This is a genomic window from Methylobacterium sp. 10 (assembly GCF_000519085.1).
Taxonomy (GTDB): Bacteria; Pseudomonadota; Alphaproteobacteria; order Rhizobiales; family Beijerinckiaceae; genus Methylobacterium.
Genome location: NZ_KI912577.1, coordinates 227501 through 285171, shown reverse-complemented (window position 1 = coordinate 285171; position 57671 = coordinate 227501). Strand labels below are relative to the sequence as shown.

Below are 57671 nucleotides of genomic sequence, written 5' to 3'. Positions count from 1 at the left end.
CCAGAGCCGGCTGTCTGCCGGTAGCACGGCGCTTTATCGGCTTCGAGCCGGAGCGGCGTCCCGCCGCTGTACCGGCCGGTGCTTCGGCGGGTACAAGGGCACTTCGGACGTGTCAACAATCGGGCATGCGGGCGGGATGGCCCGCATCCGGGTCGGAAGGTCAGGCGAATGAACCCAGCGGCATCCTCTTCCATCGACGCCGAGGAAGTCGCCCGCTTCGAAGGCATCGCCGCGACGTGGTGGGCCGAGGACGGGCCGATGAAGGTGCTGCACCGGTTCAACCCGGTGCGCCTCGCCTATATCCGCGACGCGATCTGCACGAAGTTCGGCCGCGACCCGCGCATGCCCTACCCGCTGAAGGGGCTGACCATCGTCGATGTCGGCTGCGGCGGCGGTGTCCTGTCCGAGCCGCTGGCGCGGCTCGGCGCCAGCGTCGTCGGGCTCGATCCGGCGCCCACCAACATCGCCGTGGCGCGTTCCCATGCGAAGGCCGGGGGCGTGGCGGTGGATTACCGCTCTCAGACCATCGAGGAGGTGGTGGCGGCAGGCGAGCGGTTCGACGTCGTCCTGATCATGGAGGTGGTGGAGCACGTGGTCGACATGCCGGCCTTCGTCGCCAGCGCCTGCCAGGCGGTGAAGCCGGGCGGCCTCCTGTTCGCCGCCACACTGAACCGCACGATGCGCTCCTTCGCGCTGGCCATCGTCGGAGCGGAATACGTTCTCGGCTGGCTGCCGCGCGGAACCCACGACTGGAACAAGTTCGTGAAGCCGGACGAACTGTCCAGCGCCATCACGCGCGGTGGCCTCTCCGTCACCGATACCACCGGCGTCGTGTTCAATCCCCTCGACGGGAGCTGGCGGCCCGCCCGCGACACGGCGGTGAACTACATGGTCGCGGCTGCGCGCCCGGCCTGAACCGGGCCCCACCCTCCTCGTTGACGATGCGGACCACGAGGAGACGTCATGCTGGAAAAGCTTCCGCACGCGGTCGGCTCGGCCCTGTCGGGCCTGAAAGCCGGCCTCGACACAACCACCTACCACCGGGATTTCGGGAGCGTGCCCGAGACGATCTCGCTGACGAGCCCGGCCTTCGCCGACGGGGAGAGCCTGCCGGCCCGTTTTACCGAGGATGGGCCGGGCATCTCGCCGCCGCTTGAGTGGAGCGGCTTGCCGGCCGGCACGAGCCGCGTGGTCCTTCTGGTTGAGGATGCCGGCAGCCCGACCCCGAAGCCCCTCGTTCATCTCATCGCCTGGAACCTTGCCGCTGGCGACGGCCTCGGCGAGGGAGACCTCGCGAGCCCTGCGGGAGAAGGGGTGCGTCACGATCTGGGCAAGAACAGCTTTTTGGGTAAGAACAGCTTTCTCAAGGACCAGTGGCTGCCGCCGGATCCGCCCACCGGACACGGCCCGCATGCCTACCTGTTCCAGGTCTATGCCCTGGGGGCTCCGCTCGATCTGCCGGCGAGTTCGGGACGTGCCGCGCTCATCGAGGCCATGACGGGTCAGGTCCTCGCCAAGGGCTGTCTGACGGGACTTTACGAGCGCCGCTGACGACGCCGCTTGCGCTGCTGCCGCCAATCGGTGCAAGCGCGCCCAAGCAAGAGGCGCTGCGGCTCAAGGGAGGATCGGCATGAAGGCTTTGCTCTGCACCAGGCTCGGCGGCCCCGAGGATCTCGGGATCGTCGAGGTGGCCGATCCGGTCGCCGCTCCCGGCGAGGCCGTGGTGCGGGTGACGCTGGCGGCGCTGAACTTCTTCGATACGCTCATCATAGCAGGGCGCTATCAGGTGAAGCCCGATCTACCGTTTTCGCCCGGCGGCGAAGCGGTCGGCGTCATCGAGGCGCTTGGGGAGGGCGTCGAGGGTTTCGGGATCGGCGACCGCGTCATCGTCCACCGGACCTACGGCACCTGTGCGGAGCGCATCGCGGTAGGAACCCGGCATCTCACCCCCGTACCCGATCCGGTGAGCGACGAGCAGGCAGCCGGACTCACCATCACCTACGGCACCTCGCTCCACGCCCTGCGGGATCGGGCGCGGCTGCAGCCCGGTGAGACGCTGGCGGTTCTCGGCGCCTCGGGCGGCGTCGGTCTCGCCGCGGTGGAACTCGGCGTGATCATGGGAGCGAAGGTGATCGCCTGCGCGTCCTCGCCGGACAAGCTTGCGGTGGCGCAGGCGCACGGCGCCGAGATGGGTCTCGATTACAGCGCGGAAAATCTGCGCGAGGGGTTGAAGAAGCTCACCGAAGGGCGCGGCGTCGATGTGATCTACGATCCCATCGGCGGCGACTACGCCGAGCCCGCCCTGCGTTCGCTCGGCTGGAAGGGGCGCTACCTCGTCGTCGGATTCGCGGCCGGCGACATCCCGCGCATTCCCCTGAACCTCGCCCTTCTCAAGGGCATCGACATCCAGGGCGTGCATTGGGGCGTGTTCGTGGAGCGCGAGCCCGAGGCTCATCGGGCGAACCAGGAACAACTCCTCGCCTGGGTGGCGGAGGGACGCCTCAAGGCGAAGATCCACGGCACCTATCCCCTTGAGGACTATGCCGCAGCGCTCGGCATCCTCAAGCGCCGCGAGGCCGTGGGCAAGGTGCTGCTGCGGCCGTGAGGGGGGTAAGCTCTCCTCCCTTGTGGGGAGGGAGGTGTACCGCCAATCAATGGAAATCCCGGCTGCGGTAGACGCGCCGGTCCGGCGGTGCCCCGAAATCCGTGGTCTCCGCCGGGAGCTTGAGGCCGCCCTCCCGCAGGCTGCGCAATTCGTCCGTCAGGTCGCGGAACTGTTCGGCGAGGAGATGGACCACGAGGCCCGAGCGCTGGATGCGCCCGCGCACGGCGATGAAGCGGGCGCTCATGGCGATGCGCCGGTTGGCCTCGAAGACCTTCTTCCAGACGATGACGTTGCAGATGCCGGTCTCGTCCTCCAGCGTCAGGAACACCACGCCCTTGGCGGTGCCGGGGCGCTGCCGGGTGAGGACGAGCCCAGCCACGGTGACGCGGGCGTTCTGGCCCCATGAGGGATCGTGATGCGCCGCCGCCGGGATCGCGCCGATGCGGGCGAGGCGTGCGCGGAAGAACGCCACCGGATGGCCCTTCAATGAGAGCCCGGTGGAGACGTAATCCTCCGCCACATGCTCGGGGAGCGCCATGGACGGCAGCTCCACCGCGGGCTCGGCCCGGAACAGCCCATCGTCGGCATGGAAGGCGAAGAGCGGCATCGGCGCGTCGAGGAGATGGGTGCGCCGGTCGGTGGCCGCTGCCCGCGCCGCGCTCGCCCGCTGGGATGTGCCCTCCAGCGCCCGCACAGCCCAGAGGGCGGCACGACGATCGAGGTCGAGGGAGCGGAAGGCGTCCGCCTCGGCCAGGCGCTCGAGGGCGTTGCGGGGCAGCGTCAGGGCGGCTTGCAGGCCCTCGACGCTGGCATAGCCGTTGCCGCGCAGGGCCACGAGCCGGGCCATGCCAGCCTTCGGCAGGCCGCTCACCTGCCGAAGGCCGATGCGGACGGCGAAGCGCCGCTCGGCTCCCTGCTGCTCCAAGGCCGGTTCCAGAGTGCAATCCCATTCGCTGGCATTGACGTCGGGTCCGCGCACCTCGACGCCGTGGGCACGGGCATCCCGCACGAGCTGGGCCGGCTGGTAGAAGCCCATGGGCTGGGAGTTCAGGATCGCGGCAAGGAAGACGTCCGGGTGACGGCACTTCATCCAGGCCGAGGCATAGACCAGCAGGGCGAAACTCGCCGCGTGGCTCTCGGGAAAGCCGTAGGTGGAAAACCCCTCGATCTGCTTGAAGCACCGCTCGGCGAAGTCACGCGGATAGCCGCGTCCCGCCATGCCCTCGATGAACTTGGTCCTGAAGTTCACGATCTGGCCGTTGTGCCGGAACGTCGCCATGGCCCGACGCAGCCCGTCCGCCTCCGATGGCGTGAAGCCGGCCGCCGTGATCGCGATCTGCATGGCGTGTTCCTGGAACAGCGGCACGCCGAAGGTCCGCTTCAACACCTCTTCGAGTTCGTTCGCCGGCCCGTGCTCGGGGGAGGGGGACGGGAACACGATGGGCTCCTCGCCCGAGCGCCGCCGCAGGTAGGGATGGACCATGTCGCCCTGGATCGGTCCCGGCCGCACGATGGCGACCTGGACGACGAGGTCGTAGAATTCCTGCGGCTTCAGGCGCGGCAGCATCGACATCTGTGCCCGGCTCTCGACCTGGAACACGCCGACGGAATCGGCCTTCGACAGCATGGCGTAGACCTCAGGCTCGTCGCGCGGGAGGTCTGCCAACGTCTCGTATTCGATGCCGTGATCCTCGCGCAGGAAGTCCAGGCCGCGCCGGAGGCAGGTGAGCATCCCAAGCGCCAGCACGTCGACCTTGAGGAGGCCGATCGTGTCGATGTCGTCTTTGTCCCATTCGATGAAGGTACGGTCGGCCATCGCCGCGTTGCCCACCGGCACGGTCTCGTCGAGACGTCCCTTCGTCAGCACGAACCCGCCCACATGCTGCGACAGGTGGCGCGGAAAGCCGATGAGTTGAATCGCGAGATCCACCGCCTGCCGGATCGCGGGGTTGGCTGGGTCGAGCCCGGCTTGCGCGATATGCTGATCGGGCAGCCCGGCGCCCCAGGAGCCCCAGACCGTGTCGGCCATCATGCCGGTGATGTCGGGGGTGAGGCCCAGCACCTTGCCGACTTCACGGATCGCGCTGCGGGGCCGGTAGTGGATCACCGTGGCGCAGATCGCCGCCCGGTCCCGCCCGTAGCGGTCGTAGAGGTACTGGATCACCTCCTCGCGGCGCTCGTGCTCGAAATCGACGTCGATGTCGGGCGGCTCGTCCCGGCTTTCGGAGATGAAGCGGGCGAACAGCAGCCGGATCTTGGTCGGGTCCACCGCCGTGATGCCGAGGCAGTAGCAGACCACCGAATTGGCCGCCGAACCGCGCCCCTGGCACAGGATTCCCCGATTGCGGGCGAATTCGACGATGTCGTGGATGGTAAGGAAGTAGCGGGCGTAGTCGAGGCGGCGGATCAAGTCGAACTCGTTGCGCAGGGAGGTTTCGACCGTCGCCGGGATACCGTCCGGGTAGCGCAGTTCGGCCCGTTGCCGGGTCATGTGTTCGAGATGTCCCTGGGCCGTCCTGCCGGGGGGGACGGGCTCGTCGGGATACTCGTATTTCAGCTGCTCCAGGGAGAAGCCGCAGGCCTCGGCGATCTCGATCGTGCACGCGATCGCCTCCGGGTGGTCGGCGAAGAGCCGGGCCATCTCGGCGGGCGGCTTCAGGTGACGCTCCGCATTGGCCTCCAGACGGTAGCCGGCCTCGACCAGGGTGCAGCCCTCGCGGATGCAGGCGAGCACGTCCTGCAGGGGGCGTCGGTCGGGATGATGGTAGAGCGCATCCGAGACCGCCACCATCGGTGCGCCGAGGCGTTTCCCGACCCCGGCGAGGCGGCCGAGCCGACGCCGCTCGTCGCCGCGGTAACGGTGGCTCGCGCCGAGGAAGACGCGGCCGGGGGCCGTCTCCGCCAGGGCGGCGAGATGGCGGGCGAAGACGGGATCGTCCTCCTCCGGCGGGAGTGCGATGAAGACCTGCCCCCTTGCCGCCGCGAGCATGTCCGGGACACCGAACCGGCACGCGCCCTTCTCCGAGCGGCGGTTGCCGTCCGTGAGCAGCCGGCAGAGCCGTCCGTAGCCGTCGCGGTCCATCGGATAGGCGATGGCCTCGAACCCCTCCTCGGTGACGAGACGGACGCCCGGCAGGTAGCGGATCGTCGGTTCGCCCGCCTTCTCCCGGCGTTTGGCTTCGGCATGGCCGCGCACCACGCCCGACAGCGTATTGCGATCGGCGATGCCGATGGCGTGGAGCCCGAACTCGGCGCCCTGCGCCACCATTTCCTGCGGATGCGAAGCCCCGCGCAGGAACGAGAAGTTCGTGGTGACAGCGAGCTCGGCATAGGCGTGTCCCGCATAGGTTGGAGAGCTCATATGCCCTCAACCCTCCCCCATCTGGGGGCTACGATATGCACACATCTCGCGGGCACCGCGGGTCCCCTCTCCTGGAAGGAGAGTGACAGGGTGAGGTGCGTGAGCTTTCCGGAGATGGACAACACCTTACCCCAGTCCTCTCCTTCCAGGAGAGGGGGCCTGTCGCGCCTCGAGTCGAACCTTGGATCGAGCGAAAAGCCGTCGAGCGGATGTGTGAATCCAGTAGTCTCTGCGGAGCAGGCGGGAGAGGGGGCGACTTCTCCGGAAATGGCGCTCCCCTCTCCAGACCCTCGCTCACGCGAAGGCCACCCTCCCCCGCAGAGGGGGGAGGGGAGGTGGCGACGAACCCTCACGCGAACAATCCCTGCACGAACCAGCGCGCCGCCGTCTGAGTCGTGTGGAAGCCTTCCCGGTAGAGCCAGAGGCGCCGGCCGGATTCGTCCTCGACCACGTAGTAATCCCGGGTGGGGGCAGGCGCGTGCCACCAGGCGTCGGCGATGCGCTCCGGACCCTCGGCATGGGCGATCCGATGCAGACGCCGCCGCCAGCGGAAGCGCTGGGGCGGCCCGTCGGGGGCGAGCGAGAACACTTCGTCGGCCGCCTCGCTGCGGGATAGGAGGACGAGGGGACGGGACGGCATCCCGCCCTGTGGCCGGGTGCCCACCCGCTCGGGCCAGTGCATCTCGATTCCCCTCACCCGCCACGGTTCCAGGGCATCGGCGCGTTCGGGGATGTGGCTCGCCCGTGGGCTCACGCGGATGACCCTGGCCCCGATGCGCTGGCGCAGGGCATCGGCGAGGCGGGCGGTCCCGCCGGTCTCGGCCTCCCGGTCGAGGCCCGTCTCGGCCAGGGCGCCCTGGCGTGCCTCCAACCGGCCGATGCCGGTCACGTCGAGCCGCACGGTCTCGAAGCCGAAGCCGGCATCGAGGGCCGGCCCGAGCCGGTCGAGGCGCAGATCGAGCAGCCGCCCGACCTGGGTCGGGCAGAGGGTCGGTTCCGACAGGCCGAGATCGAGGCTGCGCTCGATTCCGTCGACCCGGTGAAGGCTCAGCCGCAGGGATCGCGCGCCCAGGCCCGAGGCGGCGAGGCGGGGGGCGATCTCCTGCATCAGCCGCATGGCGGTGGCGACGATGATCGCCTGATGTCCGATCGGATCGAGAAAACCCCGGCTCGCTCCGAAGGCGGCCGGCTCTCCCAGGGAGACCAGCGGCTCCGGCCTCCTCCCCAGCGCCTGGTCGAGGCGCAGGAGCAGGCTCTCGCCGAAGCGTCGGGCCAGGGGAGGGCGGGCCGCCTCGGCCAGCGCCCCGATCCGGCGCAGGCCGAGGCGGCGGAGGGATTCGGCGATGGCCGGCTCGATCCGCAAGGCACTCACGCAGAGGTCGCGCAGGGCCGGCGCGTTGCCCCCCCGGGGCACCACGACGGGGCTCGTGGAGCCGCCGTGGCGGGCGAGCGCGAAGGCGCAGGCCGGCGTGTCGGCCAGGGCCATCCGGGCGGGGATCGCATTGGCCGACAGACGGGCGGCGAGGTCGCCCATCAGGGCCTCTTCCCCGCCGAACAGGTGGCTCGCCCCTTCCACGTCGAGAAAGAAGCCGTCTCCGCCTTCCCCCGGCCCGAACGGCGCCACCATGGGTGTATAACGCTTGGCCCAGAGGCAGAGACGCGCGAGGGCGGCAGTATCGGCCTCCGGGTCCGCGGGATGGACGGCGATGCCCTGCCCGATCCGGGCGCGAGCCCGTGCGAGGGGCTCGCCAGGACGCAGGCCGAGAGCACGGGCGGCGGCGTCGACGGCCGTGATGCGCAGGCCTCCCGGCCCGATGGCGGCCACGACGGCGGGGGAGACCCCGTCATCCTGCGCAGCCCGAGCGCGCCTGAGGCGCGTCAGCGGCCACTGCTCCAGCCAGACCGAAACGATGCGCGGCATGATCCCACTCCAGAAGCCAATTCCCCGTCCGTCCGTTGCGGCAGCGGTCGAGCCGCGCCCGCCAGCATGGCCGCTCGATGCAGCCGAACCGGTCCCGCAGGGCCGCGCCCGAGCCGATCCGCCAGCGGGTCGCTGCCATGTTCGGGTGGTCCGCCTGCGGCGGCCGGAGCACGAGGAGGAGACGGGAGGCCGCCTCGCCCGCCAGATGCAGCCGCCGGCTCTGCTTCAGGGGCAGGCCGGCATCCACCAGCCCCGCCACCGCCCTCAGCCCTTGCGAGCGCAAGGCCTCCTCCACGGCGCGGTAGGCATCCGCGTCGGTCTCGACCTCCAGGATCAGCAGGCGGCCCGGATCGAGGCCGAGCCCTGCGAGGCCGTGGCCGTAGGGCGTCGGATGCCCCTTGCCGATGACGAGGAGAGCCTCCCCTTCCACCCGCGCGAGGTGGCGGGCCATGAGGGCGAGGGTGAAGCCCAAGGCCGCCGCTTCGTCGCCCTCGGATTCCGGGGCGATCTCGTGCGGCCGGCCGAGGGAGAGTCCTCCGCCAGGAAGGCCGGAATCGATATGGGCGATTCCCAGAGGAAGGGCTTCGACGGACAAGGGGTTGGCATGTCCTGCCCCGTGGCCGCGCAGGGCGTCCAGAGCGATCCGCCGGCGCCGCTCGAGCCCGTCCGTCTCCGTTTCGCCGTCATCGCGCATCTTCGTCGAGCCAAATCCATCCAGTCCATCCCATCACCGGACAATAGGAACAAAACAAGAACAAGCTCAACCGGTTTCAGGAGGATGAAAAATAACCGAGCGTCTACAGTCGCTTCCCCTGTGGACGGCTGTGGAAGAGTGTGGATGAAGGAAGGCCGCCAGACGGCCGGAGGAGCTGGGCCGGACTTGACCGCCTGACCGGACCCGGCATTGTCCCTCCGCCGTGCCGGACCTCCGGCGCATCAGCCTGGAGAGAATGCCCATGCGCCTCGACCATGCCGCCCAGTGTCCGGCCCCGACAGGCTTCATGGCCAAATCATTGATGGGATTGATGATCCTCGTTGGATTCGCGGCTGGTCCGGCAGCGGCTCAGGCGCCTGGCCAGGTCAGTCCCGGCCAGCCCGGCCGTGGAATGAACGCCGCTCCTGCGACGGATGCCGCCGCGGCCCCAGGGCCCAGGGCGGTTAGGGCCAGGCCCAAGCGGGTCGTGGCGCCGTCGCAGCCGATCCAGGTCTACGATGCGCGGATCGAGGCGGGGGATCTGCGGATTTCCGGCAGCGTGCGCAAGGCCGGCACCGTCGTGATCCTCGACGAGGACATCTCGGTGATGGCCGATTCGCGCGGCCGATTCCTGTTCCGCCTCCCGTATCGGCCCGCCACCTGCGTCGCGGCGCTGAAAGCCGGCGAGGACGAGAGGGAGGCCGTGGTGGCCAATTGCGCGCCGGCCGGCGAGCCCGGCCCCAAGGGCGATGCCGGCCCGCAGGGAGAACCCGGTCCCCAGGGTCTTGCGGGGCTGGCCGGTGCGCCGGGTGTGGCGGGGCCCGCAGGCGAAGCCGGGCCGAAAGGCGAGTCGGGACCGAAGGGCGATGCCGGACTCAAGGGGGAGATAGGCCCGCAGGGGCCGATCGGCCCCAAAGGCGATGTCGGCCCCAAGGGTGAGACCGGTTCCAGAGGAGCTCCCGGTCCTCAGGGCGAACCGGGAGCCGCCGGCATCACGGCCAGCGCCTCCACCTCCACCTTGCGGCCCGTTCGCAACGAGAACTGCTCGTCCGGGGGCTGCGAGTTGAGCTGTGACAGCGGCGAGGCCTTCGTCTCGGCCTATTGCCTGTCCTCCGGCAGCCCATCCTTCGCCAATGGGGGCGCCAGCGCGTCCTGTCCGTCCGACGCCAAGGGCATGGTCGGGTTCTGCTCGCGTCTATAGTTCCGGGCCGGCCTCATCGAGCCAGTCCATCATCCCGGCCGCCGCGGCGCGGCCGCTGGAAAAGGCTCCCTGCAACAGGTAGCCGCCGGTGGGAGCTTCCCAATCCAGCATCTCCCCGGCGACGAACACGCCGGGCCGCGCTTTCAGCATGAAGCGTGTGTCGATGGCCTCGAAGGCGACGCCGCCGGCCGTGGAGATCGCCCGCTCGATCGGACGGGGGGCAATGAGGCGCAAGGGGGCCGACTTGATCAGGGCCGCGAGATCGGCCGCCGAAGACGGAAGGGCGCGACCGGCGGCCTCGCGCAGCAATCCCGCCGCGACGGGATCGAGACCCGCATCCTTGCGCAGGCGCGTGGCGAGCGAGGCTCCCTGCTTGTACGTCGCAAGGCGTCGCATCATCGCATCCTCGGTCAGGTCCGGCCGCAGGTCGAGGATGAGACGGGCCTCGCCCTCGGCCTCGATCCCCTCGCGGATGAGGCGCGACAGGGCATAGACCGCCCCGCCCTCGATCCCGTCCGCGGTGATCATGGCCTCGCCGCGCACGGTCTCGTCGCCGAGCCTGAGCGCGACGCGCTTCAGGGGCGTCCCGGCGAAACGTTCGCGGAACACGTCCGACCACGGCACTATGAAGCCGACATTGGCGGGTTTGAGGGGCGAGACAGCGATCCCGGCCCGGGTGAAGACCGGAACCCAGGCCCCGTCCGAGCCGAGCCTCGGCCAGCTCGCGCCGCCGAGGGCGACGAGGGTTGGCCGGGCCTCCAATGCGATCCGTCCTTCCGGTGTCTCGAAGAGCAGATGCCCGTCCTCCCAGCCAAGGAAGCGATGACGGGTGAGGATGCGGACGCCCATGGCGTCGAGCCGCCCCAGCCAGGCCCGCAGGAGCGGCGATGCCTTGAAGCTCTTCGGAAAGACCCGTCCGCTAGAGCCAACGAAGGTCGGCTGGCCGAGCCCCTCGCACCAGTCCCGCAGAGCCTGAGGGGGGAAGGCATCGATCGAATTAGCGAGGGACGGCTGGACCGGGTGGTAGCGGCGCTGGAACGATGCCAGCGGCTCGCTGTGGGTGAGGTTGAGGCCGCCGCGCCCAGCGATGAGGAACTTGCGCCCCACCGAGGGCATCCGCTCGTAGACCGTGACGCGATGACCGGCTTCCGCCAGCATTTCGGCGGCGGCGAGCCCCGCCGGGCCGCCGCCGATCACCGCAATGTCCCGGAAGGTCGATCCTGTCATGGTGCTGGGAGGCCGTGGCTGCGCCTCACTGTCAAGGGTGGATCGTGGTTTCGCGTATCATCCGGCCTCGGAGGCGACCAGGGCGAAGGTGAGCACGTCCACCGATGAGGCGCCCCCGCGCAGAAGAGCCCTCGACGCGGCATTGGCGGTGGAGCCGGTGGTGGCGACGTCGTCGATGAGCAGGACTTTGCGACCCTGGAGCCGTGCCCTCGCGGCGGCGGGCACTCGGAATGCGCCCTGGAGGTTCGTCGCCCGCGCGGCGCGGCTGAGGCCTACCTGCGAGCGTGTCGCCTTCACTCGGGCAAGTGTCGCGGTCTCGCAGGGTAGGCCGGTGAGCCGGCCGATCCCGCGACCGAGGAGGGCGGCCTGGTTGAACCGGCGGCGCCATAGGCGCGTCCAGTGCAACGGCACAGGCACCAGACAATCGGCCTCCCGCAGCAACTCGGCGCCGGCAGTCGCCATCATCCGCGCCATGGGGGGGGCGAGGTCGAGCCGGTCCTCGTATTTCAACCGGTGAACGAGATCGCCCGCCACGTCGTCGTAGAGCGCGACGGCCCTCGCCCGTCCGAAGACCGGCGGATCGGCGATGGCCCGTGGGGACAACAGGGGGCCGAGTCCGAGATCGAGGGGAAACGGCGTGCCGAGCCGCTGGCAATAGGGCTGCTCGATGAGGCGCAGGCTCGACCAGCAACGGGGGCACAAAGCATGCGGATCGGCGGTGGCGGCACCGCAGCCGGCGCAGGTCGGCGGATAGATCAGGCCGAGGGCGCCCGCCGAGATCGAGCGGAGGCCTCGCCGAAGAAGCTGGGCGGCGGACACCATGCCCCTTAGCTTACGGCCTCGTCCGCCGCTCTGCGATGACATTTTCCTGAGCCAGCCTTTCGCGGAGCGAGCCCTGCGAAACGTCGGCTCATACCAATCGGCGCTGATCCCGACCGATGGCCGGAATCAGCGCGTTCGGCGGACGCAAGCCGCTGCGCTGTCGCACGGGCAGACGACGAGGAGGTCTCCTCGTCGTCTGCTATCACTGTCCGGCGGGCTGCTGTTCCTGGCTCTGCTGCTTGTCCTTCTTGTTGGCCCTGTGGTGACCGATGGCGCATCCGGCCGCTGCCCCCATCTTGCCATGGCCGGCCATATGGCCGGCGATGCCGCCCACGAGTGCACCCTTGATACAGCCCTTGGCCTCGGCGGCACCGCTCAGCGACAAGGCTGCGAGGGTGGACAAGGCGATCGCCGCAACGAGTCGAATCATGGGTCCGGTCTCCGGTTTCCGTTATGATGCTCCAACATTCCGCCGCTCACGCCCGTTCCCCGCTGGCAGGATCACGTTTCCGCGCCAGCTATCAGGTCGAGATGACGATTCCTCCGCCCCTCTTCGACACGGGTCTCGCGCGCCGACGCCTCGCTCGCGCCACGCGCGCGGGCTATGCGGATTTCCTGCTCTCACGCCTCGCCGGCGATCTCGACGACAGGCTCTCTTCAGTCCTTAGGGCGTTTCCGGAGGCTCTCGACCTCGGGACGCCGAGTGCAGCCCCCGCCCGAGGCCTCCTGCGCTCCGGCCGTGTCGGCGCCATCACCCGCGTGGCTACTCTGGCCGAGGCCGGCGATGGTCTCGTCCTTGTAGTTGGTGATCCGGAGGTGCTGCCGCTGGGGGCCTCGCGCTTCGACCTCGCCGTGTCGCTGCTGGCCCTGCAGCACGTCAACGATCTGCCGGGGGCGCTCGCGCAGTTGCGCCGGGTGCTGAAACCCGACGGGCTGTTCATCGGCTGCCTTTTGGGCGGCCGCACCCTCACCGAACTGCGTCAGGCCTTCGGCCAGGCCGAGGTCGAGATCGAGGGGGGGATCAGCCCGCGCGTGGCGCCCTTCGCCGAAGTGCGCGAGATGGGGAGCCTGCTCCAGCGCGCCGGCTTCGCCCTGCCGGTGACGGATGTCGACACGATCACCGTGCGCTACGCCGATCCCTTCGCCCTGATGCGCGACCTGCGCGCCATGGGCCTCACCAATGTGCTGACCGAGCGCCGCCGCACACCCCTGCGCCGCGACACCCTGATGCGGATGGCCGCAATCTATGCCGAGCGGTTCGCCGATCCCGACGGGCGTCTGAGGGCGACGTTCGAGGTCCTGTGGCTCTCCGGCTGGGCGCCGCATGAGAGCCAGCAGAAGCCGCTCAAGCCCGGCAGCGCCAAGTCCCGTCTCGCCGACGCTCTGGGCGTTCCCGAGATGACGCCCGGCACGACGAGCGATCCTTGAGGAGACGACCATGAGAGAGCCCGGCCCGGACCACCCCATTACCATCGAGACGAGCCATCGGCGCGTCCGCATCATCGTCGCCGGCGCCGTGATCGTGGAATCCGGTGCCGCCCTCGTCCTACGCGAGGCGAGCTACGGGCCGGTCTATTACCTGCCCCGCGCCGATGCGCGCTGGGAGTATTTCACCCTCTCGGCGCGCAGCAGCCACTGCCCCTACAAGGGGGAGGCCAGCTATTATACGCTGACGGTCGGCGATACGGTGCGGGCCGACGCGGTCTGGAGCTACGAGGCTCCCTTCCCCTCCGTCTCCGAGATCAAAGACCACCTCGCTTTCTATCCGGACAGGGTGGACGCGATCGAGGTGGGGTGAGGCCCGGGACCGGCTCAGGGTTCAAGGGACGGCCTTCACTTCAGGCAACTGGCGAAGCCGGGGACGTTGTCGGCGGCATCCCAGCCGTCCCTCATGCTCAGCCGCATGCAATCCCCGAAGAAGGCGACCCAGTTCTCGATGTGACGCCCGGTTCCGGTGGGATAGCACAGGAGTTTCCAGCGATTGCCGGGTGACGCGTCGCGCCGGAGAGATCCGGCGTTGTAGGCGGCGGCCACCAGCGGCGGATCGAAATGGCTCAGCCCACGCTGCTGGGCGATGTAGGCCGTGCCCGCCTCGATGGAGATTTCGGGACGCAGAAGGTCGTCCCCGTCGAGCGTGCGGCTGCCCAGGGCCTGACGAGCGGTCCCGACCAGGGTCTGCATCAGCCCGACGCTCTCGTCGTTGATCCGAGGCTCGGCGCGCCGTGCATTTGGATCGCCGCCGCTCTCGGCCGCGATCGTCGCCACGATCAACTCGACGGGGACGCCGTAGCGCTTGGCCGAGGCCGCGCAGAGATCGCCGTAGCGCGACCAGATCCGGGCGACGGTGTTCGGCTCGCCGGGCGTGCCCTGCGCCGACGCGCCGTCCACGGCGATGCCGTCGGTGGTCAAGGCCCAGGAGACCCCGTCCGGGAAGTGTGTGTGCGGCTGCACCAAAGCCTCGATCACACCGGAGAGGATCCCCGGCGGGGCGGGTATCGCGGGCTCCGAGCGCGTGACGCTGGCGAAGGCCATGGGCAGGACGGCCCCGGCTTCCGCCGACAGTGCGAATGCCGGTGCCGGTGGTGGAGGGAGCGCGGCAGGCGCAGAGCGAATGCTTTGCTTCGCCAATTCCGTCCCCAGGTTCTGAAAGGTCGAGCGGATGGCCTCGTTGCTGTCCTTCGAGCCCTGGCTGCTGCCCCAGTAGAAGGAGACGATCGAGGCGGCGATACCGTTGATGAAACCGACCGCCGTCCCAATCAGGCCGAAGGCTGCGACCGCACCGTCCTTGAGCGGTGCGGTGTTCCCGAAGGCGAGCCAGAGGCCGCTGATGACCGTCGCCACCATGCCGCCGATGGCGATCCACACGATCCACATGCCGGCATTGAAGACGTTTACCGAAATCCCGGCCGCCAGTTGAAAATCCTGTGCTCCCTTGCGGTTCTGAGCATCGACCTCAGCGAACCGAATTCCCGCATCGAGTTCGTATTTGCGCAGATCCGCCTCCGCCTGTTTCAGGGCGAGGACGAATTGCGGGTCGGTGGCATTCTCCTTGACGATCTCCGTCACCTGATCCGGCCTCAGGGTCGATGGGGCGGCGGCTCCCAAGCTTTCTGCGGCGGCCTGTCCGGTGGGAAGGTATTTCTGCAGCACGTCCGAGACGACCGACGAGGCGATCACGTTGAAGGGCGGCGGCAACGCGAGGCCGGTCAGCAATGTCGGCGCCGTGGACCGCAGGATTGTCTTGACGATCTCCGGGATATCCATGGCACGTGTCCTCCTCGACGGATCAGTTCTGTCCAGGCGGGGCCACGATCGAAGATGTCAGGCATGACGGATCGTTCGCCTGCCGCGTATCCGGGCGCGCAAGCGGGATGTGCCGGACGAAACCTTGCGTGGACAATCGCCTACCAATGACCGGAATCAGTCATCTTAGAATTCAACCTCGCAGAACTATTCTATACTTCAAGTTGTTTTTTTAGAGAAAACGGCCGGTCCCTCGCGTCAAGAGGGAGGATCCTTTCGACGCCTTCGAGGAGGCAAAGGGGCATCTGGATGAGGTGGTCGAATCGAAGAGGGCGTTCTCGTGCCTCGTTCACCGACCTATCCGGTCGAGGGGCCTCTTGGATCCGCAGACGCGGAATCAGCTCTTCACCTTCTCCCAGAAGGCGGATTTCCGTCCGTGCGCCTTCCGCAGGGCGTCACGGTAGGTGGCATGGTCCGGGGTGAGGTCGCCCGGTTCGAGCCGCTGCGCCAGGGCATCGAGGTTCAGGAGGTGGCGTGCGCCGTAACCGTAGGCACTGGAGCGGCCCTTACTCAGCATGTCGTCGATCATGCAGCGGTAGAGCAGGCTCGCCGCCTTCGGGCTCGCCTCTTCCAGGGCCTCCGCCGCGGGAGCTAGGATTTCATAGCGGTTGCCGTCCCATGTCGCGGCCTTATCGATGACGAGGCGCGCGGCGTGGTCGAGCTTGGGCCAATGCACAAAGAAATGGAGGGCGCGGTAGGGGTCGGCGTAAGCGGCCGCATGGTCGAAGGCGCGCTCGATCGCCTCCTCGTCCTCGAAATCGGGAAGCTTGGCGACGTAATCGCGCAGAACCTCGCGGTCGAGTCGAGCTTCGAAACAGGCCCAGCGCTTCCCCTGCGCATCCTCTCTGCGGCCGAGAGCGTCGAGAATACGGATTTCGAGGGAGACCCGCTCGCGAAGGGGCGCCTCCGGATCGAAGCTTCCCGTCAACATCTGCTCGCGGGTGACGACAACGACACCGCGCTTCTGCGACCGCCCGATCCAATCGAGCGCTTCCGCGGGGCGGTTCGCCGAGAGCAGGCGCTCGGCTACGGCCATCGTGTCGGGATGGTCGGGGGAAATCGTCTGTTCCAGGGCGATGAAAGCCTCGACGTCGCCGCGCCGGTCGGCGAGGGCCTGTCGCATCCGTATCAGGCGCATACGCTCCATCTTCCGGTCCCAGCCCTGCGTGCTGAAGGCGGCCGATCGGGCCGTTGGCTTACCGGACCCTTTCGGCTCCGGTGGCGTCGCCGATGCGAGGGCCGCGTCGACCGGTTCCAATGCGGTTTCGGGCAGGCCCTCCACCACCGTGAGCAACAGGGCATCGAGGATGCCGAATCCGTCCGTCTCGAGAAGCGGCACCAGTTTCACGGCCAATTGGGCGGCGTCCGCCGGGGGGAGTCGAAGGGCCAGGTCGGCGGCGGCATGAGTCGCCCGTTCGTAGACTCCCACCACCTGACCGCTCGAATCGTCGACGCGCTCCAGCACCCCCTGAGCTCCGCCGATGAAACGGATCAACCGGTTGAGGGCGGCGTCCACGTCGAGGGGAGCCAGTTCCGAGACGATGGTGGAAACCGTGGCGTCGAGATCGGCGGCGAAGGCGCGTCGCTTCTGCCAGTCGATATAGCCGTGGGCCCGCTCCAGGGCGGTGAGTCGACGATCGACGAGAGCGGCGACGGCATCGGGGCCCTGCAATCCGGCGATCGCCGCGGTGACGAGCTTCTTGAAGGCGGGATTGCGCGCGGTCTCGTCGAAGACCAGACCGATCAACCGTTCGAGTCCCAGCGGCGCCAGAGTCTCGGGCGACGGCGTGGTCTTACGCGAGACGCGCTTCGGCTTCTCCGCTGCGACCGCCTCCGTCTTCGCGACCGCTTTCACCGTTGCCCTGCGCGCCATATTTCCCGCCTCCGCCTCCGAAGGACAACCTGTGGCGGCCGGGCTTTGCCATCAAGGCCCGAGGAGATCGACCAGGAACGGGATCAGCGGCGCATCGGCCGGGGGCATCGGCTGGTCCTTGAGATCGCGCGGGCGCACCCATTTCAGGGCCTGCCCCTCCATGGAACGAGCCATGCCCTCCCAGCGGCGGCAGACATAAAGCGGCATCAGCAGGTGAAAGTCGGGATAGGCGTGGCTGGCGAAGGTGAGGGGGGCGAGGCAGGGCTCCTTCACCTCGATCCCGATCTCCTCGCGCAATTCCCGGATGAGGGTCTCCACCGGCCGCTCTCCCGCCTCGACCTTACCGCCGGGGAACTCCCAGAGACCGGCGAGCTGCTTGCCCTCCGGGCGCTGGGCCAGGAGAACGCGGCCATCCGCATCCACCAAGGCGACCGCCACCACGAGGAGGATGCGGAACGGAGGCGGCGTCACGGCAGGATCGCGAAGCTGGCCGAGACCTCGGCGCTCGTCTCGATCGTGCCCGCCGCGAGCGGCACCGGCACGCCGGAGCGCTTGGACCGCATCGGAGCCGCCGCCATCGCCATCGGCATCCCGCCGCCCTGGGGCGTCGTCTGGATCAGCAGGGGCGCTCCGAGCTTCACCCCTGCGGCCTCGGCGAGACGTCCGGCCTGCGCCATCGCATCCTTCATGGCCGCCACCTGCACGGTGGCTTCCGCCGCGTTGGGATCCCTCAGGCCGAACGCCACGCCCTCGATCCGGTTGGCGCCCGCGTCCAAAGCCTTGCGCATCAGTTCGCCGAGCTTGCCCATATCGGCGAGGCGGACCCGCACGCTGTTGGCGGCGCGGTAGCCGTCCGGCTTCTCGGTGGTGCTGCCGTCGGGCTGGCGCACCTCCCGCGTCGCCTGGGTGAGGGCGACCGCCGTCGTGCCGATATCCGTCTCGCCGACGCCGAACCCGGACGACAGCGCGATGAGCGCGCGGACGACATTGCTCGCTCCGTCGAGGGCGGCGGCGGGCGTCGCACCCCTGGCCTCGATCCCGATCTCCACCGAGGCGAAGTCCGGTGGCGTCTCGGCGCGGGCGCGGCCCGTCACCACGATGCGGCTCTCGTGCTTGCCCTTATCGTCGTCCGCCCAGGCGGGGATGGCGAGGGCGGGAATCGTGAGGGCGAGGACGAGGCTCGCCGCCGCCGCCCGGTGGAGGAGGCACCTCATGAGCGGTAATCCCCGTTGATCTCGATATAGCCCTTGGTCAGGTCGCAGGTCCAAACCCGCGCCGTGCCGTCACCGAGACCGAGGTCCACAGTCACCGAGACATCGGATTCGCGCATGACGGCGCTCGCCGCCGCCTCGCTGTAATCCGGGTCGCGGGCGCCTTCGCGGGCGACGCGGACGTCGCCGAACCAGATCGCGAGGCGATCGCGGTCGGCGGGCTCGCCGGCCTTGCCCACCGCCATCACGACGCGGCCCCAATTGGCATCCTCGCCGGCGATGGCCGTCTTCACCAGGGGCGAGTTGGCGATGGACATGCCGATGCGGTGCGCGGAAGCATCACTCGTCGCCCCCTTCACGTTGACGGTGACGAACTTGCGCGCGCCCTCGCCATCCTTGGCCACGAGCTGCGCCAGCTCGATCAAGAGGTCGTCCAGCGCCGCCCGGAAGCCCGACAGGCGGGCGTCACCCGGATCGGTCACGGGCGCGTTGCCGGCGGCTCCGGTGGCGAACAGCATCAGCGTGTCGGAGGTGGAGGTGTCGCCGTCCACCGTCACGCAGTTGAAGCTGGTCTGCGTGCCGGCGCTCAGAAGCGTCTGCAGCACGACCTGCGGCAGGGCCGCGTCGGTGAAGACGAAGCTCAGCATCGTCGCCATGTCGGGGGCGATCATGCCCGCACCCTTGGCGATGCCGTTGATCGTCACGTGCGTCCCGTCGATCGTCGCCGTGCGGGTGGCGAGCTTGGGGAACGTGTCGGTGGTCATGATCGCCTGCGCCGCCGCCGCCCAGGCTTCGGGGCCGGTCTCGGTCCGCGAGGCGCAATCCGCCAGCACACCTTCGAACTTCGTCGCGTCGAGGGGCTCGCCGATGACGCCGGTAGAGGCGATGAAGATCTCGTCGGGCCGGCATCCGGCCGCCTCGGCACCGATCTTGGCGGTCAGCGCCACGGCGTCCCGGCCGCGCGCGCCGGTGAAGGCGTTGGCGTTGCCGGAATTGACGATCAGCGCGCGGGCGCCTTCGCGCGCCAGCGCCTCGCGACACCAATCCACGGGGGCCGAGGGGCATTTGGAGCGGGTGAACACCCCCGCCGCCTGCGTTCCCGGCTGCATCGCCAGGTAGAGCACGTCGGTGCGCCCGGAATAGCGGATGCCGGCCTGCGCGGTGGCGATGCCGACGCCGCCGATGGGTGGAAGCTCGGGCACGCTCGTCGGGGCGAGGGGCGAGACGGGAGTGGCTTTGGCTGATGACATCGGTCGGTCCGGCTCCGGCTGTCCGCCGCGAACGATAGCATCGCGCGGCGGGGCCGTGTTGCCCCGTGCGCTGGCGCCCCGTCAACCGCAGGAGCGGCGGATGCTCCGCCGATCAGGGAACAGTCGAGCGGGCGAGGAATTCCCTTGCATACAGGTCGCCTACTGGCAAAGGCTCCTTGTCTTGCGACACCATCGCATCCTACGATGCTGCGTCGCACAGTGATCGCTGTGCCGGTGGCGGCTCGTGCCGATCCAGGCATGTCCCGACAGGAACGAGGAGTTTCCATCATGGAATCGACGGCTTCCACCGGTGGAGCCTATGGCGTTCAGGTTCTGATCGCCGGACGACAGAAGCATTGGCGCGACGAGGTCGCCTCGCAGATCCGGCGTGCCGGTTACTCGGCGACCACCGTCGATTCAGGTGTCGATGCGATGACCGTCCTGGCGCTCGGCCTTCCGGTCGATGTACTGGTGACCGACATCAGCCTCAAGGGCGAGTTGTGCTCCACCAAGCTGGTCCTGGAGGCACGCGCATTGCGGCCCGACCTGCGCATCGTCTTCGCCAACGAGCCGTCATGCGACCCTCTGCCCGAGGTGATCGACGAGGCGGGCGAGGATGTGTTCGTGACGAACGACGTGAGGAACGACGCGGTCGCCAGCACCGTGCGCGAGGCGCTCTGCACGCGCAATTGAGACGGCTTGTTCAGACCCGGGACGAGGAACGAGAGAGGCGTCCGAGGCAACGAAGTCTCGGCCGCCTCTCTCGTTTCATGACCGCCGCTTGGATGCGCGGCGAGATAGATCTCAGGGGGCCGTCTTTCTCTCTACCGGCTTGGTCTCGGACGCCTTCGTGTCCACCGGCTTCGCGTCACCGGAATTGGGCTTGGTCTGGCCGAGATAGACATATTCCGGAGCGGCGCGGAGCTGGTCCTTGTTGGTGTCGATCGTCGCCTTCAGCGTCTTGTCGTCGACGCGGGTGAGCTTCAAGGCGCTGGGATCCACGGCCACGTATTTCGTGCCGATGCCGAGGAAGCCGCCGACGCCGACCACCCAGGCCTTGATGGTGCTGCCCTCGTCGAGAACGATGTCGGCGATCTCGCCGATCGTCTCGTTGGCGCCGTTCTGGATCGTCAGGCCGATCAGCTTGGACGTGACCCGGTCCGTGGGTGTCTGGGCGACGAACGTCGGACGCAGATCGTTGCTAAGGGTGGCGGGCGCCGCCGGCACTGGTGCCGAGCCCGCATTCTGCGGATCCGTCGTCTGAGCGCCGGCGATCGTCGCTCCCGCGAAGACGAGGGGCGCTGCGAGGGTCGCTGCAAGCAACAGGATGCGCATAGGGCGTGTCTTTCCGCTCTGGTTCGGGGGTCGAACTCGGTCCTCGCTCAAGCTGAGCCCTTGCGAAAGGTTCCACCATCGCCGCGCCCGATGGTGGACAGTCCCGAAGACCGGACTAGTTTCGGCAGGGTCGCGGGCGGGCCGATCCCCATCCTCGGCTCTGCAAGGGAGCGACCCTCGATGACCCTACTTCGCCGCCAGGCCCTGATTCTCCTCGGGACCGTCATCGCTACCGGCGCGCGCGCCGCCACCAACGACGGCAATGCGGGAGCCTTCACCTTCGAGAAACCGGAAGGCGGGCTGATCGCCTTGAAGGATTTCGCGGACAAGCCGATCCTCATCGTCAACACCGCCACCGCCTGCGGCTATGCCGGGCAGTTCTCCGGGCTCCAGGCGCTGTGGACGCGCTTCGGCGGGCGCGGTCTGACGGTGATCGCCGTGCCGTCTCCGGATTTCGGCAATCAGGAGCCCCTCGACGGCGTCGCCATCGCCGAGGCGGCACGCCGGAATCACGGCGTCACCTTCCCCGTCGTCGCCAAGACCCATGTGCGCGGCCCTCAGGCCCATCCGTTCTATCGCTGGGCCGCTGCCGAGAAGCCCGGCTCCACGCCGAACTGGAACTTCCACAAGTATCTCGTGGGCCGCGAGGGAGGCCTCATCGGTGCCTATCCCTCGTCGGTGGAACCCAACGATCCCCGCATCGTCACCGCCATCGCCGGTGAATTGAGCCAGAGCTGATACCCTGAGGTCGCAGGTTTTTATCGCAGAACCGGGGGCCACTTCTGCGAAACCTGCTTAGGGGCGCGTCACCGAGGGATGTCGCGGGGTGGGAGAAGCGAATCGGGCCGCTGCGGTCGCACGGCGCGTCGCCGAACCTCCCCGCCCGGTGAGCGTTCGTAGGCAGGATCGGCGCGGGGTGGGGCGGCCGAGGGATAGTTCGACGCGAACGGATTCGCTGGCACGCGCTCGGGGCTCCCGAACAGGCTTCCGCCCGATTGGGCAAAGGCTGCCGGGCAGGCCAGAATCGCGCAGAGGGACGCAGCAGGCAGGAGAAGGCGCATCGCCGGATCTTTCGCATTCCATTCGGTCGTTGACGCCATAGCCCGGCTTCCCACATCCGGCGAGGCCCACCGGACGGGCGGTGATCCGTCGGCCCGGAAGGAAGACAGAGATGGACCCTCACGAATTCGAGCATGACGGCACACGTTTCGAAGTGCGCTTCGAGCGGGTCGCCGAAGGCTGGATCTGTAGGATCCACCGGGAAGGGGGAGATACCGCCCATGTCATGGCGTTCCCTGACGCAATCGGCTTCGACCCGAGCGATGTCCGGCAGTCTCTGATTGCGGGTTGTGAAGCCGCCGTGGCCGTCCTGGATCAAGCTCCGCCCACCCGGCACTGATCCCGCGACGGAACCTCGGACAGGCCCGCCCCGTTCGCCTTGCCGATGACCCTGGTGCCGACACGCCGGCGCCCCGAGGAGAAACCCGCATGTCCGAGATCACCTATCGCATCGTCGAACACGATGGCGGCTTCGCCTACAAGGTCGGCGACGTCTTCTCCGAGACCTTCCCCAGCCATGACGAAGCCCTGCAGGCCGCCCAGGCCGCAGCCGCCGAGCAGCAGGTGCCGGGCTCCACGGAAGGCATCCGCTACCAGGACGGCAAGGGCGCCTGGCACGACGAGACCGCCCAGGGCAACGACCGCCCCACGGCGAAGGTCGTCGATTAGCTCACATCCAGCCCGCGCCGGCCTCGTCCTCCCGTTGGACGAGACCGGTACGGGCTGCGATCCAGACCAGATGCGCGTCCGTCTCCGCACCGAGCTTCGCCTTGATCAGCGACAAGTTGTTCTGGACCGTCTTGCGGCTCAGGCAGAGGATGTCGGCGATGGATGCGACGGTCGATCCGAGCGCCATCAGACGCAGGATTTCCGCTTCCCGCGGGCCGAGTTCATCGAGGGGCGATGGCGCTTCCTGCAACCGTTCCTCCGCGAGCCCTCTGCGGATATCGTCGCTCATCGCCCGTCCGCCGCCCAGCACGGTCTCGACGGCAGCCAGAAACTCCCGCGGCGGAGCGCTCTTCGAGACGTAGCCCGCCGCACCGGCCTCGAAGGCCTTGATCGCCATCGCGGTGCCCTGGCGCATGGTGACGATCACGATGCGCGCCCGACGATCCCATTGGCGGATGTGGCGCGTGGCGGCGATGCCGCTGGCGCCGGGGAGAGCGAGATCCATGATGGCGAGAGTCGGCGTATGAAGCCTGTACAGGCGATAGGCGTCGTCGGCATCTCCCCCCTCGGCGACCACGCGGTAGCCGGGCCGGCGTTCCAGCAATCGGGCATAGCCTTCCCGCGCCACGGGGTGGTCATCCACCAGCAGGATCGTCACGTCGCCCACGATTCTTGATCCCGCCATCACGCCGATGCACTCCCGTTGTTCAGCCTCGGGTGGGAACCACCGCTCGCGCACTGACCCCGCCAGCCGATGGTCCGATCGACAGAGTGCCACCGAGCGCCGCCACGCGCTCTCGGATGAAGAGAAGACCGCGCCCGGTGCGAGTATCGATACAGGCGGGATCCCCCCCGCCATCGTCGTCCACGGTCAACGTGACGGGCCGGTGGCCGCTCTCCTCCCGTGAGACGCGCAGGACGACGCGGCTCGGCCGACCATGACGCACCGCATTGGTCAGCAATTCCTGGGCGATCCGGTAGAGGCTCAAGGCGGCCTGCGGCGGTATCCCGGCGAAATCGCCCGCGACGTCGATGCGAAACCGGGCGTCCTCCCTGCGATGCAGGTTCCAATCCGCCACGAGGCCCCGAAGGCTGCCTTCGAAGCCGATCTCGTCGAGATCGGGCGGCTGCAGTCGCGCCAGCGCGCTTCTCAACGTCGTCATCATCCTGCCGGCGATGTCCCCGATCGCCCGCGCATCTCCGGCGAGGTCGGGGCGGTCCTCCATTGCCCCCATCTCGATCGCCTCCGCCAGCGATGCCGTGGCGGTCAGGCACTGGCCGAACTCGTCGTGAAGGTCCCGTGCCAGACCACGCCGTTCATCCTCCTGGACCTGAAACAGCCTGAGCGTCAGCGCGGTGGCCTCGTCACGGCTCGCCCGCAGCCGGGTTGCCATGGCATCGAAGGCGCCGGCGATCCTGTCGAACTCACTGATCCCGAACAGCGGCAGGCGACCCACCGCGTCGCCTCGCTCGAGACCCCGCAGTCCGGCGACGATGGCACCGACCGGCGCGAGCAGGGGGCGCGCCGTCAGGGCCGTGAGGACAGCCATGGCGAGGGTCATGGCGGTCGCGATCCCGACGATCGGCCGGATCTGCCGCCAAGCCCGGGTGGAGGCGGCTCCGCGCTCGGCGAAGGCGCCCACGGTGCCGATGGAGCGACCGCGATAATCGATGCTGCGCAGGGTCGGCGCCGATCCGTCGAAGGTCAGGTCGAACAGAGTCTGGAACCAGGCCGGCGCCGGATCCCCGACCCCATCCCATCCGTTGCACAGTCGCTGCGCCGCCTCGGCCTGAATCGCGATCTCGACGCAGATCCCCGGCACGATGGTGAGGATCGTCGGCATTGCCTGCCAGTCCGGTGCGGGCAGCCTCCGGCCGTTCTCCGCGCTGCCGAGACCGGGCTGACGGGCGAGTTCGGCCGCGACCCGCGCGGCGGAAGTGGTGGCCTCCTCGTTCAAACCGCTCTGCGTCTCGCGCACGATCCAGGCCGCCGTCCCGGCAAGGCAGAGAGCAGCCACCATCAGGAAGCGCAGCAGGAGGCGGGACAGGAGGCTCAAGCTGCAGCCGTGCTGAGCCGGACGATTCATGATCAGGGCATCCCGGCCGAGAGGACCGGCGCGGTCGCGCCATGCGGCATCTGGCAACGATAGCGCCTCTCCGGGCAAGCGGTGGCCGAGCCGATCGGGAAGAATTCCCGCCTGCCGTCGGGACATCTTCCCTCGCGCCGGCCGAAGACCTGCGCGACAATCGGATCACGACCGACGTCAGGACCCTCACCATGCACGGCTCGAGATCGCCCGTTTCCCTGGCACTCCCCTGCCTGACACGCCGAACCCTCCTCGGCGCCGCTCCACTGCTGCCGTTGCTGTGGTCCAAGGCCGCCGTCGCCACTGCCGCCGCCGCGATCTACCGGGTCGGCGCGTTCGAGGTCGAGCCTCTCGACGACGGCATGTTCCCCTTGGAGCCGAGCATGATCCCGGCCGCCGACAGCGAGGCGGGGCGCGCTCTGCTGACCGCCGCCGGCCTCCCGCCGAATGGACCTTCGCCGGAGCCGGTCAATGCGTTCCTGGTCCGTCGCGGGACGCGGCTATGCCTGGCGGATGCCGGCTGCGGCACCCTGTTCGGCCCCGATCTCGGTCGGATGCCGACGGCTCTTTCCGCACGTGGGATCGACCCGTCTCGCATCGACGCCGTCTGGCTGACCCATCTCCACGTCGATCATGCCGGCGGCCTGCTCCTCCCCGGCGGCGCGGCGCGCTTCCCCAACGCTGAGATCGTGGTGCAGGACGCCGAGGCGGTCTACTGGAGCGATCCGGCCTCACGTAGCCGGGCCCCGGCGGAGATGGGGCCGTTCTTCGACACCGCCCTGGCCGTTCTCGCTGCTTATGCGGGGCGCATACGGCGTGTCACCGGCCATGCCGACCTCATGCCGGGCGTCACCTCCGTACCCTTGCCCGGCCATACGCCCGGCCATGCCGGTCTTCTCTTCGAGGATGGCGGCCAGCGTCTGCTGGTCTGGGGCGACGTCATCCACTCCCGCATCCTGCAGATACCGCATCCCGACTGGTCCGTGATCTGGGACCTCGACCCGGCCGAGGCGTTGGCGACGCGGCGGCGGGTTCTCGACAGGGCGGTGGTGGAGGGGCTGGCGGTTGCCGGGATGCACCTCACCAACCGTGGACATATCGAGAGGAGCGGCGCCGGCTATGCCTTCATCGCCTCGCCGCCATGATCGAGCCCATGACCCTCAGCACGCTTCAGGACTCAAGGCCGGCGACCACTTTTGCTGACATGCTTGGGCGGGTCGGTCATCCCGCCTTGGCGATGGGTGGTTTCTGCGTGACGCTCCAATGGGCGGCCGCCACGCGTCTCGTGGGGTCCCCTTCGCCATTGCCGGCCTTGCCGTTGCGGCAGGTTCGGTTCCGGCCCGTGCCTTTGGCCTCGTAGAGCGCCATGTCGGCCGCCTCGACCAGTCCCCCGGCCGTGACCGCGACGCCGCAGCTCGTCGCCACCCCGATGCTGACGCTGACGAAGCCGAGATCGTCGTTCCTGTTGCCGTGCAAGAGGCTCTTCTCGGCGACGCTGCGGCGGAACCGTTCCGCGAATGCATAGGCTTCGTCGGGGTCTTTGGTGTGCATGAGCACGGCGAACTCCTCGCCGCCATAGCGGCACACGAACGCCCCCGAGCCCGCGGCCGTCTTAGCCAGGAGGGTGGCGACCTCACGCAGGCAGGTATCGCCCGCGCCGTGGCCGTAATGATCGTTGAAGAGCTTGAAGTGATCGACGTCGATCAACATCACGGTGAAATGCCGGCCTGCCAGGCTGGCCTCCCAGAACTCCGAGAGTTCACGGGCGAAGGCCCGGCGATTGGCGATGCCGGTGAGGGAATCGGTCGTGGAGAGGTGCGCGAGGGTCGTGTTGTCCTCGGCCAACCGCTTGGCGCGCAGGGTTTCGCGCAGGTTGACGAGATAATCCCGGCGGTTCGCGGCTTCGATCCTGTAGGTGGCGACGAGGCTGAAGAGGATGCCGGTCATCATGTCGAGACCGAGGACGCCCCCCACGGAGGGAACGATGTCCGGCTTGAGACACAGCCCCGCCACCACGGCGACGGCCGTGATGCCCGACAGGAAGCAGGCCCAGAAAAACCGCAGGGGCAGGGTGATGTTGGCGAAGAGGACACTGAGCCAGATCGTCGCCGTGGTCAGCGAGACCAGGGGGCCCGTTCCCATCCAGAAGATCAGGATGGGGATGCCGGTGGCGGCGAGCATGCCGATCCCGCCGATGGCTTCCCGAACCGGCCCGCTGACCCGCCCTACCGCCCAGATGATGAGCAGAGCGAGTGGAGTCATCGCAAAGACGCGCAACCCGACATTGAGCAGGGCCTGGTCCGGCGTCGTCACGAAACCCGCGATATTGTAGACGTGGAAGACCACCATGCCGAGGATGATCGTGCGACGAATGTCCCGGATGCGCTTCTCGCGCGTGTCGTCCTCGAAACGCGCTTCGAGATCGGTGTCGAAGGCGAGCTTCAAGCTCTGTGTGTGCAACTGCCGATCGATGGCGTCGAGCATGCGCACGTCTGCGCCGACGCTCGAGGCATCGAGCGCTGGCTTCACGTCAATGTTCAACCGGCAAATTGATTGTTCAGTCACGCAATGCGTCCACGCCTCACGGCCATTCGCCCCGAAGGCACCCTAGCCCAAGCTTTGGGCCACCCCGTCCCCAACCTCGAAACTGCCGTTTTGTCCCATCGCTGTGTCAGACATACCGCCAGCTTGGACGAATATACCTAATGGAGCTGAATTCTCCTGAAAACGATTGATCAAATTTGATCGATTCTCATGCAACTTCAAATGGAATTCAGCGAGCCTTCGGTTCGGGTTTGCATGGGACATTTGCGCTTTGCACCCAACCTCGTGCATCTCCCCCTGAACGCTTCGCCGGCACGAATGTGCCATGCGGATTCGTCACCCTTGGAGATTGCCTTGCCGCCTCGTCAGACCGACCACGAGATCGATCCGCTCTTCATCGAGCGCCGCTCGCCGCGCGCCTTTACAGGTGAGGCCGTGCCGGAAGCCGAGTTGCTGCGCATGTTCGAGGCCGCTCGATGGGCGCCGTCAGCGTATAACTCGCAGCCCTGGCGCTTCCTCTACGCCCTGCGCGACACGCCCGACTGGCAGGTGTTCTTCGACCTGATCGTGCCCGGCAACCAAAAATGGGTGAAGGATACCGGGGCCATCGTCATCCTGGTCTCGAACACGCAGATGAAGGTCGGCGACGAATTGAAGCCGTCCTGGAGCCATTCCCTCGACACCGGCGCGGCCTCGGCCAACTTCCAACTCCAGGCCATCCGCCAGGGCTGGCATGCGCATGGAATGACCGGCTTCGACAGGGAGCGCACGATTACGGCCCTCAACGTACCGGAGACCTATCGAGTCGAGGCCGCCTATGGCGTCGGCCGGATGACCAATGCGGCCGATCTCACGGAGGAGCAGACCGCGAAGGAGAGCCCGACCGGACGCCGTCCGATCACGGATTTCGTGTTCGCCGGCGGCTTCGGAATCGCCGGGGAGTGAGGTCTTCGTGGTGCTGAAACCGGCCTCCGACTACGATGCCCTCGTGTCGGGCTTCGCCTGGGACATTCCCGAGCGGTTCAACATCGGCGTCGATGTCTGCGACCGCTGGGCCGGGATCGACCCGGGTCGCGCCGCGATCCACGACGTCTCGTCCTCGGGGGCGGTGACGACGACGACCTTCGGGGACTTGAGCGAGGCATCGAACCGCCTCGCTCATGCCCTCGTCGGGCTCGGCCTGCGCCCCGGCGACCGCGTCGGTGTGCTGCTGCCGCAATCGGCGGCCGTCGTGATCGCCCATGCCGCCGCCTACAAGCTCGGTGCCATAGCCCTGCCGCTGGCAGGCCTGTTCGGCCCGGAGGCGCTGGAATATCGCCTGTCGGATTCCGGCGCTGCCGCGCTCATCACCGATGCGGCCGGACTGGCGAAGATCGATGGTATCCGCCACGCCCTCCCGTCCCTCGCCCATCTCGTCTGTCTCGACGGCGCCGTCGGCGGAGCCCTGGACTATGCCGATCTGATCGGTTCGGCCCCGGCCGGCTTCACGGCCATCGACAGCCGGGCCGACGATCCGGCCCTGATGATCTACACGTCCGGCACCACCGGTCTCGCCAAAGGGGCGCTCCACGCCCATCGCGTGCTCCTCGGCCATCTGCCGGGCTTTTCCATGATGCACGACTTCCCCCCCAAACCCGGCGACCTGATGTGGACGCCATCCGACTGGGCCTGGGCGGGCGGGCTCCTCAACGCGGTCCTGCCGAGCCTGCATCACGGCGTGCCGGTGGTGGCGCGGCCCACCGCGCGGTTCGCGCCGGAATCGGCCCTGGCCCTCATCGCCGAACTCGGAATCACGACGACGTTCCTGCCGCCCACCGCCCTCCGGATGCTGCGCGGCGTGCCCGACCCGCGGGGGCGCTTCGATCTCTCCCGTCTGCGCAACATCGCCTCGGCCGGCGAGGCCCTGGGCCCCGAGACGTTCGAGTGGGTCCGCGGCGAACTCGGTCTCACCATCGGCGAGGCCTATGGCCAGACCGAGTGCAACCTCGTCCTCGCCTCCTGCAAGGCGGCCGGCATCGCGCGGGCAGGCTCCACCGGCCGGCCGGTGCCCGGCCACCGGGTCATGATCCAGCGCACCGACGGCAGCGAGACGGCGGTGGACGAACCCGGCGAGATCTGCGTCGCCAGGCCCGACCCGGTGATGTTCCTCGGCTACTGGAACCAGCCCGAGGCCACCGCCGCCAAGTTTCGCGGGGAGTGGATGCTCACCGGGGACACCGCCCGGCGGGATGTCGACGGCTACGTCCATTTCATCGGCCGCGAGGACGACCTCATCACCTCGGCGGCCTACCGTATCGGCCCGGTGGAGATCGAGGATTGCCTTCTGCGCCATCCGGCGGTCGCCTCGGCGGCGGCAGTGGGCAAGCCGGACCCGCTCCGCACCGAGATCGTCAAGGCCTTCGTGGTCCTGCGTGACGGAGTCGCTCAGAGCGACGCCCTGGCCGACGAGATCAAGGCCTTCGTCCGCTCGCGCCTCTCGGCCCATGAATATCCCCGCGAGATCGCGTTTCGCGAGTCCCTGCCGATGACGACCTCGGGCAAGATCATCCGGCGGCAGTTGCGCGACGAGGGCTGAGGCTCATCCACCGCGCCCAGGTGCGATCACCGACGGCGCGATCACGCCAGGCGAGGGCAGGCCGAGGAGGAGGGCGAGGTCGGGCGCGGCATCCTCTGCGAGAAGATCGGCGAGCGTGTACCGGTCCAGCACCGCGAGGAAGGCCGCCAGGGCTTCGCCTAGGGCCTTTCGGAGCCGACAGGGGGCGGTGATCGCGCAGGCGCCGTTCGCGAAACATTCGACGAGGGCGAGATCCTCTTCCGTCTGCCGCACCACGGTGCCCACCACGATCTCGGCGGGGGGACGAGCGAGCCGCAGGCCGCCGCCACGACCGCGCGTCGTCTGCACGAGGCCGATGCGGCCGAGCTGATGCACCACCTTCGTGAGATGGCTTTCTGAAATTCCATAGGCGCGCGCGATCTCGGCGATCGAACTCACCCGGGTCTCGTTCAACCCGAGATAGATCAAGGTGCGCAGGGCGTAGTCGGTGTAGCGGGTCAGGCGCATCCCGCCCTCCTACAGGTTTTTAAAGATACATTCCCCTTGCATCTTCTAGCGCGCATCGGCGATAAGGTTCATATGAAATGAACCTTTGGAGCCCGCCTTGTCCCAGCCCCTGACGCCCGCCACCATCGCCCTCATCAAGGCTACCGTTCCGGCCCTCGAAGCCCATGGGCTGACCATCACGAAGCGGATGTACGAGCGCCTGTTCCGGGATCCGGCGATGCGCGACCTGTTCAACCAGTCGCATCATGGCGAGACCGGCTCGCAGCCCAAGGCGCTGGCCCTGGCAGTGCTCGCCTATGCGCGCCACATCGACGATCTCGGTGCCTTGAGCGGAGCCGTGGAGCGGATCGCTCAGAAGCATGTCGCCCTGAACATCCTGCCGGAGCATTACCCCTTCGTGGCGGACGCGCTCCTCGGCGCGATCCAGGACGTCCTCGGTAATGCGGCCACCGCGGAGATCTGTGCCGCATGGGGGGAGGCCTACTGGTTCCTGGCGCATATCCTGATCGGTCGCGAGGCGGAGATCGCGCGCGACCTCGCGCACAAGCCGGGTGGCTGGAACGGGTGGCGCGACTTCGTCGTCGAATCGGTGACGGAGGAAAGCGAGACGATCCGGTCCTTCGTCCTGACGCCGCGCGATGCCGGGCCGGTCCTGCGTCACGAGGCCGGCCAGTATCTCGGGATGCTCATCGACCTGCCCGGGCAGGGCGTGCTCAAGCGCAACTACTCGATCTCCTGCGCACCGAACGACCGGGCCTATCGCATCACGGTCAAGCGTGAGGACCGGCCGGGCGAACCGGCCGGGATCGTCTCCAACTGGCTGCATGCGGAGGCAAAGCCGGGCACTGCCCTGCGCTTGGCGCCCCCCGCCGGCGATTTCTTCCTCGACCGTTCGACGAACGCGCCCATCGTCCTCGTCAGCGGCGGCGTCGGCCTCACGCCGATGCTGAGCATGCTGGAGACGCTGGTCGAAACAGGAGCCGACCGGCCGGTCTGGTACGTCCACGGCTCCCTCAGCGGCCGTTTCCATGCGATGCGCGAGCATGTCCGTGGCCTGGCGGCCCAAGCGCCGAATATCGAGGTCCGGACGTTCTACGCCGTGCCGGAGGAAGCGGATCGCAAGGGCATCGATTTCGATGCCGGCGGCCTGATCACGGCGGATTGGCTGGCGCGCGAGACTCCGCTCGCTGAGGCGACCTACTACCTGTGCGGCCCCAAGCCGTTCCTCGCCTCCCTCGTTCACGGCCTCGCCCGCCATGGTGTTCCGGCCGGGAGGGTGCGGTTCGAGTTCTTCGGTCCGGCCGACGAACTCGTGGAGGAGCCCCGTCAGGCGGCCTGAGACTAGGCAGGCCTCAGGGCGAGTCAGGGGCTGGGCGGGGCTGCCCCGTCCCTGGCTTCCTGCAATCGGCGAACCCATTGCCAGAACGGGTCGGCGCTTGCCTTGGCGACACTGTCCGGCGGTGCCGGTACGATCTCGGAGACCAAGGTGGGGATCGTCACGCCGTAGGTCGTCGTCAGCCAATCCCGGAAGGGAGGGTTGTCGACCTCCATCTCGTAATCCGGTTCGTCCTCCGGCTCCGCGTCGGGATGCGCGAGCCCGGTCCCCAACTCGTTGTGCCCGATGGCGAGAAGCCGCAGGAAATCGAGGGGTGTCTGTCCGAGGACGCAAAGGCCGTCGCCTTCGGATCCGAGATGGACGATGCGCTGACGTCCCTCGTCGTCGAGCCAGAAGGCCGCGTAGGAACCGTCCGCGCCCGTCCGGGCGAAGGGGATCAGGCGCGAGGCGGGTTCCGGGCTTCCGAACCAGGCCTCGGCATAGGCCCGAGCCTCGTCCTCACCCTCGACCCGGAACAGAACGACTGCACCGCGGTAAGGCGGATCCAAGGGCTGGAGCGTCCCGAACATATCTCCGGGCACACGCTGGCTCTCGTGCAGAAGGCTCCGCTCCTCGATCCAGTCGAACAGGGCGGCGATCTCCGGCGGCAGCGTGAAGCCGGCCGAAAGGCGCGCGCGCATCTCGTCGGCAAAGCGTCCCATCCGGTCTTTCCTTCCCGTCCCGCAATCCCGATCCCAAACCGGCGCAGCCTGGAACACGTATAAAGACATCTTTATGTCTTGATTGCTTCGCGTCGGTTCGCCTGCTATAGGCCTTCGCCATAACGAAGCGAGAGAGAGCATCGCCCCCATGGCACATGATTATATCGTCAAGGACATCGGCCTGGCCGAGTACGGCCGCAAGGAAATCTCGATCGCCGAGACCGAGATGCCGGGCCTGATGGCCACCCGCGAGGAATACGGTCCGTCGCAGCCCCTGAAGGGCGCGAAGATCGCCGGCTCGCTGCACATGACGATCCAGACGGCCGTGCTGATCGAGACCCTGAAGGCTCTCGGCGCGGACATCCGCTGGGTCTCGTGCAACATCTACTCGACCCAGGACCATGCCGCCGCCGCCATCGCCGCCGCCGGCATCCCGGTCTTCGCCATCAAGGGCGAGACGCTCACCGAGTATTGGGATTACACCTCCAAGCTGTTCGACTGGCATGACGGCTCGATGCCGAACATGATCCTCGACGATGGCGGCGACGCCACCATGTTCGTGCATCTCGGCCTGCGCGCCGAGAACGGCGACACCGCCTTCCTCGACAAGCCCGAGTCGGAGGAAGAGGAGATCTTCTTCGCGCTCCTGAAGAAGAAGCTTTCCGAGAAGCCGAAGGGCTGGTTCGCCGGCCTCGCCGATTCGATCAAGGGCGTCTCGGAAGAGACCACCACCGGCGTTCACCGCCTCTACAACCTCGCCAAGGAGGGCAAGCTGCTCTTCCCGGCGATCAACGTGAACGATGCCGTCACCAAGTCGAAGTTCGACAACCTCTACGGCTGTCGTGAATCGCTGGTGGACGGCATCCGCCGCGGCACCGACGTGATGATGGCCGGCAAGGTCGCCATGGTCGCGGGCTTCGGCGACGTCGGCAAGGGCTCGGCCTCTTCGCTGCGCCATGCCGGCTGCCGCGTGCTCGTGTCCGAGGTCGATCCGATCTGCGCCCTCCAGGCCGCCATGGAAGGCTACGAGGTCGTGACGATGGAGGACGCCGCTCCCCGCGCCGACATCTTCGTCACCGCCACGGGCAACAAGGACATCATCACCCTCGACCACATGCGGGCGATGAAGGACCGGGCGATCGTCTGCAACATCGGCCATTTCGACAACGAGATTCAGGTCGCCGGCCTGAAGAACATGCAGTGGTCGAACATCAAGCCGCAGGTGGACGAGATCACCTTCCCCGACGGCCACCGCATCATCCTCCTGTCGGAGGGACGCCTGGTGAATCTCGGCAACGCCACGGGCCACCCGTCCTTCGTGATGTCGGCCTCGTTCACCAACCAGACGCTCGCCCAGATCGAGCTCTGGACGAATCCGGGCAAGTACGAGAAGCAGGTTTACACCCTGCCGAAGGCGCTCGACGAGAAGGTGGCGATGCTCCATCTCGAGAAGATCGGCGTGAAGCTCTCGAAGCTCCGTCCCGATCAGGCCGCCTATATCGGCGTCTCCGAGAACGGTCCCTTCAAGCCGGATCATTACCGCTACTGATCGGACGGGCGGGAGGCGGCTCTCGCCGGCTCCCGAATACGCGATGAGAAAGGCCCGGCGTCTCGCCGGGCTTTTTTCGTCACGGGGTCCGTGTCGCGTCGGCGCCGCCAGTGTGTCCTTTCTGCGCCGATGCCCGGGCAACCGATCGGCAACATGGTGAACTTAAGCTTAACCCTCTTCCGGCAGGATTCCGGCTCGCGCTAGTGTGGGGTGATTCCTCATGTGGAGGTAACCCCGCAGCCGCCTTTCGAGGCGTGTCGCGGGTAGGGCGCAGTTGCGCCTCAGCGACGATTCGTAGGGGCGGTACGTGTCATGAGGGTCGATGAAACGGCACGCCTATACGGGCGTGTCGGCGCTGCCGTCGTCTCTGTCGCGGCAGGCATCGCGATGGTGAGACATGCCACGGCTGCCTCCGCCGATGGAGCGATCGCGCCGGTGCCGACCGCCGCGACGCTCGGCTCCGGCTATGCCGGCGACCCATCGTCGTGGGGGTTCGGCCTGCCGCTGCATATGCACAACGCCACCGGCCTCGCGATCCTCATCGGTCTCACGGTCTTCGCTACGATCCTGTCCTTGCTGCATCTGCGCGAGCGCGGACGATGGACGCGGCGCGAGCGCGCCCTCATCGCCGATCTGGATACCCTGCGCGGCTCCGAGGACCGGGCCGAGATGCTGCTCAGCTCCGAGCGGCAGGTCATCGTCACATGGTCGGGGCGCGGCGAGGCCATCATCGAAGGCGATCTCAGCCTCGCCTTCGACGGCAACCGCGTGAAACCCGGCCCGGCGGGGCTCATCCTCGCCTTCGGAACCTGGCTGGTGCCGGCGGATGCGGGCGCGATCGAAGCCTCGCTCGATGCGTTGCGCGAACGCGGCGCCGGGTTCCGCATGACGGTGCGGGCCCAATCGGGGCGGATCATCGACGCGCACGGGCAGCCCTTGGCCGGACGGGCCCTGCTGCGCTTGCGCGAGACCACCGAGGAGCATCGCGAACTCGCCGAATTGCGCGAGACCCTCGACGAGACCAAGCGCGGCCTGTCCGCCCTCGCAAGCCTCCTCGACGCGATTCCCCAACCGGTCTGGCGCCGGAACCGCGATGGCAGCCTGGCCTGGGTCAACACGGCCTATGTCGCCGCCGTCGAAGCCGGAAGCCGCGAGACGGCCATCGCCGACGGGATCGAACTCCTCGATCGTCAGGCGCGGGACCTCATCGCCCGTAGCGACGGTGATCGGACGGCGTCCGGGGGCAGGGCGGCAAAGCGCCTGTCGGCGGTGGTGGCCGGCGGTCGGCGCATCCTCGACGTCACCGAAGCCGTCATCGAATCCGGTCGCGTGGGCATCGCCGTGGACGTCTCGGAACTGGAGAGCGTCCGCGCCGACCTGCAGCGCCAGATGGACGCCAACGTCCGCACCCTCGATCAGCTTCCCACCGCCGTGGCGATGTTCGACGCGCGCCAGCGGCTGATCTTCCACAACGCCGCCTATCGCCAGCTCTGGAGCCTCGACCAGGGCTTCCTCGATTCCGGCCCCCTGGACGGCGAGATCCTCGATCATCTGCGTGCCGCCCGGAAGCTTCCCGAGCAGGCCGACTTCAAGGCGTGGAAATCCGACGTGCTCGCCGCCTACCGCGCCGTGGAAGCCAGTGAGACCTGGTGGCATCCGCCGGATGGGCGGTCGCTGCGTGTCGTCGCCGATCCCAATCCCCAGGGCGGCCTGACCTACCTGTTCGACGACGTCTCCGAGAACGTGAAGCTCGAATCCCGCTACAACGCCCTGATGCGGGTGCAGGCCGAGACCCTGGACACCCTCAAGGAACCCGTCGCCGTGTTCGGCGCCGATGGCCGCCTGACCTTCGCCAACCGCGCCTTCGCGACCCTGTGGCGGCTGGAGGACGAGACCCTCAATGAGCGTCCCCGCGTCGACACGGTGATCGAGGCCTGCCGCAAGTTGGCGCCGGACGAGGAGCCCTGGCTCGACATCCGCGGCGCCATCACCGGGCTGGAGAGCCGGGCCGGCCTCACCTGCCGCCTGGAGATCGTGGACGGAACGGTGCTCGATTGCGCCGCCCAGCCCCTGCCGGAGGGGGCGACGCTGCTCACCCTCATCGACGTCACCGCCAGCGTGAACGTGGAGCGGGCGCTGACGGACAAGAACGACGCCCTGGAACGGGCCTCGCAGCTGCGCGACACCTTCGTCCACCACGTCTCCTACGAACTGCGCTCGCCGCTCACCAACATCATCGGCTTCACCCAGCTTCTCGGCGACGAGAGCGTGGGGGCGCTCAACGAGCGCCAGCGCGAATATTCCGATCACATCATGCGCTCTTCGGGGGCGCTCCTCGTGATGATCAACGACATTCTCGATCTCGCCTCGATCGATGCCGGTTCCCTCGAACTCGCCCGCGAGGTCATCGACGTTCGGGCGACGGTGGAGGCGGCCGCCCGCGGCCTGGAGGACCGTCTGGCCGAATCCGCCATCGGCCTCGATCTCGACATGCCCGCCGACATCGGCAGTTTCGTCGCCGACGGAAAGCGCGTGCGCCAGATCCTGTTCAACCTGCTCTCCAACGCCGTCGGCTTTTCCTCACCCGGTCAGGTGGTTCGCGTCACGGCCCACCGGACGGAGTCGGAGCTCACCCTGACCGTCCGCGACGAGGGGCGCGGGATGCCGGAAGAGGTCGCCGCCCGGGTGTTCGACCGTTTCGAGAGCCGCACCCTGGGAACCCGCCATCGCGGCGTCGGCCTCGGCCTCTCCATCGTGCGCTCCTTCGTGGAGCTCCATGGCGGCCGGGTGGAACTCTCATCCAAACCTGGGGCCGGCACCCGCGTGACCTGCACGTTTCCCGTGAACGTCGCGGAGGCGAAACGCGCGGCGGCGGAATGACGCTGCCGATCGACGGGTATCGCGGTGCCGGCGACGAAGCGCCCGTCGCGGACCGTTCCCCGTCGTCAAGGTCCATTCCGGCGTCGGCAGGCCCCTGACTTTGCCCGGCGACGTCATCGCCCCTGATCCATCCCGTGAAAACGATGTCGGCCCGCTCGGGGCCGCTGGCCCGGACATGCGGCACCCCTTGGGGTGGATGGCGACTTTGATTAAGGGTGCTTGCGTTAGATGAGCGGCGTGCCTCACGTCTCGGCCATTCCGTGGCCGGGCTTCGAGGCCGCAGTGCAAATGGCGCGGACGGAGGATGTGGCGGTGAGTGAGGACGGTTCGGGCGAGCCCCGGCGCGAGACCAAACCCGCCTGGGCCTTCGTCCTTCCCGACGAAGGCGCCACGGAGGACCTCGGCCGCTTTCTCGCGGAGTTCCTGCTGCCGGGCGACATCGTCGCTCTGTCCGGCGGGCTCGGCGGCGGCAAGACGACTCTTGCGCGGGCGTTGATCCGCGAACTCACGGGCGAGCCCGAGCTCGAAGTTCCGAGCCCGACCTTCACCCTGATCCAGCCCTACGAAGGCAAGAACGGCCGACAGATCGTCCATGCCGACCTGTACCGATTGCGCGGGCCGGACGAGCTGGTGGAACTCGGTTTCGACGAGATGACCGAGACCGCGATCACCCTCGTGGAATGGCCGGAGCGCCTCGGCTCGCGTGATGGTCCGATCCTGTCCGTGGATCTGTCGCTGAGGCCGGAATTCGGCGAGGGCTCGCGTTTTGCCCGCATCGACGGCCAGGGCGGGATGCGCGCCCGCATGCAGCGCGCCCGCGCCCTGCGGGCCCTCCTCGACCGCAGCGGCTGGGACGAGGCGGAACGCATCCTGATGCAGGGCGATGCGTCCTCGCGCGCCTACGAGCGTCTGGTGAAACCGGACGGGACCAGGGCCGTGCTGATGATCTCCCCGGCCCGGCCGGACGGGCCGCCGGTGCGCAACGGCAAGCCCTACAGCGCCATCGTCAAGCTCGCCGAAAGCGTCCACGCCTTCGTCGGCGTCGACCGCGGCCTTCGTGCCCTCGGCTTCTCGGCGCCCCGCATCTACGGCGAGGATCTCGACGAGGGCCTGCTCATCATCGAGGATCTCGGCTCGGAACCGGTGGTGGATGCCAATGGCCCTCGCCCCGAGCGCTATGCCGAGGCCGTGCGGCTGCTGGCCAAGCTCCACGCCACCGAACTCCCCGGGGTTCTCCCCGTCGCCGATGGGGTCGACCACGTCCTGCCGCCCTACGATCTCGAAGCCCTGCTGTTCGAGACCGAGCTCCTGCCGGACTGGTACTGCCCGTCGGTGATCGGCGCCTCGCTGCCCGCACCCGCCCGCTCCGAATTCGTGGCGCTCTGGGCCGAGGTGTTGCGCGGGGTCGAGCCGGAACGTCCGACCTGGACCCTGCGCGACTATCATTCGCCGAACCTGATCTGGATGCCCGACCGCGAGGGGCTGGAGCGCATCGGCGTGATCGACTTCCAGGACGCGGTGCTCGGTCACCCCGCCTACGATCTCGCCTCCCTGCTGCAGGATGCCCGCGTCGACGCCACGGCCGAGTTCGAACTGCGCCTGCTCGGCCTCTATGTGCGTGAACGGCGCAGTCGCGAGCCGGATTTCGACATGCAGGGCTTCGCGCGGGCCTATGCGGTGATGGCCGCACAGCGCGCCACCAAGATCCTCGGCATCTTCGCCCGACTCGACAAGCGGGACGGCAAGCCGGCCTACCTCGGGCATCTGCCGCGGATCGAGGGCTATCTCGCCCGCAACCTCGCCCATCCGGCGCTCACCCGCATTCGCCTGTGGCACGAGGAACATCTGCCGCATCTCGTGGCCAAGGAGGCACCGGAGGAGGGCGAGGCCTGAGGCGGCTCCCGTCAGACCGCCGGGCGGAGCGAAAGCCTGAGCCCGCGGAGGCGGGCGCCGGCGACTGAGGCCAGCGAGAAAGCCAGGGCAAGCGCTTCGAGCGATTGCCCTGCGGGGCCGCGCTTTCGGGCTTGACCCGAGGAGCGAGTTCCCCACGATGCCGCCGCACCGATGCCCTAGCCCTCGCCCCCGAGACGCCGACGGAATGTCCGACAGCCCCGTATCCGCCATTCAGCACGCCTTCGTCCTCGCGGCGGGCCTCGGCAAACGCATGCGGCCGATCACGGCGACCGTGCCCAAACCCCTGGTGGAAGTGGCCGGCCGGGCCCTGCTCGACCATGCCCTGGACAGGGCGGCGGAAGCCGGAATCGGGCAGGCGGTGGTCAACGTCCATTACCTCGCCGACCTGCTCGAAGGTCATCTGGCGCGCCGCAGGACGGCGCCGGCGATCCGGATCTCCGATGAGCGCGACGTCCTCCTCGAAACCGGAGGCGGCGTGAAGAAGGCCCTGCCGCTTCTGGGCCCGGACCCCTTCGTCGTCCTCAACTCGGATTCGTTCTGGCTCGAAGGGCCCCAGCCCAATCTCGGCCGTCTCATCGAGACCTGGGAGCCGGAGCGGATGGACATTCTGCTCCTCGTCGCGCCCACGGCGACGAGTCTCGGCTACGAGGGCAAGGGTGATTTCGTCATGAATGCCGGCGGCGCCCTCCAGCGCCGGAGCGAGCGCGAGGTGGCACCCTTCATCTATGCCGGGGTCGCCATCCTCAAACCGGAGCTGTTCGCGGATACGCCCGACGGCTCGTTCTCCCTCAATCTGCTGTTCGACCGCGCCATTGAGCGGGAACGGCTGTTCGGCTTGCGCCTCGACGGCCAATGGCTCCATGTCGGCACCCCGGAGGCGATCGAGGCCGCCGAGGCGCGGGTGAAGGCGAGCGTGCAGGTGCAGTGACACGTCAGGATCGGAACGACGACATGACGGAGTCTCGCGTCTTCACGATCCCCCCCGGCGCCTCCTTCCTGCCGACCCTCGCCGACGCGCTGATCTCCGGCCATCTCGTCGGGGATGTCGCCGGTGATCCTTTCGCCCTGGCCAGCGTCACCCTCTATCTGCCGACGCGGCGCGCGACGCGGGCCCTGTCCGCGATCCTGGCCGAGCGGCTCGGCAGCGCGCTCCTGCCGCGCCTGATCCCCCTGGGCGAGGCGGACGAGGCCGAACTCGACGTCGCCGCCAATCCCCTGATCGAGAACGGCTCCGACCTGCTCGCCCCGGCGATGCCGCCCCTGGAGCGCCGGTTGATCCTCGCCCGCCTCGTCCAGGCCTGGGCCGAGACCGTCGACCGCAAGCTCCTTCCCATGGGCGACGACGTGCCCTTCCTCGTTCCCTCCTCGCCGGCGGACGCCGTCTATCTCGCCTCCGATCTCGAGAAGCTGATGGATGCCCTCACCGTGGAGGGCGTGGCCTGGACCGAGATCGCCAGCGCGGTGGAGGCCGAGTACTCGCATTACTTCGGCCTCACCCTCGATTTCGTTCGCATCGCCGCCGAGAACTGGCCCAAGATCCTGCATGACCGCGCCTTGAGCGACCCGGTGGCCCGCTCGCGCACGCTCATCCTCGCGGAGGCGACACGGCTGCTCCGTGACAAGCCCGGCGACCCGGTCATCATCGCCGGTTCCACCGGGTCGGTACCCGCGACCGCAAAGCTGATCGCGGCCGTCGCCACCCTGCCGAGGGGAGCGGTGGTGCTGCCGGGCCTCGATACCGACCTCGACGAGGCCGGTTGGGACGCCATCGAGGCGGGGGAGGGGGCGGATCGCGAGATCGCCCACGGCCATCCCCAGGCTATCCTGCATCGGCTTCTCGGCCCCGGCTGTCTCGATCTCGGTCGCGGAGCGATCACGGCCCTGGGGCAGCCGACGCCTCGCGACCGGGCGCGGACGGCGCTGCTGTCGCAGGCTCTGCGCCCGGCCGAGACCACCGATGCCTGGTCGGAGCTATCGCCCGATGCGCGCCGCGACATCGCCGATACGGGAATGGCGGGCATCGCGGTGATCGAAGCCGCCGACGAGCGGGAGGAGGCCCTGGCGGCCGCCATCGCCCTGCGCGAGACCCTGGAGACTCCAGGCGCCACGGCCGCTCTCGTCACCCCCGACCGGAACCTCGCCATACGGGTGGCGGCCGAACTCGCGCGCTGGGGGATCGTCGCCGAGGATTCCGCCGGCGAGGCGCTCTCCGTCAGTCCGGCCGGGCGTCTGGCGCGCATGGCGGCCGAGATGGCGGCGGACTTGCAGCCGCATCGCGTGATCGCCCTCCTCGCCCATCCGCTCGTGCATCTCGGCATGACGCGCGACGAGATCCGGCGTGGGGCGGCGGCCCTGGAAATCGGGGCCCTTCGCGGGCCGGCACCCGCTCCCGGCTTCGAGGGATTGCGCCGGGCCCTCGCCGACCGGCGGAAGGCGACGGGACGCATCCCCCGCGCCCAGCGCCGCCTCACCGATATCGATTGGGATCTGGCGGCCCGGATCGTCGACGGCCTGGAACAGGCTTTCGACGGGTTCCTTCGGTCGGAGGAGGGTGGAAGGGTCGATCTCGTCGCCCTGGGGCGCAGCCATGCCGCGGTCTTCGAGCGGCTGATCGCCCCTGCCGAGGCAGACGGGCCGCTGGAGGACAACTCGATCTGTGTCCTCGACACCCTGTTCGACGACCTCTCCACCTCGGAACCGGGTCTGTTGCCGGGACTGCCCCTCGACTACCCGGCCTTCTTCACGGCGCTCGCCCGCGAGCGGGTGGTGACCTGCAGCGGCGAGCGCCCCCATCCCCGCCTGCGGATCCTCGGCCTCCTCGAAGCCCGGTTGCTTGATGCCGACCGCATCGTGCTCGGCGGCCTCGACGAGGGCGTGTGGCCGATGAAGACGGTGACCGACGCTTTCCTCAACCGCCCCATGCGCGAACGCATCGGCCTCAATCCCCCCGAGCGGCGGATCGGACAGAGCGCCCACGATTTCGTCCAGGCGCTCGGCTGCCACGATGCCGTCATCACCCGCTCGGCCAAACGTGAGGGCGCACCCACGGTGCCCTCGCGCTTTCTCCAGCGCCTCCAGGCTTTTGCCGGCGAGGCCTGCTGGGACCGCGCCCGCGAGAGGGGGCGGCGCTTCCTCGATTACGTCTCCGCTCTCGACCGAGGCATCGGCCCGGTGCCGGCGCGCCTGACCCAGCCGAAGCCGAAGCCCGATCCGGCCCTGTTTCCGCGGACCTTGAGCGTCACCGAGGTCGAGACCCTGGTGCGCGATCCCTACGTCATCTTCGCCCGCCACGTGCTCGGGCTCGATCCCCTGGAGCCCGTTGCCGGGCGGCCCGGCGCCAGCGAGCGGGGGACGCTGATCCATGCGATCCTCGGCGATTTCGCCGAGGCCCATCCCGAGATCCTGCCCGGCGATGCCGTTGAACGCCTGAACGCCCTGGCGCAGGCGGAATTCGCCGATATCGCGGACACCTTTCCCGAACTCTATGCCGAGTGGTGGCCGCGCTACGGCCGCATCGCCGTCGAATACCTGGATTGGGAGGCCGAGCGTCGTCCCGCCCTCATGCGGGTGCGGCCGGAGATGTCGGGCCGGTGGGCCCTGCCCATGGGCAAGGAGATCTTCACCCTGCGCGGGCGGGCCGACCGGATCGAGTTGCGCCGCGACGGGACCGCCTGCATCGTCGACTACAAGACCGGCCAGCCGCCCAGCAACAAGGAGGTCTTCGCCGGCTTCTCGCCCCAGCTCACCCTGGAGGCGGCGATGCTGAAGGCGGGCGCCTTCGAGGGCGTTCCGCGCACCGAAGCGACGCCCGACCTGCTCTACGTCCATGCCACCGGCGGGCGGAACCCGTTCACGCCTCTTCCGGTCAAGCCGCCGCGCGGCGACCCGCGTACCCTGGACGCCATCGTCGAGGAGCACGAGCGACGCTTCCGCGGCCTCGTCGCCCGCTTCATGGCCGGCGACGCGGCCTACGTCTCCCGTCCCTACCCGAAATTCGCCAAGTCCTACGGCGACTACGACCACCTCGCCCGCGTGCTGGAATGGTCGCTGGCCGGGGAGGGCGAGGGGTAATCAGGCCGCGCCGTGCGCCCGCACATGGTTCGGGCATTGGTTCGCCTCCACGGTAACGTGCGAGAGCCCTTCCAGATCGGCGAGCTTCGCCTTGTACGTCGCCGGTGCCTGCGGGTGGTCGGACACGAGGGAGACGATCAGCCCGGTATGGCCGGGGCCGAGGCGCCAGAGGTGGAGATCGGTGATCCTGTCGCCGTTCCTCTCCAGCCGGGTCCGCACGGAGTGGGCGAGATTGCGATCCGGAACCGCATCGAGCAGCGTCGCGCCGGCCGAGCGGATCAGGGTCCAGGACCAGGCGACGATCACCGCCGCACCTACCAATCCCATGGCCGGATCGAGCCAGGCGATGCCGAGATAGCGGCCCGCCAGCAGGGCGGCGATGGCCAGCACCGATGTCAGCGCATCGGCCAGGACGTGGACATAGGCCGCCCGTAGGTTGGTGTCCCCATGATCGCCGTGGCCGTGCCCTTCGTGACGGGCGTGGCCGTGATCGTGGCCGTGATCGTGGTCGTGACCATGGTGATGGGCATGGTCGTGCCCGTCTCCGTGGAGCAGCCAGGCGCTGGCGAGGTTCACGAGGAGGCCGAGGATCGCGATCGGCAGGGCTTCGCCGAAGGCGATGCCCTGCGGGCTGGTGAGGCGCAGGATGCTTTCATAGCCGATGGCGAGCGCGATCATGGCGAGGATGATGGCGCTGGCGAAGGCCGCGAGATCGCCGAGCTTGGCGGTTCCGAAGGCGAAGCGCGGGTTGTCGGCATGCAGCCGGGCGAATCGGTAGGCCAGGGCCGCGATGCCGAGGGCGGCCGCATGGGTGGACATGTGCCATCCGTCGGCGGTGAGGGCCATCGAGCCGAAGATCGTCCCGCCGACGATCTCGGCGACCATCATCGCCAGGGTCAAACCGACGACGAGGACGGTCCGGCGCTCGTTGCGCTCATGCGCATGTCCGAGGAAGTCGTGGCGATGCTGCCAGGTCTCGATGCTGTGGCTGTGCATGACGGGGCGTCCTGAGGGAATCGTCAGGCCGAAGATAGGGCGCTTTGGCGAGGCGATCATCCTTCTCTATGGAGAGTGGGAGCCAAGCCCGGAGCAGACAGGTTGCCCTTCGTCGTCGACGATCTCACCAAGGCGAGCCAGCGCCGCGCCGCCGATCCCCTGGCCTCGGCCTGGGTCTCCGCCAATGCGGGGGCGGGAAAGACGAAGGTCCTCACCGACCGGGTGGTGCGCCTGCTGCTGAACGGGGCGCCCCCCGCCCGCATCCTCTGCCTCACCTTCACCAAGGCGGCCGCCGCCAACATGTCGATCCGGGTCTTCCGGACGCTGGGCCGCTGGGTCACTCTGGACGATGGCGCGCTCACCGCCGAACTCACCGAACTGACCGGCGAGGCTCCGGCGCGCCGGACCCTGAAGGCGGCGCGGCGTCTGTTCGCCCGTGCCGTGGAAACGCCGGGCGGCCTCAAGATCGAGACCCTGCACGCCCTCTGCGAGCGGCTCCTGCACATGTTCCCGTTCGAGGCCAACGTGCCCGCCCGCTTCCAGGTGCTCGACGAGAATCAGGCCGCCGACCTGTTCTCAGCCGAGACCGACCGGGTCCTCGCCCTGGCGATGACCGGTCGGAACCCCGATCTGCGCTCCGCCTGGGACCGGGTCGGTCCGGAGGCCACGGGGGATACGCTCCGCGCGATCCTGCGCGCGGCCATGCGGGCGCAGTCGACCTTCGACGGGACGGACGGTCTCTCCGGCCCCCTCGCCGCCCTGTCCCGCTCCCTCGGCCTCTCAGCCGGCGAGACGGCCGATACGGTCCTCGACCGTATCCTCACCGGGGGCCTTGACGATTGGAGCGGCCTCGCCGAGCGCCTTCGCACGGGAAAATCCACCGATGAGGGGCTTGCCGACAGGTTGGTCGCGGCGGAGGCGACCCGCGATGCCTCGGCCCGGCTCGACCTCTACCGGTCTGTGTTCTTCACCGAGAAGGGCACGCCGAAGGCGGACAGGAGTCTCGGAACCAAGGACGTGCCGGGGGAGGTGAAGGAGGCGCTCCTCTCCGAACGCGACCGGCTCGATCCCCTGTTCGACACCTTGCGCGCGGCCAAGGCCCTGGAGCGGACGCGGGCCCTGTTCGTCCTCGTCGCCGAGATCCACCGGCGGGTCGAGCGTCAGAAGGCGCGCCTCGGGGCCCTCGATTTCGACGACCTGATCCACAAGGCCCTCGATCTGCTTTCGCGGGTGGACGCCGCCTGGGTGCTGTACAAGCTCGACCGCGGCATCGATCACGTCCTCGTGGACGAGGCGCAGGACACGAACCCGCGCCAATGGGACATCCTGCGCCGCATCACGGCCGATTTCGCCAGCGGCGAGGGCGCTCGCGAGGGGCTGCGCACGCGCTTCGCCGTGGGAGACCCGAAGCAGTCGATCTACAGTTTCCAGGGGGCCGAGCCGCGCGAGTTCGAGACCGTGCATCGCGAATGGCGCGCGGCCTCGAAGCAGGCCGGGCTGGCCTTCGAGGACGTGACGCTGAACGTGTCGTTCCGCTCGACGAAGGGCATCCTCCGCGCGGTAGACGCCACCTTCGCCGTGCCCGAGCATTACCAGGGCCTCTCCTTCGACGACGTGGCCGTGGGCACGACGCACGAGACGGCCCGGCGGGACGCACCGGGCGTGGTCGAAATCTGGCCCATCGAGGTTCCGGCACAGGAGGAGGAGCCCGACGCCTGGGCGGCGCCGGTGGATGCACCGGAGGCCAACGCGCCCTCCATCGTGACGGCGCGGCGCGTCGCGCGGGCGGTGAAGACCTGGACCACCACCGGCGACGAAGGCGGGCGCGTGTGGCGTCCCGGCGACGTGCTCATCCTGGTACGCAAGCGCTCCGCCGCGTTCGAGGAGGTGATCCGCGCCCTGAAGGTCTGCGGCGTCCCCGTGGCGGGCCAGGATCGGCTGGACATCACCGCCCATATCGCGGTGAACGACCTCGTCTCCATCGGCCGCGCCGGCTTGCTGCCCGCCGACGATCTCACCCTGGCCGGCGCCCTGAAGACGCCCCTCGTCGGGCTCGACGATGACGACCTCGTCCGCATCTCCGCCCGGCGCGACGAGAGCGAGACCCTGGAGGATGCCCTGGCGCGCCATGCGGCGGCGGGCGACCCGGCGGCGTTGCGCGGGCATGAGGCCCTCACCCTGTGGTCAGATCTGGCGGCCCGGCATGGGCCTTTCGGGTTCTATGCGAGCCTGCTCGGGCCGCATGAGGGGCGGATGCGGCTGGTCTCCCGCCTCGGTGGCGAGGCGGGGGACGCCATCGACGTGTTCCTCATGAAGGCCGCCGAGGCCGAGCAGGCCTCCGAGGCTCCGTCCCTCGACGGTTTTCTCAGCCGCTACGACATCGCTCCGGGACGGGGCGCGAACGGCCTCACCGTCAAGCGCGACCTCGAATCCGGCCGCGACGAGGTTCGGGTGATGACGATTCATGGCGCCAAGGGGCTGGAAGCCCCCGTCGTCGTCATGATCGACGGCTGCGAGCCCCTCGGGCGCAACGATCCGCACCTGCTTGCCATGCCGGGGGGACGCGACGAGGCGATACCGCCGGTCTGGGCCGGGTCGAAGACCCAGGATACGCGAGCCGTCGCCGCCGCCCGCGAGGCGCATCAGGCCCGTGCCCGCGAGGAGCACAACCGTCTTCTTTACGTGGCGCTCACCCGCGCCGCCGATCGCCTCACCGTCGCGCCTTATCGCGGCCATGAGGAGCAGGGCGAGACCGCCTGGTGCGAGATGGTCCGGAAGGGGTTGGAACAAGCGTTCGGGCCGGGCGAATCCTTCGAGGCCGCTTATGGTCCGGCACTGCTGTGGCGGGACGGACCCATACGATCCGTTGCCGCCGCGTCCTCCCCCGCCGCCGACGCCGCATCGTCGATCCCCGGATGGTTGAGGCAATCGGCGGGGTCGGAGGTCGAGGCTGCGCCGCCGGTCAGTCCCTCCGGTGCGCTCGGCGCCGCGGATGGACAGCGTGCGGTGCCGAGGCGGCAGGCCAATCCGCAGGCGCGCCGTCGCGGCATCCTGATCCACTCGCTGATCGAGCATCTTCCGCGCCTCGATCCCCATCAGCGGCCGAGCGCGGCCTCCGCCTTCGTCAAGGCGCGGGCGCCGTCCCTTCCCGCGGCGGAACAGGATCGGCTGGTTTCGGATGTTCTGAAACTCGTGAACGATCCCGCCCTCGCCGGGCTCTTCGACGGCGATGCGAGGGCCGAGGTCACGATCTCCGGTCATGTCGGCGTCGGCGGCGCGTCGCGACCGGTGTTCGGACGAGTCGATCGCCTGAGCATCCGTCCCGAACGGATCGTCGTGGCGGATTTCAAGACGAGCCGGCCGCCATCCGATCGCTCTCCCATCCCAGAGGACGAGGTCGCGCAGATCGCTCTCTACGTGGCGCTTCTGCGCGACATCTATCCGGGGCGCAGCGTCGAGGCGATGCTGGTCTGGACGTCCGGTCCGGTCATCCGCCGTCTCGGCGAGGCCGACATTGCGTCGGCGCTCGCCTCACTCTCCGCCCGCCCGGCTCACACCGCCGTTACGGGGTGAGCTTGATGATCTGTCCGTCCGGGCCGTCCGTCACCGCATAGACCGCTCCATCGGTGCCGACCCTCACGTCGCGGATACGGTGATCGAGGGGGATGCGCTCCTCCGTGACCACCTTGTCGCCGTCGAGCTTCAGCGCGACGATGCCGCCGCTCACGAGTCCGCCGACGAGAAACGCGTCCTTCCAGGCAGGGAACAGCGTGCCGGTATAGAGCGCCATGCCGGACGGGCCGATCACCGGATCCCAGTAATAGACCGGCTGGACCGTACCGCCCGCCTGGGTCTTTCCCTCGCCGATCTTCTCGCCGGTATACTCGATGCCGTAGGTCACTTCCGGCCAGCCGTAGTTCAATCCCGGCCGGGGGCGATTGAGTTCGTCGCCGCCGCGCGGCCCATGCTCGACGGTCCAGAGGCGCCCCTGGCCATCGAGGGCGGCGGACTGGATGTTTCGGTGGCCGTAGGACCAGATTTCGGGCTTGGCCTTCTCGCCACCCGTGAACGGGTTGTCCTTCGGCGGATTGCCGTCCGTGTCGATGCGGAAGACCTTGCCGAGGCCGCTGGTGAGGTCCTGGGCCTGAACGCGCGGTCCCTTGTCCGAGCGTTCGCCGACGGTGACGAACAGCTTGCCGTCCGGCGCGAAGACGAGGCGGGAGCCGAAATGCTTGTCGCCCTCATAGGACGGCGTCTGGCGGAAGATGACCTTCACCTCGTCGAGACGGCCGCCATCCTTCTCCTCGATCAGCTTGGCGCGGGCGACCGTCGTGCCGTTACCCTTGTCGCGCGGCTCGGAGTAGCTGAAGTAGATCAGGCGGTCGGCGACGAAGCTCGGGCTCAGGGCCACGTCGAGCAGACCGCCCTGGCCTCGCGCATCCACCTTCGGGACGCCGGCGATGGGCTGGCCGACCGTGCCGTCCTTGGCGACGATGCGCAACTTTCCGCCCTTCTCGGTGACGAGCATGCGGCTATCCGGAAGGAACTCCATGGCCCAGGGGCTGTCGAGGCCCTTGGCGACGACGGTGCTCTGGACCTTGGTGGCTTCGAGGGGCTTCGGCGCGCGGGTCTGGTTGGGCAGCAGGGGTTTGTAGGTGGTGTTGGCGGGCGCCGTTTCGGCCGGCTCTCCGCCCGTGGCCTCGTTCTGGGGAGCTGCGAAGGACTCGCCTCCGATCCGCGGTTGAGGCGTTCCGGTATTGCCATCCTGAGCAAACGCACCGGTGCCGAGACTCAGGGCGGCGAAGGAGGCAAGCAAGGTCGGAGTGATGCGCGTCACGTGGTGATATCCTCCATGGCCGGCGTCGAGGAGACCGGCTCTCGGCCTGTTTCGGGGCGCGATCGCCGGATGGCGACGTGGCCCGTTTGGCACCGGCTCTTCATGGGCATGCGTGCTGGGACGCTCGCCTCGATGGTCGCCGGTCACGGTGGGAGATGGGGCGACGCGACGGCTTTGGCGAGGGGCAACAGGAATCATGCACGGGACAGGCCGCCGGGTCGGCTCGCCGAAGAGCGGTGGACGATGTATGCGAGAATCGAACGGCTGTCCCGCCCTTCGCATCTTACGCCTTGACCGTCCCGGCTCACGTCGCCAACTCTCGCTCTCAAGCCGGCGCAGGCATCGTCGCGCCGACCGTGCAATTGAAAGGGATCGTGATGGCGACGGTAAAAGTGACCGATGCGAGCTTCGAGCAGGACGTCCTCCAGTCCGCCGAGCCCGTGGTCGTGGATTTCTGGGCGGAATGGTGCGGCCCTTGCCGTCAGATCGGCCCGGCCCTCGAAGAGATCTCGGCCGACATGCAGGGTCGCGTGAAGATCGCCAAGGTCAACGTGGACGAGAATCCCGGGATTGCCGCCAAGTACGGTATCCGCTCGATTCCGACCCTGTTGATCTTCAAGGGCGGTGAACTCGCCAGCCAGAAGGTCGGCGCGGCTCCGAAGGGCGATCTCTCCCGCTGGATCCAGGCCAGCGCCTGAACGCTCCCGATAGACCATCGTGAAAAAGCCCGGCCTCGGAAGGCCGGGCTTTTTTTATGTGCGGTGGTGCGCACCTGCCTGTGCGGATCCTGGTTTGGAAACGAAAAAACCCGGCCATGAGGCCGGGCTTCTCCGTTTCGAGACCTGTGTCGACGTTGCGACGTATCGGCTTAGTACGAGCCGAACTTGTAGTTCAGACCAGCGCGGACGACGGCGAACTCGCTCTCACGAGCGGTGACCGAGCGGCTGAGCGAGAGGACGCCGTTGGCCGGGTTCAGCACCGAGCGCTCGGTGGTGTTACCCTTGTTCTCGAGGTTCACGTAAAGACCTTCGACCTTCAGCGTCACAGCCGACGAGCGGAAGAAGTTCAGGAACGAGTCGACGGGCATGGCGTACTCGATGCCGCCACCAGCCGTGTAGCCGGTGCGGAAATCGTCGCGGCCGGTGCCGCCGTCGCCATAGGCGAAGCCGCCGGTGCCGTAGAACAGAACGCGGTCGAAGGCGTAACCGACGCGGCCACGAACCGTACCGAAGAAGTTCATCTCGTTGCCGGGAACGCGAACCCGGACGCCAACGGTGTCGACACCATCGGTGATGCTACCATTCACGAGACGGCTCTTGTTGCCGAAATCCGTGTACTGAGCGTCGGCCTCGAGACCAACGACCAGGCCCGAACCCGGGGTGAACTGGTAGTTGTAGCCGACCTGACCACCGCCGACGAAGCCTTCGAGGTTGTTGTTGTTGTTGGTCGTGAGAACCAGCGTGTCACGGGTGAACGAGTTCAGCACCGAACCGCCCGGAAGAACGTAGCGGTCGCTGTTGCTGCCGGCATCGAAGCCGTAGCCGGCGTTGATACCGAAGTAGGCGCCCGTCCAGGTGAACACCGGCACCGGCACGAAGACCGGCGGCGCAGCGCGACGCGGAAGGTCAGCGGCGGTGGCCGCTGCCGTGAGGGCCGTGAAGGCCGCGAAAGAGGTGAGAAGCTTTTTCATCGTTGATCCCCAGCGATTTGCCCGATCCACGATCAAACTAGTCGATTTCGGGCAGACGAGATGTAGCGCAGGAGCCACACCCGATATCCGATGCCACAAGTGTGGCCGGTTCGGTGAAAAGCGGGGATTGTCGCGGTGTGTCAGCCCCGGACCATAGGCAAGGAAACTGTCTCCGTCACGCCGGTCCCATGCCGGAGACTCCTCTCCGGCATGGTTGTCCAAGACAAACGATGCATTAACCACGTTCGCCTCGGGCGAGGATTCGTCCAGCAGACTCACTCTCCTTCCGCGATTGGACCGCCTCTCACCCGAAGCGATCAGGTCGGAGGCGTACCGTTGGCGGTCAGGACGTTGCCCGCGAGATAGAGCGAGCCACAGATCAGGATACGCGGCGGCCGCTCGAAGGCGAGGTCGGAGAGGCTTTCCAAGGCGGCCTCGACGCTGGAGGCCACATAGGCGGTGAGTCCGACATCGGCGGCGATCTGCGCGACCTCCTCGGCCGGCCGCGCCGCCATCTGACCGCCGATCGGGACCGCGATCAGGTTGCGCGCCAGTCCGACGAAGTTGCGCAGGAAACCTTCCGCATCCTTCGTGCCGAGAAGGCCCACCACCAGGATCAGCGGTACGTCGCTACGCTCGCCGAGATCCGCCATCGCGGTCGCGAGAATGCGGCCGCCATCGATGTTGTGGCCGCCATCGAGCCAGAGCTCCGCACCATCCGGTGCCATGTCAGACAGGCGGCCGCGGGTGAGCCGCTGCAGGCGGCCCGGCCACTCGACCTTGTTGAGGCCGGCCTCGATGGCCTCCACTCCGATATCGCCGAAACCGGCCGCGCGCAGGGCCGCGATGGCAGTGGCCGCGTTGGTGAACTGATGCCGTCCGTTGAGGCGGGGCTGGGGCAGGTCGAACAGGTCGAGTTCGTCCTGGTAGACGATCCGGCCACGCTCGGCATGGACCGAGAAATCCTGGTTACCCACCCGGATCGGTGTCGCTCCGATCTCCTCGGCGAAGCGGCAGAGCACCGAATCCGCCTCCTTGTAATCCTGGGCGGCGATGATCGCCGGGCAACCGCGCTTGAAGATGCCCGCTTTCTCGGTCGCCACCGCTTCGACGGTATCGCCGAGATATTCCGCATGGTCGCGCCCGATCGGCGTGACGACGGCGGCCGCGGGATTGTCGATCACGTTGGTGGCATCGACCCGGCCGCCGAGCCCCACTTCGAGCAGGAGCACGTCGGCCGGAGTTTCCGAGAACAGCAGGAAGGCCGCGGCGGTGGTGATCTCGAACACCGTGATCGGCTCGCCGGCATTGGATGCCTCGCAGCGGGCGAGGGCGTCGGCGAGCTGGTCCTCCGGCACATAGCTGCCGCCGCCCACCGCGCCGATGCGGATACGCTCGTGGAAGCGCACGAGATGGGGCGAGGTGTAGACATGCGCGGAGAGGCCGCCGGCTTCGAGAATCGCCCGCATGAAGGCGATGGTCGAGCCCTTGCCGTTGGTGCCGGCCACATGAATGACCGGCGGCAGCTTGCGCTCCGGGTGACCGAGACGTTCGAGCAGGCGCTCGATCCGGCCCAGCGACAGGTCGATCGTTCGGGGATGGAGGGCCAGGAAGCGGGCCATCAGCGCGTCGGAGGAATCCATGGATCGGCTCGCCGTATCGCGTGGGGGCTCAGGCCGGCTCGGCAACCGCGCCCGCGCGGGCCGGTGTCGCCGCAGGCTGGTTCATCAGCAGGCCGCAGAGTCGTGAGATCGTGTCCTTCAGGGCATGCCGGTGCACGACCTGATCGACCATTCCGTGTTCCTGCAGATACTCGGCGCGCTGGAACCCGTCGGGCAGTTTCTCGCGGATCGTCTGTTCGATGACGCGCGGCCCTGCAAAGCAGATCAGGGCGCCGGGCTCGGCGAGATGGACATCGCCGAGCATGGCGTAGGACGCGGTGACGCCGCCCGTGGTCGGGTTGGTGAGCACCACGATGTAGGGAAGCTTCGCCGCCTTCAGCCGGCGCACGGCCACCGTCGTGCGCGGCATCTGCATGAGCGACAGGATACCCTCCTGCATGCGCGCGCCGCCGGAGGCCGAGAACAGAATGTAGGGCGTGCGCTTGTCCAGCGCCGTCTCGGCGCCGCGCACGAAGGCCTCGCCCGCCGCCATGCCGAGCGAGCCGGCCATGAAGGCGAAATCCTGCACCGCAAGCGTCATCGGCAGACCCGAGACCCGGCCGAAGCCGATCTTGAAGGCATCGGGCATCCCGGTCTTGGCGCGGGCGTCCTTCAGGCGGTCGGCGTAGCGCTTCTCGTCGCGAAACTTGAGCGGGTCGGCGGCCACCTCCGGCAGGGGCACGTCGATCCAGGTGCCCTCGTCGAACATCATCTTCAGGCGCGCCTGCGCGCTCATCTTCAGATGGTGCTCGGACCCCGGGATGACCCAGTGGTTCCCCTCCACCTCCTTGTGGAACACCATCTGCCCGCTATCGGGGCATTTGACCCACAGGTTCTCGGGGGTCTCGCGCTTGAACAGGGTCTTGATCCTGGGGCGCACGACCTCCGAGATCCAGTTCATGGGTTCAACCATCGTCGACTGACCGTTCTTGAGGGAAGGGGTCTCGGATGAGCCGGGGACCGGCTCGCGGACGGATCGTTCCGGCGTGGCTCTGTCAGACGGTCCGGCCGCGCACGCCCTCGGCCAGTTCGCGTACCAGGGCGCTCACCGCCTCGGCTGCGTCCCGGCCGTCCACCACCGCCCGGTGGATCACATCCACGAGCGCGGAGCCGACGACCACGCCGTCCGCGCCCTTGGCGATCGCGGCGGCCTGGGCGCCCGTCCTGACGCCGAAGCCGACCACCACGGGCAGCTCCGTATGACTGCGGATACGGCCCACCGCCTCGGCCACACGGCCGAAATCGGGCGTCGCCGTGCCGGTGATACCGTTGATCGACACATAATAGACGAAGCCGGCCGTATTCGCGAGGACGGCGGGAAGGCGGCGCTCGTCGGTGGTGGGCGTTGCCAGCCGAATGAAGGCCAGGCCCTTGGCGAGGGCCGGCAGGCAGAGTTCGTCGTCCTCCTCCGGCGGAAGATCGACGACGATCAGCCCGTCGATCCCCGCCGCGACGGCGTCGTCGAGGAACCGGTCGACGCCGTAGGCATGGATCGGGTTGTAGTATCCCATCAGGATGACCGGGGTTCCGGAATTGTCCTCCCGGAAACGCCGGACGAGGCCGAGGGTCTTGACCAGATCCTGGCCGCCCGCGAGGGCGCGAAGCGCCGCCGCCTGGATCGCCGGCCCGTCCGCCATCGGGTCGGTGAAGGGTAGGCCGAACTCGACGATGTCGGCGCCGGCCTGCGGCAACGCCCGGAGCACCTTGAGGGAGGTCTCGGCATCGGGGTCGCCGGCCATGACGTAGGTCACGAGGGCGGCGCGCTTCTCCGCGCGGCAGCGGGCGAAGGTCGCTTCGATGCGTGTCCCCGTGGAACCGGCGCTGTCCGGCTGCGAAGAGGTCTCTGACGGAGAAAGGGTCATGGTGCCTGCGTCTCGCGGCCTAGCCTCAGGGGAGGGGCGGCCCAGGTACAAGCCGTCGCGCCTACACCATCGCGGCCTGCCCGTGAAGCGCGGCGCGCCAGGCAGGCCGGCATCGGCTATGACCATGACGTCGCCGATGCGGGGCGAGGGATGTCCTCCGCCGCGGCAAGGAAGCCTTAAGCTCCTTTCGAAAGCCGTCCTTCAATCTCACATGCAAGAGATAGGAATGGAGTGGGAGGAGGAACCTCGGCGGCATCGTCGCGCCGCGCGGCGCGACGCCATGCGGCGATCCACTCGTGCCGCCCCACGGAGAGGTCGATGATCACCCTGGAGGTCACCCTCGCCCTCGTCCTGTTCGCGATCCTGGCCACGGCGAGCCTGCTCGCCCGAGGCCTGCGACGGCCGACCGGCGACCCGTCCGAAGTCGAACGTCTCCAGGACAGTATCTGGCGGATGTCCGAGAGCGAGGAGCGCTACCGCGCGCTCGTGGAAGCGACTACCGACGTCATCGTCCAGCGGGACGCGCAATGTCGCATCACCTTCGCCAACGATGGATTCGGGCGTCTCCTCGGGGTCGAGCCGTTGACGTTAGTCGGTTCGACGGTGGACCTCGAAATCCTGGACCAGGGACTTCGGCAGCAGCAATCCGACGGCGTCAGCCGTGTGGAGATGCAAGTGCGCCCCGTCGACGGCATTCCGCGCTGGTTCTCCTTCATCGAGACGCGGGTCACCGGTCCCGGAGGGCGCACGCAATGGCTGCGGGCGGGCTCGGACATCACCGAGCGGATCGAATCCGCCCGCTCCCTTGACGAGGCGCTTCACCGCGCCGAGGCGGCCAACGTCGCGAAGTCGCGCTTCCTCGCCACCGTCAGCCACGAATTCCGCACGCCGTTGAACGGCATTCTCGGCATGGCCGACCTCGTCCTCGAGACCGGCCTCGATGCCGAGCAGCGGACCTATGTGGAGGCGGTGCACACCTCGGGCCGGGCCCTGCTGACACTCATCGACGGCATCCTCGATTTTTCGCGGATCGAGGCGGGACGTCTCGACCTGTCGGCGGAACCCTTCGATCTCCGGGCGGTGGTGGAGGGCGTGGTCGAACTCCTGGCGCCCCGCGCCCAGGACAAGGGCATCGAGATCGCCATCGACGTGGCCGACGACGTGCCGGGCGAATTCATCGGCGATGCGGACCGTATCCGGCAGATCGTGGTCAATCTGGCGGGCAACGCGATCAAGTTCACCAACCAGGGCGGGGTCGGCGTGTCGATACGGTGGATCGCGCAGGAGATCGTCCTGGCGGTCTCGGATACGGGAGCGGGTATCCCCGCAGCGCGTATCCCGATCCTGTTCGAGGAGTTCGAGCAGGGCGACAACAGCGCCAGCACCCGCCACGAGGGAACCGGTCTCGGCCTCGCCATCAGCCGGCGTCTCGCTTCGCGGATGGGGGGACGCATCGATGCGCACTCCGTCGTCGGCCGCGGCAGCACCTTCACGATCCACTTGCCCCTGCCGGTCGGCGCAGAGCCGGAGAACACCGTGCCGACCGTGTCCTTGCAGGGCCGCAAGATCCTGATCGTCGCCGATTCCCCCTATCAGGCCCCGTTCCTCGCCCGGCGCCTGTCCCGGTCCGGCGCGTCGGCAGTGGTGGTGCCGACTGTCGAGACCGGGCTCGATACGCTGTCGGGCGTGTCCTTCGATGCGGTGATCGCCGATCGCGCCCTCGGCGACGAGAGCGTGCGCAGGCTCGCTGCGGAAGCGAGGCGACGCGGCGTGCGCTGCAGCCTCATCCTGCTGTCCCCCTTCGATCGACGTGAGTTCGGTGCGCCGGGGGCGGCTGGCTTCGACAGCTACCTGATCAAGCCGGTCCGAGCACGCTCCCTGTTCGACAGGCTGCTGGCGCCGACCTCCTCGGTGGAAACGCCCGGCCCCGCGGCAAAGCCGGTGCCCGGAAACGGCGAGGTCTCGCCGGCCAAGGGCAGCCCTCGCGCGGTGCCGAGCGTCCATGTGCTCCTTGCCGAGGACAACCCGATCAACGCCCTTCTGGCCACCAGGGCTCTGGAGCGGCTCGGCGCGACGGTGGTTCTGGCGCGGGACGGATCCGAGGCGCTGGCTCGGCTCGACCATCCCGCATCCCGGTTCGACCTCGCCCTCATCGACATCCGCATGCCGGGAATCGACGGCCTGGAAACGGCGCGGCGCCTGCGTGCCAGCGAGGCCGAGCACGCTCGCGCGCCGCTCAGACTGGTGGCGCTCACAGCCAATACCGGTCGCGAGGACGAGTTGGCCGCGCGGGAGGCCGGGTTCGACGAATTCCTGGCAAAACCCCTCGACCTCAAGGCCTTGCCTGCTCTCCTCGAACGCCGTTCCGTCGCCGCGGCCTGAGGGGCAATTCGCGTTGACAGGGCGCGGCGAGCGAGCGAACACGGGCTCATGCATGCACCAACCCCGCCACTATCGGATGCCCCGGCACCCGTGCCGACGTCGCAGAACCGGGACGGTCTCGTGGCCTGGGCCGTAGCGGCCCTCGTGGTGGCCACCGTCCTGATCGGCACCTTCGCCCCCTCCTCGCACGGGCGTTCAGGACGCGGTTCTCCGGCAGCCGATGCGTCCTGCGCCGAATGGAGCGACGGCTGTACGATCTGCCGACGCTACGGGGATGGGATAGCCTGCTCCATGCCGGGCATCGCCTGCGTTCCCAAAGCAGAGCTTTGCCAGCGCCATTCCGGGGAATGACCGGATCGTCCGCTTCGGTCCGCCTTCGCTTCGCGCCGAGCCCAAACGGGCGCCTTCATCTCGGACACGCCTATTCCGCCCTGGTGAACGAGATGTTCGCCGCACGGCTCGGCGGTGACCTCGTCCTGCGGATCGAGGATATCGATCCGGTGCGTTCGCGCCCGGACCTGATCGCCGCCATCGAGGACGATCTCGCCTGGCTCGGGATCGGGTTCAGCGGTTCCGTGCGGCGCCAGTCCGAGCATCTCTCGACCTATCGCGATGCCATCGACGCACTCCGCTCGCGCGGCCACGTCTATCCCTGCTTCTGTTCCCGTGCCGCCGTGGTCGCGGCCGCCGGGCCGGAGCCGCCTCGCGATCCGGACGGGGCGCCCCTGTATCCCGGCACGTGCCGCGTCCTTTCCCACGATGAGCGGGCGTCACGCCTCGCGGCCGGCCTGCCGCATGGCTGGCGGCTCGATACGGCCCACGCCCTCGCCCTAGTCTCTGGCCCGCATCGCTTCCGCTGCCTCGATGCCGATGGCTTGGAAACGAGCCATGTCGCCGATCCCGCCCGCTGGGGTGATGTGCTGATCGCGCGCCGCGACGTGCCCACGAGCTATCACCTGTCCGTGGTGATCGACGATGCCGCCCAGGGGATCAGCCACGTGGTTCGCGGAGCGGACCTCATGGCCTCCACCGACCTGCACATCCTTCTGCAGGCGCTGCTCGGCTTCGACGGCCCGGTCTATCATCACCACGCCCTGATCCTCGGTCCCGACGGGACGAAGCTCGCCAAATCGCGCGGTTCGGAATCCCTCGGCGATCTGCGAGCGCGGGGCGTCACCCCGGCGGAGATCCGCCGCCGGCTCGGGTTCGGGTGAGGGGAGGGAAGTTCAGCGCGGAGCGTCGCGCTGGGCCATGGCGACCCCGGTTCGGGATTTCTGCAGCGTGGTCTCGATCTGCTCGCGCTGGCGCGTGAATTCGGTGAGCATCCGCCCGTCGAGTTCGCGTCCGCGCGGCACGCGGATCTTCATCGGGTCGACGAAATGGCCGTTGATGACGACCTCGTAATGCAGGTGCGCGCCGGTGGAGAGGCCGGTGGAACCGACATAGCCGATCACCTGGCCCTGGCGCACCTTGGCCCCCGCCGTCACCCCTCGGGCAAAGCGCGACATGTGGTTGTAGGTGGTGACGTAGCCGTTGATGTGCTGCAGTTCGACCCGGCGGCCATAGCCG

At 68.4% G+C, this 57671-nt stretch carries 48 protein-coding genes (1 of these 48 cut by a window edge); 24 read left to right on the top strand and 24 right to left on the bottom strand.

The annotated features are described in order from the left end of the window. The first annotated feature begins 168 nt into the window (after nt 1-168). The 3 genes from ubiG to K368_RS0101215 all read left to right on the top strand — a co-directional run bounded on the left by ubiG (nt 169) and on the right by K368_RS0101215 (nt 2605). The gene (ubiG, locus tag K368_RS0101225; RefSeq protein ID WP_027170802.1) at nt 169-915 is read left to right on the top strand and encodes a bifunctional 2-polyprenyl-6-hydroxyphenol methylase/3-demethylubiquinol 3-O-methyltransferase UbiG; all 747 of its coding nucleotides are present in this window, start codon (nt 169-171) and stop codon (nt 913-915) included. A 48-nt stretch (nt 916-963) separates the two neighbouring features. Further along, the gene (locus K368_RS0101220) at nt 964-1551 is read left to right on the top strand and encodes a YbhB/YbcL family Raf kinase inhibitor-like protein (RefSeq protein ID WP_027170801.1); all 588 of its coding nucleotides are present in this window, start codon (nt 964-966) and stop codon (nt 1549-1551) included. 79 nt (nt 1552-1630) lie between these two features. Further along, nucleotides 1631-2605 (top strand): NADPH:quinone oxidoreductase family protein, encoded by a 975-nt coding sequence (locus tag K368_RS0101215; protein WP_027170800.1) that lies wholly within the window; start codon nt 1631-1633, stop codon nt 2603-2605. A 46-nt stretch (nt 2606-2651) separates the two neighbouring features. Here the strand turns inward: K368_RS0101215 and K368_RS0101210 are convergent, their stop codons facing one another. From K368_RS0101210 to K368_RS0101200, 3 genes are all read right to left on the bottom strand, one after another. Next, the gene (locus K368_RS0101210) at nt 2652-5966 is read right to left on the bottom strand and encodes an error-prone DNA polymerase (protein ID WP_027170799.1); all 3315 of its coding nucleotides are present in this window, start codon (nt 5964-5966) and stop codon (nt 2652-2654) included. Nucleotides 5967-6315: 349 nt separating this feature from the next. Beyond that, nucleotides 6316-7887, bottom strand: a complete 1572-nt coding sequence (locus tag K368_RS0101205) for a DNA polymerase Y family protein (protein WP_027170798.1) — start codon at nt 7885-7887, stop codon at nt 6316-6318. Beyond that, a complete protein-coding gene (locus K368_RS0101200; RefSeq protein WP_027174500.1) occupies nt 7811-8581 on the bottom strand; it encodes an ImuA protein in 771 nt (256 codons plus the stop codon). The genes K368_RS0101205 and K368_RS0101200 overlap by 77 nt, the downstream gene beginning before the upstream one ends. A 256-nt stretch (nt 8582-8837) precedes the next feature. Between K368_RS0101200 and K368_RS0101195 the strand changes: the two genes are divergently transcribed. Continuing rightward, complete coding sequence (locus tag K368_RS0101195) at nt 8838-9782, top strand: collagen-like protein (RefSeq protein WP_027170797.1); 945 nt, start codon at nt 8838-8840, stop codon at nt 9780-9782. Here the strand turns inward: K368_RS0101195 and K368_RS0101190 are convergent. From K368_RS0101190 to K368_RS0101180, 3 genes are all read right to left on the bottom strand, one after another. Further along, nucleotides 9777-11009 (bottom strand): TIGR03862 family flavoprotein, encoded by a 1233-nt coding sequence (locus K368_RS0101190; RefSeq protein ID WP_027170796.1) that lies wholly within the window; start codon nt 11007-11009, stop codon nt 9777-9779. The two genes, K368_RS0101195 and K368_RS0101190, sit on opposite strands and share 6 nt — an antisense overlap. A 57-nt stretch (nt 11010-11066) precedes the next feature. Beyond that, a complete protein-coding gene (locus tag K368_RS0101185; RefSeq protein WP_036265855.1) occupies nt 11067-11831 on the bottom strand; it encodes a ComF family protein in 765 nt (254 codons plus the stop codon). A 202-nt stretch (nt 11832-12033) separates the two neighbouring features. Next, a complete protein-coding gene (locus K368_RS0101180; protein WP_027170794.1) occupies nt 12034-12261 on the bottom strand; it encodes a hypothetical protein in 228 nt (75 codons plus the stop codon). Nucleotides 12262-12362: 101 nt separating this feature from the next. Here K368_RS0101180 and K368_RS0101175 point away from each other — a divergent pair, with 101 nt between their 5' ends. Next, nucleotides 12363-13259, top strand: a complete 897-nt coding sequence (locus K368_RS0101175; protein WP_027170793.1) for a methyltransferase domain-containing protein — start codon at nt 12363-12365, stop codon at nt 13257-13259. Between the two features lie 10 nt (nt 13260-13269). Further along, the gene (locus K368_RS0101170; protein ID WP_027170792.1) at nt 13270-13629 is read left to right on the top strand and encodes a DUF427 domain-containing protein; all 360 of its coding nucleotides are present in this window, start codon (nt 13270-13272) and stop codon (nt 13627-13629) included. Between the two features lie 35 nt (nt 13630-13664). Here the strand turns inward: K368_RS0101170 and K368_RS25460 are convergent, their stop codons facing one another. From K368_RS25460 to argJ, 5 genes are all read right to left on the bottom strand, one after another. Beyond that, complete coding sequence (locus K368_RS25460; RefSeq protein ID WP_051439714.1) at nt 13665-15095, bottom strand: transglycosylase SLT domain-containing protein; 1431 nt, start codon at nt 15093-15095, stop codon at nt 13665-13667. A gap of 376 nt (nt 15096-15471) precedes the next feature. Further along, a complete protein-coding gene (locus K368_RS0101160; protein ID WP_027170791.1) occupies nt 15472-17007 on the bottom strand; it encodes a DUF6880 family protein in 1536 nt (511 codons plus the stop codon). 51 nt (nt 17008-17058) lie between these two features. Beyond that, the gene (gene mutT, locus K368_RS0101155) at nt 17059-17478 is read right to left on the bottom strand and encodes an 8-oxo-dGTP diphosphatase MutT (protein ID WP_027170790.1); all 420 of its coding nucleotides are present in this window, start codon (nt 17476-17478) and stop codon (nt 17059-17061) included. Beyond that, nucleotides 17475-18221, bottom strand: coding sequence for an SIMPL domain-containing protein (locus K368_RS0101150; protein WP_027170789.1), 747 nt, complete (start codon nt 18219-18221; stop codon nt 17475-17477). The genes mutT and K368_RS0101150 overlap by 4 nt, the downstream gene beginning before the upstream one ends. Beyond that, complete coding sequence (gene argJ / locus K368_RS0101145) at nt 18218-19468, bottom strand: bifunctional glutamate N-acetyltransferase/amino-acid acetyltransferase ArgJ (RefSeq protein ID WP_027170788.1); 1251 nt, start codon at nt 19466-19468, stop codon at nt 18218-18220. The genes K368_RS0101150 and argJ overlap by 4 nt, the downstream gene beginning before the upstream one ends. A gap of 288 nt (nt 19469-19756) precedes the next feature. On the opposite strand from argJ, the gene K368_RS0101140 reads away from it, so the two are divergent. Then, nucleotides 19757-20161 carry a histidine kinase gene (locus K368_RS0101140; protein WP_051439713.1) on the top strand — a complete coding sequence of 135 codons (405 nt, stop codon included), beginning with the start codon at nt 19757-19759 and terminating at the stop codon, nt 20159-20161. Between the two features lie 111 nt (nt 20162-20272). Here K368_RS0101140 and K368_RS0101135 read toward each other — a convergent pair whose 3' ends face one another. After that, entirely contained in the window at nt 20273-20803 is a 531-nt protein-coding gene (locus K368_RS0101135) for a PRC-barrel domain-containing protein (protein WP_027170786.1), read from the bottom strand. A gap of 180 nt (nt 20804-20983) precedes the next feature. On the opposite strand from K368_RS0101135, the gene K368_RS0101130 reads away from it, so the two are divergent. The 3 genes from K368_RS0101130 (at nt 20984) to K368_RS0101120 (ending at nt 22531) form a co-directional block, all read left to right on the top strand. Further along, nucleotides 20984-21541: a glutathione peroxidase gene (locus K368_RS0101130; protein WP_027170785.1), complete on the top strand. Its 558-nt coding sequence runs from the start codon at nt 20984-20986 to the stop codon at nt 21539-21541. 433 nt (nt 21542-21974) lie between these two features. Continuing rightward, entirely contained in the window at nt 21975-22202 is a 228-nt protein-coding gene (locus tag K368_RS0101125; protein WP_027170784.1) for a hypothetical protein, read from the top strand. A gap of 89 nt (nt 22203-22291) precedes the next feature. After that, complete coding sequence (locus tag K368_RS0101120; protein ID WP_027170783.1) at nt 22292-22531, top strand: hypothetical protein; 240 nt, start codon at nt 22292-22294, stop codon at nt 22529-22531. A 1-nt stretch (nt 22532) separates the two neighbouring features. On the opposite strand, the gene K368_RS0101115 is transcribed toward K368_RS0101120, so the two are convergent. After that, entirely contained in the window at nt 22533-23216 is a 684-nt protein-coding gene (locus K368_RS0101115) for a response regulator transcription factor (RefSeq protein WP_027170782.1), read from the bottom strand. A 22-nt stretch (nt 23217-23238) separates the two neighbouring features. Next, a complete protein-coding gene (locus K368_RS0101110; RefSeq protein ID WP_348625520.1) occupies nt 23239-24618 on the bottom strand; it encodes a histidine kinase in 1380 nt (459 codons plus the stop codon). A 191-nt stretch (nt 24619-24809) separates the two neighbouring features. On the opposite strand from K368_RS0101110, the gene K368_RS0101105 reads away from it, so the two are divergent. Further along, on the top strand, nt 24810-25763 hold the full coding sequence (locus K368_RS0101105) for an MBL fold metallo-hydrolase (protein WP_036265850.1): 954 nt from the start codon (nt 24810-24812) through the stop codon (nt 25761-25763). A gap of 76 nt (nt 25764-25839) precedes the next feature. Here K368_RS0101105 and K368_RS0101100 read toward each other — a convergent pair whose 3' ends face one another. After that, nucleotides 25840-27147, bottom strand: a complete 1308-nt coding sequence (locus K368_RS0101100; RefSeq protein ID WP_027170779.1) for a GGDEF domain-containing protein — start codon at nt 27145-27147, stop codon at nt 25840-25842. A 333-nt stretch (nt 27148-27480) separates the two neighbouring features. Between K368_RS0101100 and K368_RS0101095 the strand changes: the two genes are divergently transcribed. Together K368_RS0101095 and K368_RS0101090 are read left to right on the top strand one after the other, a co-directional pair. Beyond that, nucleotides 27481-28107, top strand: coding sequence for a nitroreductase family protein (locus K368_RS0101095; RefSeq protein ID WP_051439712.1), 627 nt, complete (start codon nt 27481-27483; stop codon nt 28105-28107). Between the two features lie 10 nt (nt 28108-28117). Then, complete coding sequence (locus K368_RS0101090; protein ID WP_027170777.1) at nt 28118-29737, top strand: AMP-binding protein; 1620 nt, start codon at nt 28118-28120, stop codon at nt 29735-29737. Between the two features lie 3 nt (nt 29738-29740). Here K368_RS0101090 and K368_RS0101085 read toward each other — a convergent pair whose 3' ends face one another. Beyond that, nucleotides 29741-30223, bottom strand: coding sequence for an Rrf2 family transcriptional regulator (locus K368_RS0101085; RefSeq protein WP_027170776.1), 483 nt, complete (start codon nt 30221-30223; stop codon nt 29741-29743). A gap of 97 nt (nt 30224-30320) precedes the next feature. Between K368_RS0101085 and hmpA the strand changes: the two genes are divergently transcribed. Then, complete coding sequence (gene hmpA, locus K368_RS0101080) at nt 30321-31562, top strand: NO-inducible flavohemoprotein (protein ID WP_027170775.1); 1242 nt, start codon at nt 30321-30323, stop codon at nt 31560-31562. Nucleotides 31563-31585: 23 nt separating this feature from the next. On the opposite strand, the gene K368_RS0101075 is transcribed toward hmpA, so the two are convergent. Continuing rightward, the gene (locus K368_RS0101075) at nt 31586-32260 is read right to left on the bottom strand and encodes a hypothetical protein (protein ID WP_027170774.1); all 675 of its coding nucleotides are present in this window, start codon (nt 32258-32260) and stop codon (nt 31586-31588) included. A gap of 148 nt (nt 32261-32408) precedes the next feature. Between K368_RS0101075 and ahcY the strand changes: the two genes are divergently transcribed. The 5 genes from ahcY to addB all read left to right on the top strand — a co-directional run bounded on the left by ahcY (nt 32409) and on the right by addB (nt 42674). Further along, nucleotides 32409-33809, top strand: a complete 1401-nt coding sequence (gene ahcY, locus K368_RS0101070; RefSeq protein WP_027170773.1) for an adenosylhomocysteinase — start codon at nt 32409-32411, stop codon at nt 33807-33809. A 312-nt stretch (nt 33810-34121) separates the two neighbouring features. Continuing rightward, on the top strand, nt 34122-36689 hold the full coding sequence (locus K368_RS0101065; protein WP_027170772.1) for a PAS domain-containing sensor histidine kinase: 2568 nt from the start codon (nt 34122-34124) through the stop codon (nt 36687-36689). 288 nt (nt 36690-36977) lie between these two features. Continuing rightward, complete coding sequence (gene tsaE / locus K368_RS0101060; RefSeq protein WP_027170771.1) at nt 36978-38582, top strand: tRNA (adenosine(37)-N6)-threonylcarbamoyltransferase complex ATPase subunit type 1 TsaE; 1605 nt, start codon at nt 36978-36980, stop codon at nt 38580-38582. 205 nt (nt 38583-38787) lie between these two features. Next, entirely contained in the window at nt 38788-39531 is a 744-nt protein-coding gene (locus K368_RS0101055; RefSeq protein ID WP_027170770.1) for a nucleotidyltransferase family protein, read from the top strand. A gap of 23 nt (nt 39532-39554) precedes the next feature. Further along, on the top strand, nt 39555-42674 hold the full coding sequence (gene addB / locus K368_RS0101050) for a double-strand break repair protein AddB (protein WP_027170769.1): 3120 nt from the start codon (nt 39555-39557) through the stop codon (nt 42672-42674). On the opposite strand, the gene dmeF is transcribed toward addB, so the two are convergent. Continuing rightward, nucleotides 42675-43670: a CDF family Co(II)/Ni(II) efflux transporter DmeF gene (dmeF, locus tag K368_RS0101045; RefSeq protein ID WP_027170768.1), complete on the bottom strand. Its 996-nt coding sequence runs from the start codon at nt 43668-43670 to the stop codon at nt 42675-42677. 102 nt (nt 43671-43772) lie between these two features. On the opposite strand from dmeF, the gene addA reads away from it, so the two are divergent. Then, nucleotides 43773-47243, top strand: a complete 3471-nt coding sequence (gene addA, locus K368_RS0101040; RefSeq protein WP_027170767.1) for a double-strand break repair helicase AddA — start codon at nt 43773-43775, stop codon at nt 47241-47243. On the opposite strand, the gene K368_RS0101035 is transcribed toward addA, so the two are convergent. Then, a complete protein-coding gene (locus K368_RS0101035) occupies nt 47233-48507 on the bottom strand; it encodes a PQQ-dependent sugar dehydrogenase (RefSeq protein WP_027170766.1) in 1275 nt (424 codons plus the stop codon). The genes addA and K368_RS0101035 overlap by 11 nt on opposite strands. Before the next feature lie 377 nt (nt 48508-48884). On the opposite strand from K368_RS0101035, the gene trxA reads away from it, so the two are divergent. Beyond that, nucleotides 48885-49205, top strand: a complete 321-nt coding sequence (trxA, locus tag K368_RS0101030; RefSeq protein ID WP_027170765.1) for a thioredoxin — start codon at nt 48885-48887, stop codon at nt 49203-49205. 170 nt (nt 49206-49375) lie between these two features. Here the strand turns inward: trxA and K368_RS0101025 are convergent, their stop codons facing one another. From K368_RS0101025 to trpA, 4 genes are all read right to left on the bottom strand, one after another. Next, nucleotides 49376-50197 carry a porin family protein gene (locus tag K368_RS0101025; RefSeq protein WP_027170764.1) on the bottom strand — a complete coding sequence of 274 codons (822 nt, stop codon included), beginning with the start codon at nt 50195-50197 and terminating at the stop codon, nt 49376-49378. Nucleotides 50198-50514: 317 nt separating this feature from the next. Then, nucleotides 50515-51840 carry a folylpolyglutamate synthase/dihydrofolate synthase family protein gene (locus K368_RS0101020; protein ID WP_027170763.1) on the bottom strand — a complete coding sequence of 442 codons (1326 nt, stop codon included), beginning with the start codon at nt 51838-51840 and terminating at the stop codon, nt 50515-50517. Nucleotides 51841-51868: 28 nt separating this feature from the next. After that, complete coding sequence (gene accD, locus K368_RS0101015; protein ID WP_027170762.1) at nt 51869-52771, bottom strand: acetyl-CoA carboxylase, carboxyltransferase subunit beta; 903 nt, start codon at nt 52769-52771, stop codon at nt 51869-51871. A gap of 82 nt (nt 52772-52853) precedes the next feature. Beyond that, nucleotides 52854-53720 (bottom strand): tryptophan synthase subunit alpha, encoded by an 867-nt coding sequence (gene trpA, locus K368_RS0101010; protein WP_051439711.1) that lies wholly within the window; start codon nt 53718-53720, stop codon nt 52854-52856. A 318-nt stretch (nt 53721-54038) separates the two neighbouring features. Here trpA and K368_RS0101005 point away from each other — a divergent pair, with 318 nt between their 5' ends. The 3 genes from K368_RS0101005 to gluQRS all read left to right on the top strand — a co-directional run bounded on the left by K368_RS0101005 (nt 54039) and on the right by gluQRS (nt 57316). After that, the gene (locus K368_RS0101005; RefSeq protein WP_027170760.1) at nt 54039-56102 is read left to right on the top strand and encodes an ATP-binding protein; all 2064 of its coding nucleotides are present in this window, start codon (nt 54039-54041) and stop codon (nt 56100-56102) included. 90 nt (nt 56103-56192) lie between these two features. Next, a complete protein-coding gene (locus K368_RS25745) occupies nt 56193-56453 on the top strand; it encodes a hypothetical protein (RefSeq protein ID WP_081739473.1) in 261 nt (86 codons plus the stop codon). Next, complete coding sequence (gluQRS, locus tag K368_RS0101000; protein ID WP_027170759.1) at nt 56450-57316, top strand: tRNA glutamyl-Q(34) synthetase GluQRS; 867 nt, start codon at nt 56450-56452, stop codon at nt 57314-57316. Before K368_RS25745 ends, gluQRS begins: the two co-directional genes overlap by 4 nt. A gap of 12 nt (nt 57317-57328) precedes the next feature. Here gluQRS and K368_RS0100995 read toward each other — a convergent pair whose 3' ends face one another. Continuing rightward, nucleotides 57329-57671, bottom strand: the end of a protein-coding gene (locus K368_RS0100995) for a M23 family metallopeptidase (protein ID WP_051439986.1). The gene runs 1691 nt beyond the window's last position; the window shows 343 of its 2034 coding nt (coding positions 1692-2034); its start codon lies off the right edge, out of view; it ends in the stop codon at nt 57329-57331.

Excerpts from the sequence above, each read along its gene's own strand:
- ubiG (WP_027170802.1), top strand. The coding sequence starts at position 169 with ATGAACCCAGCGGCATCCTCTTCCATCGACGCCGAGGAAGTCGCCCGC.
- K368_RS0101220 (WP_027170801.1), top strand. The coding sequence starts at position 964 with ATGCTGGAAAAGCTTCCGCACGCGGTCGGCTCGGCCCTGTCGGGCCTG.
- K368_RS0101215 (WP_027170800.1), top strand. The coding sequence starts at position 1,631 with ATGAAGGCTTTGCTCTGCACCAGGCTCGGCGGCCCCGAGGATCTCGGG.
- K368_RS0101210 (WP_027170799.1), bottom strand. The coding sequence starts at position 5,966 with ATGAGCTCTCCAACCTATGCGGGACACGCCTATGCCGAGCTCGCTGTC.
- K368_RS0101205 (WP_027170798.1), bottom strand. The coding sequence starts at position 7,887 with ATGCCGCGCATCGTTTCGGTCTGGCTGGAGCAGTGGCCGCTGACGCGC.
- K368_RS0101200 (WP_027174500.1), bottom strand. The coding sequence starts at position 8,581 with ATGCGCGATGACGGCGAAACGGAGACGGACGGGCTCGAGCGGCGCCGG.
- K368_RS0101195 (WP_027170797.1), top strand. The coding sequence starts at position 8,838 with ATGCCCATGCGCCTCGACCATGCCGCCCAGTGTCCGGCCCCGACAGGC.
- K368_RS0101190 (WP_027170796.1), bottom strand. The coding sequence starts at position 11,009 with ATGACAGGATCGACCTTCCGGGACATTGCGGTGATCGGCGGCGGCCCG.
- K368_RS0101185 (WP_036265855.1), bottom strand. The coding sequence starts at position 11,831 with ATGGTGTCCGCCGCCCAGCTTCTTCGGCGAGGCCTCCGCTCGATCTCG.
- K368_RS0101180 (WP_027170794.1), bottom strand. The coding sequence starts at position 12,261 with ATGATTCGACTCGTTGCGGCGATCGCCTTGTCCACCCTCGCAGCCTTG.
- K368_RS0101175 (WP_027170793.1), top strand. The coding sequence starts at position 12,363 with ATGACGATTCCTCCGCCCCTCTTCGACACGGGTCTCGCGCGCCGACGC.
- K368_RS0101170 (WP_027170792.1), top strand. The coding sequence starts at position 13,270 with ATGAGAGAGCCCGGCCCGGACCACCCCATTACCATCGAGACGAGCCAT.
- K368_RS25460 (WP_051439714.1), bottom strand. The coding sequence starts at position 15,095 with ATGGATATCCCGGAGATCGTCAAGACAATCCTGCGGTCCACGGCGCCG.
- K368_RS0101160 (WP_027170791.1), bottom strand. The coding sequence starts at position 17,007 with ATGGCGCGCAGGGCAACGGTGAAAGCGGTCGCGAAGACGGAGGCGGTC.
- K368_RS0101150 (WP_027170789.1), bottom strand. The coding sequence starts at position 18,221 with ATGAGGTGCCTCCTCCACCGGGCGGCGGCGGCGAGCCTCGTCCTCGCC.
- argJ (WP_027170788.1), bottom strand. The coding sequence starts at position 19,468 with ATGTCATCAGCCAAAGCCACTCCCGTCTCGCCCCTCGCCCCGACGAGC.
- K368_RS0101140 (WP_051439713.1), top strand. The coding sequence starts at position 19,757 with ATGGAATCGACGGCTTCCACCGGTGGAGCCTATGGCGTTCAGGTTCTG.
- K368_RS0101135 (WP_027170786.1), bottom strand. The coding sequence starts at position 20,803 with ATGCGCATCCTGTTGCTTGCAGCGACCCTCGCAGCGCCCCTCGTCTTC.
- K368_RS0101130 (WP_027170785.1), top strand. The coding sequence starts at position 20,984 with ATGACCCTACTTCGCCGCCAGGCCCTGATTCTCCTCGGGACCGTCATC.
- K368_RS0101125 (WP_027170784.1), top strand. The coding sequence starts at position 21,975 with ATGGACCCTCACGAATTCGAGCATGACGGCACACGTTTCGAAGTGCGC.
- K368_RS0101120 (WP_027170783.1), top strand. The coding sequence starts at position 22,292 with ATGTCCGAGATCACCTATCGCATCGTCGAACACGATGGCGGCTTCGCC.
- K368_RS0101115 (WP_027170782.1), bottom strand. The coding sequence starts at position 23,216 with ATGGCGGGATCAAGAATCGTGGGCGACGTGACGATCCTGCTGGTGGAT.
- K368_RS0101110 (WP_348625520.1), bottom strand. The coding sequence starts at position 24,618 with ATGAATCGTCCGGCTCAGCACGGCTGCAGCTTGAGCCTCCTGTCCCGC.
- K368_RS0101105 (WP_036265850.1), top strand. The coding sequence starts at position 24,810 with ATGCACGGCTCGAGATCGCCCGTTTCCCTGGCACTCCCCTGCCTGACA.
- K368_RS0101095 (WP_051439712.1), top strand. The coding sequence starts at position 27,481 with ATGTGCCATGCGGATTCGTCACCCTTGGAGATTGCCTTGCCGCCTCGT.
- K368_RS0101085 (WP_027170776.1), bottom strand. The coding sequence starts at position 30,223 with ATGCGCCTGACCCGCTACACCGACTACGCCCTGCGCACCTTGATCTAT.
- K368_RS0101075 (WP_027170774.1), bottom strand. The coding sequence starts at position 32,260 with ATGGGACGCTTTGCCGACGAGATGCGCGCGCGCCTTTCGGCCGGCTTC.
- ahcY (WP_027170773.1), top strand. The coding sequence starts at position 32,409 with ATGGCACATGATTATATCGTCAAGGACATCGGCCTGGCCGAGTACGGC.
- K368_RS0101065 (WP_027170772.1), top strand. The coding sequence starts at position 34,122 with ATGAGGGTCGATGAAACGGCACGCCTATACGGGCGTGTCGGCGCTGCC.
- tsaE (WP_027170771.1), top strand. The coding sequence starts at position 36,978 with ATGGCGCGGACGGAGGATGTGGCGGTGAGTGAGGACGGTTCGGGCGAG.
- K368_RS0101055 (WP_027170770.1), top strand. The coding sequence starts at position 38,788 with ATGTCCGACAGCCCCGTATCCGCCATTCAGCACGCCTTCGTCCTCGCG.
- addB (WP_027170769.1), top strand. The coding sequence starts at position 39,555 with ATGACGGAGTCTCGCGTCTTCACGATCCCCCCCGGCGCCTCCTTCCTG.
- dmeF (WP_027170768.1), bottom strand. The coding sequence starts at position 43,670 with ATGCACAGCCACAGCATCGAGACCTGGCAGCATCGCCACGACTTCCTC.
- trxA (WP_027170765.1), top strand. The coding sequence starts at position 48,885 with ATGGCGACGGTAAAAGTGACCGATGCGAGCTTCGAGCAGGACGTCCTC.
- K368_RS0101025 (WP_027170764.1), bottom strand. The coding sequence starts at position 50,197 with ATGAAAAAGCTTCTCACCTCTTTCGCGGCCTTCACGGCCCTCACGGCA.
- K368_RS0101020 (WP_027170763.1), bottom strand. The coding sequence starts at position 51,840 with ATGGATTCCTCCGACGCGCTGATGGCCCGCTTCCTGGCCCTCCATCCC.
- accD (WP_027170762.1), bottom strand. The coding sequence starts at position 52,771 with ATGGTTGAACCCATGAACTGGATCTCGGAGGTCGTGCGCCCCAGGATC.
- trpA (WP_051439711.1), bottom strand. The coding sequence starts at position 53,720 with ATGACCCTTTCTCCGTCAGAGACCTCTTCGCAGCCGGACAGCGCCGGT.
- K368_RS0101005 (WP_027170760.1), top strand. The coding sequence starts at position 54,039 with ATGATCACCCTGGAGGTCACCCTCGCCCTCGTCCTGTTCGCGATCCTG.
- gluQRS (WP_027170759.1), top strand. The coding sequence starts at position 56,450 with ATGACCGGATCGTCCGCTTCGGTCCGCCTTCGCTTCGCGCCGAGCCCA.